General features: G+C 33.7%; 42 protein-coding genes and 2 pseudogenes. 21 read left to right on the plus strand and 23 right to left on the minus strand.

What is annotated here, in order from left to right:
- Positions 1 to 239 precede the first annotated feature (239 nt).
- Positions 240 to 605, plus strand: a complete 366-nt coding sequence (locus H6F32_RS00785) for a Panacea domain-containing protein (RefSeq protein WP_199294429.1) — start codon at positions 240 to 242, stop codon at positions 603 to 605.
- Positions 606 to 862: 257 nt separating this feature from the next.
- On the opposite strand, the gene H6F32_RS00790 is transcribed toward H6F32_RS00785, so the two are convergent.
- Together H6F32_RS00790 and H6F32_RS00795 are read right to left on the minus strand one after the other, a co-directional pair.
- Complete coding sequence (locus tag H6F32_RS00790) at positions 863 to 1,783, minus strand: cell division protein FtsQ/DivIB (protein WP_190367426.1); 921 nt, start codon at positions 1,781 to 1,783, stop codon at positions 863 to 865.
- A gap of 187 nt (positions 1,784 to 1,970) precedes the next feature.
- Positions 1,971 to 2,297: a hypothetical protein gene (locus tag H6F32_RS00795; RefSeq protein ID WP_190367427.1), complete on the minus strand. Its 327-nt coding sequence runs from the start codon at positions 2,295 to 2,297 to the stop codon at positions 1,971 to 1,973.
- 366 nt (positions 2,298 to 2,663) lie between these two features.
- Here H6F32_RS00795 and H6F32_RS00800 point away from each other — a divergent pair, with 366 nt between their 5' ends.
- Positions 2,664 to 3,494 carry a photosystem II manganese-stabilizing polypeptide gene (locus H6F32_RS00800; protein WP_190367428.1) on the plus strand — a complete coding sequence of 277 codons (831 nt, stop codon included), beginning with the start codon at positions 2,664 to 2,666 and terminating at the stop codon, positions 3,492 to 3,494.
- Between the two features lie 628 nt (positions 3,495 to 4,122).
- Positions 4,123 to 4,902, plus strand: coding sequence for a sigma-70 family RNA polymerase sigma factor (locus H6F32_RS00805; protein ID WP_190367429.1), 780 nt, complete (start codon positions 4,123 to 4,125; stop codon positions 4,900 to 4,902).
- A gap of 270 nt (positions 4,903 to 5,172) precedes the next feature.
- On the opposite strand, the gene H6F32_RS00810 is transcribed toward H6F32_RS00805, so the two are convergent.
- The 8 genes from H6F32_RS00810 to H6F32_RS00845 all read right to left on the minus strand — a co-directional run bounded on the left by H6F32_RS00810 (position 5,173) and on the right by H6F32_RS00845 (position 14,202).
- Entirely contained in the window at positions 5,173 to 6,348 is a 1,176-nt protein-coding gene (locus H6F32_RS00810) for a cysteine desulfurase family protein (protein ID WP_190367430.1), read from the minus strand.
- 1,086 nt (positions 6,349 to 7,434) lie between these two features.
- Entirely contained in the window at positions 7,435 to 7,707 is a 273-nt protein-coding gene (locus H6F32_RS00815) for a cupin domain-containing protein (RefSeq protein ID WP_190367431.1), read from the minus strand.
- Between the two features lie 19 nt (positions 7,708 to 7,726).
- On the minus strand, positions 7,727 to 8,077 hold the full coding sequence (locus H6F32_RS00820) for a Mo-dependent nitrogenase C-terminal domain-containing protein (protein ID WP_190367432.1): 351 nt from the start codon (positions 8,075 to 8,077) through the stop codon (positions 7,727 to 7,729).
- Positions 8,078 to 8,569: 492 nt separating this feature from the next.
- Entirely contained in the window at positions 8,570 to 9,385 is an 816-nt protein-coding gene (locus tag H6F32_RS00825; protein ID WP_190367433.1) for an HAD family hydrolase, read from the minus strand.
- A 104-nt stretch (positions 9,386 to 9,489) separates the two neighbouring features.
- The gene (locus H6F32_RS00830) at positions 9,490 to 10,197 is read right to left on the minus strand and encodes a DevA family ABC transporter ATP-binding protein (RefSeq protein ID WP_190367434.1); all 708 of its coding nucleotides are present in this window, start codon (positions 10,195 to 10,197) and stop codon (positions 9,490 to 9,492) included.
- 79 nt (positions 10,198 to 10,276) lie between these two features.
- Positions 10,277 to 11,431 (minus strand): ABC transporter permease DevC, encoded by a 1,155-nt coding sequence (devC, locus tag H6F32_RS00835; RefSeq protein WP_190367435.1) that lies wholly within the window; start codon positions 11,429 to 11,431, stop codon positions 10,277 to 10,279.
- A gap of 52 nt (positions 11,432 to 11,483) precedes the next feature.
- Positions 11,484 to 12,911 (minus strand): HlyD family efflux transporter periplasmic adaptor subunit, encoded by a 1,428-nt coding sequence (locus H6F32_RS00840; protein ID WP_190367436.1) that lies wholly within the window; start codon positions 12,909 to 12,911, stop codon positions 11,484 to 11,486.
- 562 nt (positions 12,912 to 13,473) lie between these two features.
- Positions 13,474 to 14,202 carry a phycocyanobilin:ferredoxin oxidoreductase gene (locus H6F32_RS00845; protein ID WP_190367437.1) on the minus strand — a complete coding sequence of 243 codons (729 nt, stop codon included), beginning with the start codon at positions 14,200 to 14,202 and terminating at the stop codon, positions 13,474 to 13,476.
- Between the two features lie 269 nt (positions 14,203 to 14,471).
- Here H6F32_RS00845 and H6F32_RS00850 point away from each other — a divergent pair, with 269 nt between their 5' ends.
- A complete protein-coding gene (locus H6F32_RS00850) occupies positions 14,472 to 16,214 on the plus strand; it encodes an asparagine synthetase B (RefSeq protein ID WP_190367438.1) in 1,743 nt (580 codons plus the stop codon).
- Positions 16,215 to 16,600: 386 nt separating this feature from the next.
- Here the strand turns inward: H6F32_RS00850 and H6F32_RS00855 are convergent, their stop codons facing one another.
- A complete protein-coding gene (locus H6F32_RS00855) occupies positions 16,601 to 17,593 on the minus strand; it encodes an RsmB/NOP family class I SAM-dependent RNA methyltransferase (protein WP_190367439.1) in 993 nt (330 codons plus the stop codon).
- Positions 17,594 to 17,623: 30 nt separating this feature from the next.
- Here H6F32_RS00855 and H6F32_RS00860 point away from each other — a divergent pair, with 30 nt between their 5' ends.
- Complete coding sequence (locus tag H6F32_RS00860; RefSeq protein ID WP_190367440.1) at positions 17,624 to 19,096, plus strand: DUF2157 domain-containing protein; 1,473 nt, start codon at positions 17,624 to 17,626, stop codon at positions 19,094 to 19,096.
- 139 nt (positions 19,097 to 19,235) lie between these two features.
- Complete coding sequence (locus tag H6F32_RS00865) at positions 19,236 to 20,060, plus strand: GDYXXLXY domain-containing protein (RefSeq protein ID WP_190367441.1); 825 nt, start codon at positions 19,236 to 19,238, stop codon at positions 20,058 to 20,060.
- A 217-nt stretch (positions 20,061 to 20,277) separates the two neighbouring features.
- On the opposite strand, the gene sppA is transcribed toward H6F32_RS00865, so the two are convergent.
- The gene (sppA, locus tag H6F32_RS00870; RefSeq protein WP_190367442.1) at positions 20,278 to 22,104 is read right to left on the minus strand and encodes a signal peptide peptidase SppA; all 1,827 of its coding nucleotides are present in this window, start codon (positions 22,102 to 22,104) and stop codon (positions 20,278 to 20,280) included.
- A gap of 32 nt (positions 22,105 to 22,136) precedes the next feature.
- The gene (gene fni, locus H6F32_RS00875; RefSeq protein WP_190367443.1) at positions 22,137 to 23,192 is read right to left on the minus strand and encodes a type 2 isopentenyl-diphosphate Delta-isomerase; all 1,056 of its coding nucleotides are present in this window, start codon (positions 23,190 to 23,192) and stop codon (positions 22,137 to 22,139) included.
- A gap of 129 nt (positions 23,193 to 23,321) precedes the next feature.
- Between fni and H6F32_RS00880 the strand changes: the two genes are divergently transcribed.
- The 8 genes from H6F32_RS00880 to H6F32_RS00915 all read left to right on the plus strand — a co-directional run bounded on the left by H6F32_RS00880 (position 23,322) and on the right by H6F32_RS00915 (position 35,774).
- Positions 23,322 to 25,730 carry a GH116 family glycosyl hydrolase gene (locus tag H6F32_RS00880; RefSeq protein ID WP_190367444.1) on the plus strand — a complete coding sequence of 803 codons (2,409 nt, stop codon included), beginning with the start codon at positions 23,322 to 23,324 and terminating at the stop codon, positions 25,728 to 25,730.
- 2,371 nt (positions 25,731 to 28,101) lie between these two features.
- Positions 28,102 to 28,575, plus strand: coding sequence for a hypothetical protein (locus H6F32_RS00885; protein ID WP_190367445.1), 474 nt, complete (start codon positions 28,102 to 28,104; stop codon positions 28,573 to 28,575).
- A 132-nt stretch (positions 28,576 to 28,707) separates the two neighbouring features.
- The gene (locus H6F32_RS00890; protein WP_242031008.1) at positions 28,708 to 29,085 is read left to right on the plus strand and encodes a HetP family heterocyst commitment protein; all 378 of its coding nucleotides are present in this window, start codon (positions 28,708 to 28,710) and stop codon (positions 29,083 to 29,085) included.
- An 856-nt stretch (positions 29,086 to 29,941) separates the two neighbouring features.
- Complete coding sequence (locus tag H6F32_RS00895) at positions 29,942 to 30,562, plus strand: helix-turn-helix domain-containing protein (RefSeq protein WP_190367446.1); 621 nt, start codon at positions 29,942 to 29,944, stop codon at positions 30,560 to 30,562.
- A gap of 55 nt (positions 30,563 to 30,617) precedes the next feature.
- Entirely contained in the window at positions 30,618 to 33,395 is a 2,778-nt protein-coding gene (locus tag H6F32_RS00900; RefSeq protein ID WP_190367447.1) for a peptidase domain-containing ABC transporter, read from the plus strand.
- Between the two features lie 39 nt (positions 33,396 to 33,434).
- Entirely contained in the window at positions 33,435 to 34,964 is a 1,530-nt protein-coding gene (locus H6F32_RS00905; RefSeq protein WP_190367448.1) for an HlyD family efflux transporter periplasmic adaptor subunit, read from the plus strand.
- A 209-nt stretch (positions 34,965 to 35,173) separates the two neighbouring features.
- The gene (locus H6F32_RS00910) at positions 35,174 to 35,455 is read left to right on the plus strand and encodes a hypothetical protein (RefSeq protein ID WP_190367449.1); all 282 of its coding nucleotides are present in this window, start codon (positions 35,174 to 35,176) and stop codon (positions 35,453 to 35,455) included.
- 64 nt (positions 35,456 to 35,519) lie between these two features.
- Entirely contained in the window at positions 35,520 to 35,774 is a 255-nt protein-coding gene (locus H6F32_RS00915; protein ID WP_190367450.1) for a hypothetical protein, read from the plus strand.
- A gap of 1,237 nt (positions 35,775 to 37,011) precedes the next feature.
- Here H6F32_RS00915 and H6F32_RS00920 read toward each other — a convergent pair.
- From H6F32_RS00920 to H6F32_RS00935, 5 genes and pseudogenes are all read right to left on the minus strand, one after another.
- A complete protein-coding gene (locus tag H6F32_RS00920) occupies positions 37,012 to 37,530 on the minus strand; it encodes a hypothetical protein (protein WP_242031009.1) in 519 nt (172 codons plus the stop codon).
- A gap of 90 nt (positions 37,531 to 37,620) precedes the next feature.
- Positions 37,621 to 39,003 carry an aminopeptidase P family protein gene (locus H6F32_RS00925; RefSeq protein WP_190367451.1) on the minus strand — a complete coding sequence of 461 codons (1,383 nt, stop codon included), beginning with the start codon at positions 39,001 to 39,003 and terminating at the stop codon, positions 37,621 to 37,623.
- Positions 39,004 to 39,064: 61 nt separating this feature from the next.
- Positions 39,065 to 40,021, minus strand: a pseudogene (locus H6F32_RS21140) (RtcB family protein); the annotation flags it as partial.
- Positions 40,022 to 40,831: pseudogene (locus tag H6F32_RS21145) on the minus strand (RtcB family protein); the annotation flags it as partial. It abuts the pseudogene before it with no gap.
- Between the two features lie 192 nt (positions 40,832 to 41,023).
- Positions 41,024 to 42,301, minus strand: coding sequence for an FGGY-family carbohydrate kinase (locus H6F32_RS00935; RefSeq protein WP_190367453.1), 1,278 nt, complete (start codon positions 42,299 to 42,301; stop codon positions 41,024 to 41,026).
- Positions 42,302 to 42,746: 445 nt separating this feature from the next.
- Here H6F32_RS00935 and psaM point away from each other — a divergent pair, with 445 nt between their 5' ends.
- Positions 42,747 to 42,842 carry a photosystem I reaction center subunit XII gene (psaM, locus tag H6F32_RS00940; RefSeq protein WP_096571955.1) on the plus strand — a complete coding sequence of 32 codons (96 nt, stop codon included), beginning with the start codon at positions 42,747 to 42,749 and terminating at the stop codon, positions 42,840 to 42,842.
- 298 nt (positions 42,843 to 43,140) lie between these two features.
- Entirely contained in the window at positions 43,141 to 43,551 is a 411-nt protein-coding gene (locus H6F32_RS00945) for a hypothetical protein (RefSeq protein ID WP_190367454.1), read from the plus strand.
- 283 nt (positions 43,552 to 43,834) lie between these two features.
- Here H6F32_RS00945 and H6F32_RS00950 read toward each other — a convergent pair whose 3' ends face one another.
- The gene (locus tag H6F32_RS00950; RefSeq protein WP_190367455.1) at positions 43,835 to 44,575 is read right to left on the minus strand and encodes a tetratricopeptide repeat protein; all 741 of its coding nucleotides are present in this window, start codon (positions 44,573 to 44,575) and stop codon (positions 43,835 to 43,837) included.
- Positions 44,576 to 44,963: 388 nt separating this feature from the next.
- Here H6F32_RS00950 and H6F32_RS00955 point away from each other — a divergent pair, with 388 nt between their 5' ends.
- Positions 44,964 to 45,422 carry a hypothetical protein gene (locus H6F32_RS00955; RefSeq protein ID WP_190367456.1) on the plus strand — a complete coding sequence of 153 codons (459 nt, stop codon included), beginning with the start codon at positions 44,964 to 44,966 and terminating at the stop codon, positions 45,420 to 45,422.
- 14 nt (positions 45,423 to 45,436) lie between these two features.
- Positions 45,437 to 45,994: a glutathione S-transferase family protein gene (locus H6F32_RS00960; RefSeq protein ID WP_190367457.1), complete on the plus strand. Its 558-nt coding sequence runs from the start codon at positions 45,437 to 45,439 to the stop codon at positions 45,992 to 45,994.
- Positions 45,995 to 46,127: 133 nt separating this feature from the next.
- Here the strand turns inward: H6F32_RS00960 and H6F32_RS00965 are convergent, their stop codons facing one another.
- Both H6F32_RS00965 and H6F32_RS00970 read right to left on the minus strand, forming a co-directional pair.
- Positions 46,128 to 46,619, minus strand: a complete 492-nt coding sequence (locus tag H6F32_RS00965; RefSeq protein ID WP_190367458.1) for a YajQ family cyclic di-GMP-binding protein — start codon at positions 46,617 to 46,619, stop codon at positions 46,128 to 46,130.
- A gap of 192 nt (positions 46,620 to 46,811) precedes the next feature.
- A complete protein-coding gene (locus H6F32_RS00970; protein WP_190367459.1) occupies positions 46,812 to 47,315 on the minus strand; it encodes a DNA recombination-mediator protein A in 504 nt (167 codons plus the stop codon).
- A gap of 139 nt (positions 47,316 to 47,454) precedes the next feature.
- Here H6F32_RS00970 and H6F32_RS00975 point away from each other — a divergent pair, with 139 nt between their 5' ends.
- Positions 47,455 to 48,303 carry a M28 family peptidase gene (locus H6F32_RS00975; protein ID WP_190367460.1) on the plus strand — a complete coding sequence of 283 codons (849 nt, stop codon included), beginning with the start codon at positions 47,455 to 47,457 and terminating at the stop codon, positions 48,301 to 48,303.
- A gap of 63 nt (positions 48,304 to 48,366) precedes the next feature.
- Here the strand turns inward: H6F32_RS00975 and H6F32_RS00980 are convergent, their stop codons facing one another.
- A complete protein-coding gene (locus tag H6F32_RS00980; protein ID WP_190367461.1) occupies positions 48,367 to 48,582 on the minus strand; it encodes a hypothetical protein in 216 nt (71 codons plus the stop codon).
- 354 nt (positions 48,583 to 48,936) lie between these two features.
- On the minus strand, positions 48,937 to 49,656 hold the full coding sequence (locus H6F32_RS00985; protein WP_190367462.1) for a hypothetical protein: 720 nt from the start codon (positions 49,654 to 49,656) through the stop codon (positions 48,937 to 48,939).
- Positions 49,657 to 50,161: 505 nt separating this feature from the next.
- On the opposite strand from H6F32_RS00985, the gene cobU reads away from it, so the two are divergent.
- Both cobU and H6F32_RS00995 read left to right on the plus strand, forming a co-directional pair.
- A complete protein-coding gene (cobU, locus tag H6F32_RS00990) occupies positions 50,162 to 50,722 on the plus strand; it encodes a bifunctional adenosylcobinamide kinase/adenosylcobinamide-phosphate guanylyltransferase (protein ID WP_190367476.1) in 561 nt (186 codons plus the stop codon).
- A gap of 56 nt (positions 50,723 to 50,778) precedes the next feature.
- Positions 50,779 to 51,201, plus strand: coding sequence for a hypothetical protein (locus H6F32_RS00995; protein ID WP_190367463.1), 423 nt, complete (start codon positions 50,779 to 50,781; stop codon positions 51,199 to 51,201).
- Positions 51,202 to 51,831: the final 630 nt, after the last annotated feature.

Consider the following 51,831-nt stretch of genomic DNA (forward strand, 5'->3'; position numbering starts at 1 on the left):
TTTGGCTCTTTTATCAGAAGTGGGGATTTTTTGCCAGTTCTGTAATGAACCTTTAATAATTCTAGCGTAATTGTGACAAATATTGTTGTTTTGATAAGAATTAATAAAATATTTTTTCAGGTTTAGGTAAATCCTGTTTTAATTGTTGATAAGTTGGGGATTTTTTAGTAAAAATGTACTAAAAAGTTTAACTTAAACTATAATAGAGTGTGTATGATATTGGATTTGCGAGTGTGATTATGATTGACTGTCTAACTGTATCTCGCTATTTCATTATTAAGGCTTACCAAGAAGGTATAGAAGCAGAAATGACTAACATGAAAGTACAAAATCTGCTTTATTATGCCCAAAGTTTACATTTAGCCATGTATGATCAACCATTATTTCCCGAAGAAATACAAGCATGGCGTTATGGTCCAGTTTGTCCACCTGGCTATAGATTTTACAGCGAATTTGAAGCTAAACAATTACCTATTCCTGATCAAGAATCATTATCAAAAATATCTGAAGATGAAAAACAACTACTAGAAGAAGTATGGGAATATTTTGGTGGTTATCATGCCTATCGTTTAAGTGATATGACTCATTTAGACAAATCAGATTAATGTATATGGAATATATGGTTATTGGGCGATCGCTAGGTCAGTAAAAAGGATATTCCCCGCTATCGCTCTTTTCCTCCTTATTTATTAAGGGTTTCAGCTTGAGTTGACACCAATGAGCATTGTTAAACTCTACCTGTGCATTCCTAATTAACTAAAACCGTTGGTTATTAACACCGTCGACTACGTATCTTTCAAGAATCAAATATTAGTCCCATATCCATATCAATGGTGCATGCTAACATAATTTGTCTTAATAATTAAGGAACGTGAGATTTTTCTAGCTTTTCATTAGTATTGGTACTTGTTTTTTTGAGATTTTTTTCTACTAACATAGGACTATTAGGATTTTGCAGATCAATATAATCTATATTACCTGGATTAAGTTGATCTGCTAAACCTTTCATTTTTGCCATTAACTTAATTTGTTCTGGTAACTTATAACTGGGACTACCCAAATGGAATTTACCTAGTTCTGTGGTGAAAATTATATTTGTGGGATCTCGATAATCAATTTCTTTTACCTGCAACGAACTGTCTGCAATAGCTTGATAAATTTGACTCCAAAAAGGTTTATATTCTCTGGGATCGCCCAAAACTCTTAGCTGAGGTAATTCCAAGTTAGGATTTAGAGATTGATAGATTTTTAAGGGTATTAACTCTCCTTGCTCATCTAACAAATTAAGGTTATTTTGTTGACTATTATTACTACTGATTGCACAAGGTTTACTGGCTGATTTCTTATCAGTCTGACAAGGCTGAGGTTTTTTATATAGTGGTAGTTCAGCGATCGCTACCGGTAGTTTTTCTTTAATGTCAATAATTAAACCTGGTGGAAATAAGCGACGAGTTACGCTTGCTTCAGATATGGTCGGTTTTTTCTTTAAAGATTCCGCAATTTTTCCTGGTTTAATTCTCCATAAAGATTGAGGATAAGACAACGCAATTAAATCATTAACATCTTTTCCTGTTAAAATTTTATCTCCTGATTTAACTACAATTTGTTCTGCATTTTTTAACACCCATATAGGCTGTAATGCTATCCAAAATAACCCAGAAGCTAAACCTGTTACAGCTAAAGTTTGCCAGATATTCTGCATAATTTTGATTTGTCTCTGCCGTTGCAGTTTTTTCCGGCGCTGCCTCAAACTTTTCCGAGAAACTGATAATATACCCGCCATAGCAATTCCTTTTTCTCCTTTTTTATCAATAATAAAAACTAATTATTAATTTTTTCATGATTTGACATCATTTTAATTTACTATCACCAAGTCAAAACCTAAGAAATATCAAAACTATTAGCTATTTTATCATCATAATAAACTCCTGTTATTTGTTCAGTTACTTAGAGGCATTTACCGTCTACCTTTAACGATCAATATTATCTTGAATATCTTGATCTTCATCAGAAAACTTTACTAATAAGGCCTGCAATCTCATACGTTCAATATAAGGCCAACCTCCTTGAGATTCCATATTTTTCAGTAGCGAATATAATCTTTGGCGATTATCTGGTAAACTTTCCTGAAATAGACCATCACGAATTTCTTTGTGTAACTTCTCTAAATGTCTTAACAAATTTAAGAGAGCCATTACATCTCCCTGACAAGATTGAGAAGCGGTACTAACTACAGATGAGATAGTGTCAAGTTGGTGCTTCAAATGTTCTGATATACAATTTTGATTATTGCTCATAAAAGGTTATACTCCATAAAACTTGTTAAAGACAAGGAAATAAAATTGATGAAAAGTTAGTAGAGATGGATGTTTTCTCAATAGATTGGCAAATTATATAGCAATCCTCTGGAATTTGCGAATATATCTCATCATCAATGCTGGGATCACTAGATTTTTCTAGTAGTAAGCAATCTTATTCTGCTATTTTTTAGGAATAAACACTTGATGGTAAGGTAAATGTATCCCTATAGTATTTACCCACCCAAGGGACAATGGGCGTTATAGTTCGTCCTATCAGGGTTATACCCAAAAACTAAAAGCATAGAATAAATACTTATGCTTTTTGAAACTATTAAATATTTATTTTTAACACTGAGGTTGATCATGAAGTATCGCGCTTTAATAGTTGCTTTTTTCGCTTTATGTCTAGGATTCATTACTGCTTGTGGTGATAATACATCTGTAAGTGCCAAGGAGGTACGTACTTATGAACAAATTCGCGGTACAGGATTAGCTAACAAATGTCCACAGTTAGCAGAAACTAGTCGAGGTTTTATTGCTATTGATCCTAGTAAATCCTATAGCGTTAAAGAACTTTGTTTAGAACCAACAAACTATTTTGTTAAGGAAGAACCTGCTAACAAACGTCAAGAAGCTGAATTTGTTCCTGGTAAACTATTGACTCGCTACACTTCTACCATTGACCAAGTACAAGGTAAATTAACTGTTAATCCTGATAATAGCTTTACCTTTACTGAAAAAGATGGTTTGGACTTCCAAGCTATTACTGTAAAACTTCCTGGTGGTGAATTAGTTCCCTTCCTCTTTACTATCAAAAACTTAGTGGCTCAAACACAACCTAACTTAAACAGCATTAATACTTCTACTGACTTTGAAGGGAATTTTAAAGTTCCTTCCTATCGTGGTGCATCTTTCCTAGATCCTAAAGGTCGTGGTGTAGTAAGTGGATATGATAATGCTGTAGCTTTACCTGCTCAATCTGATGATCAAGATTTAGATCGCGCTAATATTAAGCGTGCAGAGATTCTCCAAGGTAAAATTTCCTTACAAGTGGCTAAGGTAGATAGCGTTTCTGGTGAAATTGCTGGAACTTTTGAAAGTGAACAACCTTCTGATACAGACTTAGGTGCTGGCGAACCTAAAGAAGTGAAAATTCGTGGTTTGTTCTATGCTCGCGTTGAACCTCTTGCTTAAATAAACTATCAATCAAAAGTTCAATGATTTAAAAGATTTCAAACATAGAACAACAAAAAAAGTAAGCATAGGAGTAACTCATAAATTATTCTTATGCTTATTCCTATCCTAAATAGGCTTCCTCCAAAAAATATTCTCCTAATGAATGACAGGTAAAAGGTGACAGTTTTAGTCAGGTGGTCTTATCTACTTAAGAAGTGTTGAATGTTAAGATTGTCACCTACCTTCTGCACCCTAAACTTTCACACAACAACGTTGTTTGGGGATTTAGAACAAGCGAACTGCTTGCAGCAGCACTTCGCTATCTCAAATTTCCATTGAGGTATTTAAAAATCCGATAGCGGAGCGTGGTGTTAGTCATAATTACTGATGTGGCACCTGGGTGTGCAAAATGTGGGTTGTAAATATTTATTGTATAATTCCGTAGGTTTTACTTATAGCTTTATAATACAATACGACTTACGCAAGTGTCACATCAAAAATCTGACGTGGTTGGTGAGCTTGTCGAACCACACCCTACTAACGTGCCAGTTGTGTAAGTACTGTACAATTAGCAATTAGCTGAAAAGCTAAAAGAATATATTTAACATCTTAACAAATTAATTGCTTTAAAAAAACCTAAACTACTATGACTACGATCACATCTAATGCTAATGAACTTAAACAGCAAATTACACAACTACTCAAACAATATGAACAATCCCGTTCAGAAAGAGTCCGTAATCAATTAGTGGAACTAAATTTTGGGCTTGTCAGAAAAGAAGCTCTCTATTGGATGAATCAATGTCATGAGAGTTATGACGATTTGCTGCAAGTAGGCTCTATCGGGTTAATTAAAGCAATAGAAAAATTTGAACTTTCTAAGGGTCATGCTTTGAGTTCCTATGCGGTTCCCTATATTCGCGGGGAAATCCAACACTATTTGAGAGACAATTGTGTTACTGTGCCTATCCCCCGTCACTGGGTAACCATTCAACAAAAATCCGTTTTGCTGACTCATTGTTTCCAAGAAAAATACAATCGTCAACCTACAGATGTTGAATTAGCCGCAGGATTAAAAATTTCTGTAGATGAATGGCAAAAAATTAAATTAGCTTGGATAAATCGTAATCCTTTAAGTTTAGATGTAACAATTAAAAATCATGAACAAGAATCTACTTGTTTAAATGAATTAGTTCCAGATCACAATTATCGGAGTTTTCAATTAGCGCAGGAAGACCAGTTACTTTTACAACAAGCCTTAATGCAATTAGAAGAGCGTACTCGTCAAATTCTGGAATATGTCTTTTTACATGATTTAACTCAGAAAGAAGTAGCAGAACAATTAGGTATTAGCATAGTTACTGTTTCTCGCCGTATCAAAAAGGGATTATATGCTTTGAAAAATTTTATATTTGCTGCAAACTAATGTTAGAGTTATATCCGGATCCATTGGTGTCAAATTAAGGTACAGATAGCTTATTTGTTTGGGTGACCTACCCGCCCAGAAATGATAGCGTAGCCTGCCTGGCGTGAGCCATATTTGAGGGTTAATAGCGTGCATTTTACTAAAGTAAACTGAGGTTACAAAGATTTTCATGTAGTATGTAAGGTTGGGTTGAGAAACGAAACCCAACATTTACAAGGGTTTGTTGGGTTTGACCCTCAAACCTTTGATTTATCTGAGTTTTATATTTATTCAGCAAGCCCTAGTTACTAGTGAACAACTGCGTAAACTTGTCACAGTATTAATAAAATGCTCCGCAACTTGGTCTATTTCTTCGGCAGTATTAAACCTACCAATACCAAAACGTACAGTAGCATAGGCTAATTTATCAGGATGCCCTAAAGCCTTTAAAACATAAGAAGGTGCAATATTATGGGAGGAACAAGCAGAACCAGAAGATACTGCGACAATTGGTTGTAAACCTAAAGATAAGGCTGCACCATCTAAACCTTCCACGCTAATATTCAAATTTCCTGCTAGTCGTTTTTGGGGATGTCCATTAAGATAAATTCCCTCGATAGTTGATAATTTTTGCCATAGTCTTTCTCGCAATTGTGTTAACCTTTGATTTTCGGTTTCTTGTTCCAAAATTGCAATTTCTACAGCTTTACCAAAACCAACTATTTGCGGTGTGTATAAAGTTCCAGAACGCATTCCTTTCTCATGTCCTCCTCCATGCAATTGTGCAGCAAGTTTGACTTTAGGGTTACGTCTTCTTACATATAAAGCCCCAATACCCTTGGGACCATAAACTTTATGGGCTGTTAAAGACATCAAATCAATATTCGATTCTTCCACATTTAAAGGAATTTTACCAATGGCTTGGGCTGCATCTGTATGAAAAAGAATCTCTTTTTCATGGCATAATTTACCAACTTCTGCTAAAGGTTGTAAAACTCCAATTTCATTATTTGCCGCCATGACAGATACTAAAATTGTATCAGGACGCAGGGCTTTTTCTAATTGTTCTAAATCTATAAAACCTTGTTGATTAACTGGTAAAATTGTGACTTCAAAACCAATACTTTTTAAATATTCACAAGGGTCTAAAACCGCTTTATGTTCTGTTGCTACTGTAATAATATGTTGACCCTTGGAAAAATAGGCTTCTGCTACACCTTTAATAGCTAAATTATTCGCTTCTGTTGCACCACTGGTAAAAACAATTTCTTCTGGTGTAGCATTAATACTACTAGCTAAAATTTCCCGGGTTTTTCTCACTGCTGCTTCTGACTCCCAACCATAAATATGACTTACACTAGCTGCATTACCAAACTTTTCTGTAAAGTAAGGAATCATTGCATTTAAGACTCTTTCATCTAGGGGTGTGGTAGCATGACAATCAAGGTAGATGGGACGATTAGACATAACTTAACTCGACAATTAATTCAACAATTAACTCAATATTTGACCTAATTTTTTTAAGATTTTTATAATTTGATAAAGTTCATTTTGTTGACAATGCAAATTGAATCTATGCGATAAAGCATATCTAGGTTGATCTTTTTTTGGGGAAGTTTGATAAATTGAACATCTTCTCCATTCATTACTAATGCATATAGAGGACAATTAGCTTTAGTATTAGCCAACATATAAGTTAGTGCTTGAGGTATAGCTTTAGCTAGGGAAAACGCAGCGGTTTTAGATTCAATTACTAATAACCATAACTAACTGTTGCTGTATAACTAAAACATCAATTCGGCCTCTGATTATTTCTCCTTCATCTTCTGCTGAAATTTATACTGATAGTTCACTTCTCACAAAAAAGGTTCACCATAAAACCCGGTTAAACTTAGTAGCGGAGATAAGACTACTACCACAGAGCGGAAGTCATGCATTCAAAACGAAGACAGTATAGGCTTTTAGACGATTTAGAATGGTTGGTTTATTTACGCCAAGCTGTACTACTAATTTTACGGTTTCTTCTGATAAAGGAGGATTCTTAACTAATCGGAGAAAATGCAATTTTACTGTGTCTAGATATTCTCTCTGTAAATCTGTAATTTCTGGCAGATTTTCGTACCATTCAGGAAGTAGTATATCATTATCTACCTGTTTTAGTCCAAATCTTTTTTCTAAATAGCCAAGACCTACATTTTTCGCTTAAATGAACTGAATCATATTGATACAATAGATAAAGGTATCACTCCTATTATTATAAGGTCTGAATCATGATCTTATTTTATTCACAGGAGTAAATTACACAAACTTAAAAATAATTAACAATTTTTAACGGTTCTACCGTACTTGTTATACTAAATCACCAGTCTCCAGTCTGAATGAGAAAACAGAGTAAAAAGGTAAACTTTATAATAATGTTCAAAATTTATGGCTTATTTCTTATGTATAGTAAGCCTTCCGAGATTTTTTGGGGCTTATTTTGGATATTAGTCTCAATTCTATCTTTACGCGATATTTATTTACCAGTTAATCATATCTGAGGATAGCTAATAGCTACCCAAAACAATAATGTTTTTTCACATCACTAATAATTTCCCAAGTACAACTCATACCCGCAGGAAATGTTACTAAGTCTCCTTTAGCCATTCTTACAGGTTTTCCCCCATTAGGAGTGACAATCACATCACCAGTCAAAAAGTAACAAGTTTCTTGTTCGTCATAAACCCAGGAAAATTTAGATGCTTCCTTTTGCCAAACTGGCCAGTTCTCAATACCTAACTCTTCGATAACTTCTTGACTTGGTTGATGCTGAATTTTGATTTCCATGACTCCCTGTTATTCCTATTTAGCAGTAAGATTGAATGTCTTGTCCACACTCATCTACTAAATAACATAATGCCCGAAAACGCAACCCTACAAACTGCTCATACAGAGGATTTAATTTACACAAGGGTGGAATATGACCAATTTTACGACCAAAAATTACTATATCACGTTCAAATGGACATTGAGCGGGAATTAATTTGGCGATAAAATGCGCGAATTGTGCATCTTTGACTTCTATCCCATCACACCAATTACGTAATTGTTGCAGGAGGTTTAATTTAACTTGTAACTGGTTCACCAGTTCTTGCATTTCTCCTATAGCAGTAATTAATGTGGGGAGAATTAGAGATTGAGTATTTGTTTTGATCATGGCGAAAATCCTCTTTTGACGAATGTTTTACGAATGTCATTAAACTCGGTACAGCTATATCTAGCTTGTTACCATCTAACTTATCTTTACTTCTTTTATCTGTGAATAATTGATATTTAATCCTGTCTTCTCCCTGAAAACTGTTCACATGAATACAAAATACCAAAGAAAATCTAAAAGTGGTATAAATTCCCTTTATAAATTTTTTATATTTTATATAATTTTCTCATATATTAAATTTCTATTTTTAATTATTGGAAAGTAAAGAAAATCTTATATATAGCAATTCTCTTCAGATCCCTGACTTCTCCAAGAAGTCGGGGATCTTTACATCTTATCTAAAAGCTAAAAAAAGGGGGACAAACAAAAATTTGCCTCTTGATATCGCCGAAAAAACCTGTTGCAATAATTTTGATCAGGAAGAGCTATGTTTAACACATAAATAAAACAAATTAAAACAAGTCAATACAATACTCTATCTCTGATTAATTCTTACCTAATATTAAGCGTAGTTAATAGACTGCATAATTCAGCAAATCCGTCTATTTCAGAGGATTGGGTGATATAGTTGGGTTTATGCGTTAAATAGTCTAAATACTTGTATATATTAGCGACACCAACAGAAAGAGGAAAATAATCTGAATTGAAAAGACTTTCATCATTAGGACTATCGCCCACAGTAATGACCTGTTGGGGAGAGTATGTGGGAAAATATTGAGACAAAACTTTTAATAAACCAGTAGCTTTATCCTGATTTTCAGGTTTAATATGACACTGTACATTACTATAGGTAAAACCCCAACCCATATTTTGACAAAGATCAGCCAGAGTTTTGATTTCATCAGGTGTGAGGGACGCAACATCAAAAGTCCAATCAGTGACTCGAAATTGATTATCAGCAGATTCTCGGATTTGAGGGAAGTAACTTTGTAGTTTATTAAAAGCTATACTCAAATTTTGACGATGTTTGTGTATATCACCAATAGATGTCAAAATTACAGAATCGGAACTTGCTGATGGATAGAATAAACCGCCATTTTCAGCTATAGCACCAATTACAGGCATCAGGCTGCTAATAGCACTAACCCAGCCTGCCGAACGTCCAGTAATAATTAAAACTGGAATGTGGGCGATCGCTAACTGCTCCAAACTTTTTAGTAGTATAGATGTAAATTTTCCATGATTAGTCAAAGTACCATCCATATCAGTTGCGACTAGGCAATTATCGTATAAAGTCGAAATTGTTCCAGAAGAAACCTGTTGTATATTTATCAGATGATTCCTAAGATCCTGCATAGGTTTGAACATTACTAAAATCTCCTGCAAATCTAAGAAATATTTATATTACATTAGTTTCCGATGGAAAAGTTAGCCATCGTCAAGATCAAGAACTGATTATTTCAGGTTGTAAATTAATGATCTCGTTTATTTTGAGCATCGCGAGTTAATAAACCATCTTCCATTTCCACAATTCTATCAGCTATATCTAAAATTCGGTTATCATGGGTGACTAGTAAAATAGCTGTTTCCTGTTCCTTAGCTAAACGTTGCATGATTTCTACTACATCACGTCCTGATTGTTTATCTAGTGCGGCTGTAGGTTCATCTGCTAATACTAGAGGAGGATGATTAACTAATGCACGAGCGATGGCTATTCTTTGTTTTTGTCCACCAGATAAATTATCTGGATAGTAATTAACTCGCTCTTGCAAACCTACTGCTTTTAACATATTTTCTGATTTGTGAATGGCTTCTTGTTGGGAAACATAATGATTTAATTCCACAGCCATTTGTACATTTTGTCTAGCAGTTAAAAAGCCCAATAAATTATGAGCTTGGAAAATATAACCAATATTACGGCGTAACTGTACTAGTTTATGTTGACTAGCACCATATAATTCATTTCCTAAAAACTTTAAACTTCCTTCTTGTACTGATCTTAAACCACCAATTAGACTTAATAAAGTAGTTTTACCTGAACCAGAAGGACCAGTCATAATTACAATTTCACCTGGATATATTTCCAAATTAATATCAAATAAAATTTGTTTTCTCAGACTACCTCTACCATAATAATGGTTAATATTGCTAATGGATATTATTGGTTCTTTATTGTTCATAAGTTTACCTTTATTATGTAGGATTCAGGAGATTAAGGAGTTAGAAAAATGATATTTTACCCAATCACCAATCACCAAATTAAAAAATATCTGCCGGATCAGCAGAACTTAATTTACGAATAGCAATCATCCCGGAAATAAAACACATTAAAATAGTTAATACTATTACCATAATAGCTCTATCATAACTCATAATTATAGGTAAAAGTGTAGCATCTCTAGCAACATGATAAAGAAATAAAGCACAGGCAAATCCTGGTAAATAACCAATTACTGCTAATAGAAAAGCCTCTTGTAAAATCACCACTAATAAATAATTTTGTGTGTAACCTATAGCCTTTAAAGTAGCATATTCCGATAAATGATCTGTTACCTCTGTATACAAAATTTGATAAACAATTACAGTTCCCACAATAAAACCCATAATTGTTCCTAAAGTAAAAATAAAACCAATAGCTGTACTACTTGCCCAATAATTTCTTTCAAAATCAATAAATTCTGCTTTGGTGAAAACATTAACATCTGTGGGTAAATAACTTCTTAATTGTTGGGCTACTTGGTTAGCATCTGCACCTGATTTTAACTTAATTATGCCAATATCAATTAACCCCCTTTGCCGATTTGTAAAAATTCTAAAAAAGTTGACATCGCTGGTAATTAAGTTACCATCTGCTCCGAAAGACGCACCTAAAGTAAATAATCCGGCTACTTTAACCTTACGTCTTCTTACTTCTGCTGTTACTAATTCCCCTTGATTAAAACTATCAGCAATTGGTCCATATTCCGTTCGGGAAGAACGATCATATAAAACTACATCAGGTAATTTTAATTTATCAAGATTTTCTTCGACTCCTGGTAAATTAAACACATTAACTTCTGGATTCATGCCAAAAATTAAAATACTTCGAGGACGGCCTGTAACTGGATTGCGCCAACTTGTATAGTCTAAATAAATCGGATGTACTGATTTAACTTGGGGTAAATCCAATGCTTTGTATAGTCGTCTTTGAGAAAAGGTTTTCATGGATAAAACAGCATTAGATTGGCTGTTAATTAAAACTACATCACCTATTAAACTGCTGTGCATTCTCACGTTACTGTAATATAATGCATCCCTAAAACCTAGCTGCATGAACATTAAAATATCTGCAAAAGCAATACCTGACAAAGCTACCGCTAGGCGAGTTTTTTCCCTTGTCAGTTGTAGCCAAGATAAAGGTATTTTTGGACTCATTTTTTAACCTTATTGTTTAATCTTTGTGAGCATCAAATTTATTAATAACCAATTACTTATAATTAGAATCTTGGTTAATTTCCACTGTAACTTTAGCGTTTGTTAAGCCAGAAACTTGCTTGTTAAATTGTGGAGAAAGTCCAATTTTTACTTCAATCACTCTGGCATCAACATCGGCTGCTGGATCGTTATTTAAAACATCTTTTTTGCCGATTTTTCTACCAATTTCTACTACTTTACCTTTCAATTCTCCTGTAAAAGCACCATTATCACTTGTGATAGTAGCTGTTTGACCAATGCGAACTTTACTAATACTATCTTCAGGAATTTCAGCTACTACAAACATTTCATCTGTTTGCCCAATTTCTGCTATGCCATTAGTTCCCATCATTTCACCTGATTTTGTGTGAATTTTCAGTATTTCTCCAGGAGTTGGGGCTTTGACGTAGCTTTGTTGTAGTTCTGCTTGGGCTTTTCTTACTTGTGCTAAAGCGTTAGTAACTTGGGCTTGAGCTACTTGGGCATTTAAGGGACTAACTGTTAAAATCCGGCTTAATCTGGCTTTTTCCTCTTCTATTTGTCTTTGTAAAGTAGCAATAGTTTTATCTCTATTTACTTTAGCTTCTATAAGTTGTTGTTGTAAAGTGGCAATAGTTTTCATTTGTGTAGCTCTAGCTTGAGCTATTTGCTGTTGAATTGTTCCTATTGCTTGCTTTAAATTAGCTTGACTTTCTTTTAACTGTTGTGTAGCAGTATTAGCGCTTAATCGGCGGCGATCGCGTTCCTGTTGAGAAATTGCCCCTTCTTGGTATAAAAAATCATAACGTCCCGCATCTACTTGGGCGTTACGTTCTTCTGCTCTAATTCTAGCTATGGTAGCTTTTAAAGAATCTCTTTGTCCTACTAATTCGGCTTCTAAACGGTTAATAGTTGCTTGTTGGGCAACTTTTTCACCACTTAATTCTGCCGCAATTCTCTCAATTCCCGCTTGTTGAGCTTGTTTTTCACCATTTAATTGAGCTTGTAATCGGGCAATTAGCATTTTTTGAGCTTGAATATCTTTAGGAGGTCCAGCTTTTACTTGAGCTAAATTAGCACGAGATTCTATGAGTCTGGATTTAGCCTCTTCTAATAAAGCTATGTTACTATCACGATTATCTAAAATGGCCACAATTTGACCTTGTTGAACTTTTTGCCCCTCTTTAACTAATATTTGTTGTACTCTTGTACTTCCAGAGATACCCGCAGGAGCAGAAAGTTTGATAACTTCTCCTTTTGGTTCTAACCTACCTATGGACGTAATACTATTAGGAACTGGGGCAATAGATACAGAAGAAGTTAACTTTTTTAGCTGTTCCATTTTAGCTGTAGCTAATAATCCTACGGCAATTGCTACCGGTAAACCTACCGCAATTGCTAACCAAATTTTTGGTTGTTCAGATATTTCTATAAATTTTGGTTTTTCTTTCACCCTCGACATAGTATTTTACCTATTTATCTAAATTTTGGTGAGCAAATTACAACATTTGCAAAATTTACTGAAGCAATCTATTAGTCGAGTAAATTAAATGTTGAAAATTTGGGTGGGAAATTTGTAAATTGTTACTCAATTATCCAGCTTGATGCACTATGAAAAAATACTTGTAACACTTAAAAACTTACTTTTCATATTTTTAGGTAATGTTTTTTGCTGAGGTTTTGATTATCTATTTTTTACATTCCTTGTGTAATTAGGTATTGGTTATACAGTAAATCTAAAGCTGATTAGTTTATGTATTAACATTAGCTTTTTTGTGGCAAGGTATCTGTGGTGATAACTTGAGATAAATTCTATATTTATTCGTTAAAATAAAACGTAACGGAACTTACAAAGATAAATATCCCCTATTGTCGGGGTTTATTAATAGACATCTGGTGAAAATTAAATATGCGTTTTCTATAACCCTTGTAGAGACATTCTATAGAACGTCTCTACATTAATTACTGAATATGTCTAATTTTGTGGGGGTTTAGCATTGCTAAACCCCTACTGACTCCTATTATTAGGCTGGTAAGTCAAATAATACTTTAGTCATGTAATTTTCTGCCCAGTCTACACCAAATGCTTTTTCTAAAACTCGACGGGTTTTATCATTCTGTTGTTGTTTGGTACAATAATTTTTTTGTCCAGCAATAACTTCTTGCATTTCTAATTCTGTAATTGGTTGAGAAGCGATCGCTTGACTACAATGAATCTCTAAAAATGATTCTACATGATTTAAAAACCATGTTTCTTCTTCTACTGAACTGGGACGCACAAATATACAAAAGTCAGAAAAAATGTTGCCCCATTCTGGTAATTCACGAGGTTGGGAAAAATTTGGTACAGTTAATTTACTAAGTTGAGTATTATAACCTTCTGGTAAAATACGTTGTAAATTTACAGGAGAAAGATCAGCGATCGCTGCACTAATTTGTCCTCTTCCTCCCACTAAATCAGAACCAAACATAGGTATATTATATTCAGGATGGGGAAACATTACACAATGCAAGATATCTAACATATTGCCAACTCTTGCTAATTCTAAGTGCATTTTGCGGAATTGTTTACTTTGATAACAACGGTTTTCTATGACTAATTTTTCCCCTTCTAATTTACCTTCTACATAGCCTAATTCTGCTGGTAAATGATAAGGTGATAAATCTAAATGTTTATGCCAAACAGACTCAATACAATTAGCTAGTTGGCAAATTAAAGGATGTTGTTGTTCACGCAAAGAAATTGAAGACATATTTTTTCTATAATGCAATTTCTCTAGTTTACTCATTTACAGCCCCATAAAATTATCAAATTATGTATATTCAGATCCCCGACTTCTTGAAGAAGTCGGGGATCTAAAACTTTCTATATTGCGTATATATGGACTTCATTTTTATATTAGCGCATTATATTAAAAATAATCACATCCTCATTTGTTAGAGAAGTGGAGGATCTAACTCTTGTAGATAAGTAAGGTAATATTATATTCATGGATGTTTTTAACACTACTCATGTTTTCCTATGCTATTTAATTTTTTTCCAGGTTTTACAGGTTTTACAGGTTTTAAAAGTTATGAATTTTCTACTCCTGATATAATTCCTAGTTGGTATATAGTTTATGGACATGATGAAAAATTAAACGATATAGCAAAAAATTGTCTTTATCAAAATCAACAATTGGCAGTTATTTCTCCCTATCAAAATATAGCATTCAGTCCTAATCAAAGATTTATAATTATTGGCGATATTTGGTTAAGCAATAGAACAGAATTATTAAATACATTAACATTAAATCAAGAAAATATTACCAATCAAGAAATAATTGCCCAACTTTGGGAAAAACATCATTCTCAATGTTTAAATTTATTAGTGGGAATGTTTGCTTTAGTAATTTTCGATAAACAAACTCAAGAATTATGCTTAATAAGAGATCCTATAGGTGGTAAAAATATATATTATACTCTCAATCATAAAACTTGTTATATTGCCCCAAAATTAAGAAATCTATCACCTTTTCATCAACATAATATAGATATTATTGCATTACGAGATTATTTATGTTGTGCATTTGTTCCAGGTTCAAGAACATTATGGAAAAATGTTAAAGAAATACGTCCAGGTACATTGATAAAATTACCATCAGAGCAAATTTTTGAATATTGGCAATTACAGGAAAAAGTGTTAGATTTTGACCAAGATATAAACTGGTATGGTGAAAAATTGCGAACTTTATTAGAGCAAGTTGTCAAAGAATATTTACCATTAAATCAGCCAGTGGGAGTATTTTTATCTGGAGGGTTAGACTCTAGTAGTATTACAGCATTAGCGGCAAAATTGCATAATCAAAAAATTCATACTTATTCCATTCATTTTGGTGCAGAAACTGCTAATGAATTAGAATTTTCTAGTTTAGTTGCAGCACATTGTCAAACAGAACATCATATTTTAGAAATTACTTTTGATGATATGTGGAAACATTTATTAGCAACTATGATGTATTTAGATGATCCGATTGGAGATCCTTTAACAGTGCCAAATTTATTAGTAGGAAAATTAGCTAAAAATGATGTGGATGTAATTTTAAATGGGGAAGGAGGAGATCCTTGTTTTGGTGGTCCTAAAAATCAACCTATGTTAATTAACAGTTTATATGGTTATGTGAATAATCAAGATATTTTATCAGCTTATTTGATATCTTTTCAAAAATGTGCATCTGATTTGCCACAATTATTAAACCAGGAAATTTGGACAAGTTTAAAAGATGTAGATTCTGTATTTATAGATGATTTACAGGCAGAGGTTAATTATTTGAATAAGTTCATGATGTTGAATATTAAATTTAAAGGTGCAGATCAGATTTTAACTAAGGTAAATAATTTAACACAAGCTAATAATTTGCTAGGGTTATCACCTTTATTTGACCAAAGAATAGTAGATTTTAGTATGCAAATTCTTCCAGAATATAAACTTTCTGGAGTCGAAGAAAAGGCGGTTTTAAAACAAGCAGTGAGGGATATTTTACCAGAGAAAATTATTTATCGTCCTAAAAGTGGGATGATGGTCCCTGTAAAATTAGGTTTTCGCAAATATTGGCAAAAACAAGCCAGGAAATTATTATTAGATAAAAATAGTATGATTGCTAATTATATTAATTATGAAGTTTTACACAGTTGGTTAAATTTTCAAGGTGACATTTGGGGAAGATATGGTGTTAAGCTGTGGTTATTAGTTAGTTTAGAAATTTGGTTACAAGGGAATAAATAAACATTGTAATTAAATAGGACTTATGCAAGTGTCACACTAAAAAATCTGTAATTAATTTAGAGTGTGGTTTAAAAGTCCTGTAAATCTTAAAATATCAGTAAAAAAATTAAAAAATAGGCAGGTGGAAAATAATCATCCTATGGGGGCAATTTTTATGGTAGAAATTTAAGCAAAAAGATCCCCGACTTCTTGAAGAAGTCGGGGATCTGTACCTTTGGTTAGTAAAATAGAATTTTGCCAATCTTCAATATGTTTAATGTAATAGTTCAGTTTGATAAACTTTGAATTTTTCAGACAAACCTAAAATATCACATTTTGTCATACTTTTGACTAGGTTTATTTCCGTTTCTTTTAGACCAATATTATACAGATTATACTAGTATAACTCAGGGTGAAATATTTTGGTAAATTGACATGGATACAATATCATCAGAATCAATCTTTTTACCCTCTCCCAAATTAGTATTTTTAAACAACACTGTAAACGCTCCAGCACCTAATTGATTTTGGGGAAACATCCGATAACAAGGAATATTAGTTAAATGGGACTGATAACTAGATAAATGACTAGCCTCCACAGCTTGAAAATGAGGAAATCTTTCTAAAAACCACTCACAAACCTGCTCATTTTCCTCAGGAGAATAGGTACAAGTCATATAAGCTAAATATCCTTGAGGAGCAACTATTTTAGCCGAATTAGCAATAATTCTTTTCTGACGATTAGCACTTTTATTAATCGCAGTAGGATGAAAACATCCCGGTGCTTTTTCTCCTTTAGCTAACAAAGACTGACCAGTACAAGGAGCATCCACAATGACTAAATTACTAGTTTCTGCAAATATTTCTCCTAAAACACTAGAATCTCGATTTAACACCACGCTTGAGTGAATTTTACAACGTTTTAAATTAGAAATTAACATTCCTAATCTTTTACCAATTACCTCATTACAAATCAGTAAATTAGGTTGAAATAATTTCCAAGCAAATATACTTTTACCACCAGGAGCAGCACACATATCAAAAATCATCGGTACTTTTTCAGAATTTTCAGCAATAGTTAACAAAATCCCAGCTGAAAATACTGAAGAAAAATCTAAACAATAAAAGTATCCTTGATGGTGGAGGGGATGTTGACCTGGTTTTTCTCCCAGTAGTAAACGGTTAACAAATTGCGGTTGCCAAACTAATGGCGTTAATGCTGGAAAAGGTATTTGTTCTGATTGATTTTCACACCAGATAATGCACGCCGAAAAAGGTTGAGGATGAACTAAAGCCTCAATAAATTTGGCTTGCTCATTGTCATTTGTAAATAAACGACGAGCCACTTTCAATAATAAATTTGAAGGCTGTACAAAGGGTTTTTCTGAAGGTTTTTGCATATACATCTTACCTATTACACTGGAGAGGTCATGATCTTTAATAATTTTCACCGAAAATTGCGCCAAGAAGCACAACTTTGGCGCGATGAGGGCATTATAAACTCTTCCCAATATGAACACATCGCTAACCGCTATCAATTTAATAAATTGGAAGAGTCCACTGGTGATAGTTTTAGCATGATTGCTATTCTGGTTGGTGGAATTTTATTAGTTTTAGGAGTAATTACCCTTGTAAGTGCAAATTGGCAAGGGTGGTCACGGGAAGTTAAGTTTATCTTATTAATGAGTTTGTTTCTGTCCACTGCTATTACTGGTTTTTTAACGTGGAGAGAACCAAAATTAGCTCTTGCTCAAGGAAAAAAAAACCAGGAGGGTAAACGCTTTTTAGGGGAAGCATTATTAATTCTGAGTGCTTTGATTTTAGGAGCAACTTTGTTTTTAATGGGGCAAATATTTAATATTAATGCTTCAGGTTCTGAGCTATTTTTAGCTTGGGGGTTTGGTGTTTTAGTCATGGCTTATAGTCTTGCTCTCAATTCTTTGGGAATTATGGCTATTATTTTAATCCAAATTGGTTATTGGTTAGGATTAGATGATTTATGGTCTTCTCCTGATAATTTAACTTGGGCAAAATTGGCTGTTAGACATATGCCTTTATTATCATGGTTGTTATTTGTTCCCTTGGCCTATATCTGTCGCTCAAGATGGATTTTTGGTCTAGGTGTAGTGGCGTTTATTTTCTCTTTACAATATAATCTCAGACCTTTACCTCTGTTGACTTTTTCTGATGTTGTTCCTTGGGTAGCTTCCTTTTCTTTAGTTTTACCTCCGGCTTTATTATGGAGTTATGATGATCTCCTATTTCCTACTATTAATTATCGGTTGTTTAAACCTTTGTCCCGGAATTTAGGTTTGATTTGTTTTGGTGTGATATTTTATTTATTGTCTTTCCGGTGGCAATGGCAAGGTTTAGAGTATAATTATTATAATCCTAATAATTTTGCTAATATTTTTCGCTCTTTACCTATTATTGATTTAGGTATTCTCAGTGGTTTAGCAGTGTTACAATGGTTGTTTTTTGTCCGTCATCGCAATAGTCCACCCAGTCGAGAGGTATTTTTTAAAATTGCTATTATTACCACTTTTCTAGGGTTTATTCTAGTTACTCCTTTTTGGCATCAAGCTATTACCAGAATTACTGAATTGGGAATTTTTATTTTCAATGTTTTATTAATTACGTTAGCTTGGGGTTTGATTCAAGAAGGTTTAAAGTTACGTCAACGGGGCTATTTTTGGTGTGGTATTCTGTTATTTACTCTGCAAATTATCAGCCGAGTTCTAGAGTATAATACTGATGTGTTGTTTAAGTCTTTAGTTTTTCTTACCTGTGGTTATTGTCTCATTGCTGCTGGGTTATGGTTTGAAAAACGGTTATCTTCTGCTAGAAAATCTAATGGTGGTAATGGTGGTAATGGTGGTAATACATATAATACTAATAAGTAGTTTGTAAGGTGCGTCACATACTAAGTATTTATCTATTCACGTAATATTTACTGTATGACGCACCCTACAACTATTAAATAATCTCTGCGGATAAATTCCTAGCTGAGTTCACATTAACAATTATTAGTTAATTTATCTTATGGAAAGTAAAAAGCCTGAAACCAATAAAACTTTAACTCCAGAAATGGAATTTTCCGAAAAGTTGACTTTTCGTGATTATTTAATTGCTATGGAACAAAAGGAAAATAAACCTTTACCTATTTGGCGTTTGGTTGCACCTTTGTTATTGCAAGTGGGGTTAATTTTGGCTGTACCTACTCAAGCAATGTACACCGATGTTACGGGTAAAACTGTGATTTTACAAACTACTTCTGTGAATGCTGATGATATTTTGTTGGGTAATTCTTTAAATTTGAATTATGATATTGATCGTCCTCAAGTTTTGCGAAAATTACCAGGTTGGAATGAATGGGTAACTAAAAATTCTCTGAGAAATAGACAAATAAATCCAGGTAGTACTTTGTATTTGATTTTACAGGAACAGCGATTTTCTAATAACAGCAATACTGTTATTTCTGATGATATGGATAGTGATTTTTCTAATGAAAATACCAGGCAAAATACTAGGAATATTTTCAGAAATAACCTCAGAAATAATCAAGGAAATAGCAATTTACCAAGGGTTTGGCGACCTGTGCGGGTAAGTAGTAATCTGCCTAATAATTTATCAAATAATCAGGTGGCTTTGAAGGGTCGTTATCAGGGTGGTTATATTAATTATGGACTAGACAATTATTATTTATCTGACCAGGAAAAACGACAAATAAATAATAATCTGGCGCAGGTTCAAGATAATGAAAATGGCAGAATTGACCCTATTTTGGTGAAGATTAAGGTTGATCCTCAAGGTAATGCTGCACCTATGAGTATGTGGATAGGCGATCGCAATTATCGTTTTGAGTAGTTAGCTATTAGCTATCAGTTGTCAGCAGTCAAGACCGACTGGGAATAAATTCCTGTGTCTTATAGCAAAAGTCATCTAAAGATGACTCAAATAACTAAATTTTCAAATTATTTAGTTTACTTTGGTAAAATGCAAGCTATTAGCCTGGAAATAAATTTCCAGGCGGGCGCGTCAGTCAAACAACTAAACCATCTGTAGCTTAAACCCCTACTGAATCCTATTCAATTTTCAAATTAAATGGTAAACGGGTATAAACTCCTTGAGGATCATTCATTTTCTGTAAAATATTCAATTCTTCTTGTAATTTTATTACTTCTTTCATCATAGGATGATTACCGGAAGATGTACTTTTTATTATCCTTAATTTAGCCTGATTTTTATCTAAATCTTTGCCAAATAAACGCTCTGTAAATGAGTTAAATTCTGGATATTCTTCTATTTCCCAATCATTACCTAATTTCGCTTCTTTGGCTGCATATTTAATCGCTACATCTAAGCCTCCAATATCATCAACTAAGCCAATTTCTTTGGCTGCTGCACCTGACCAAACTCTTCCTTGGGCAATTTCTGCTACTTTTTGAATCGGCAATTTTCGCCCTTGAGCAACTTTTTGTAAAAACATATAATAAATACGATTTACACTACGTTGATATAATGCTATTTCTTGGGCAGATTTCGGACGTGCTGCTGTTTGTGTATCTGCATATTGCGCTGTTTTTACAGAATCCCAAGTAATACCATTATTTTTACCTAATTCTTGACCATTTAATAATAATCCAAACACACCTATAGAACCCGTAATGGTGTTAGATTCGGCAAAAATGCGATTTGAGTCAGTGGCAATCCAATAACCCCCAGATGCGGCTACATCACCCATGGAAACTATCACGGGTTTCACTTGACGAGTTAATTTAATTTCTCGCTGCATAATTTCTGAAGCGGTAGCACTACCTCCAGGACTATTAATTCTTAAAATTACGGATTTAATGTTTTTATCTTGACGAATTTTACTGAATATTTTGGCATAGCGATCGCCCCCAATTTCTCCATCATCTCCTCTACCATCTACTATTTCTCCTTCTGCATAAACTACAGCAATTTTATTATCTGATTCTTGATTTACTCCTAATGGTTTTCCTGGTACTTCTGCATATTCTACCAGGCTAATTTTCTCGTATGTTTTATCTTTAACATTTTTCCCTGTTAATTTTTTCAAATCATTAATTACTTGATCTTGATACGCCACTTGATCTACTAAACCGTTACTTTTTGCTTGACTTGCTTCTAATATTGCTTGACTATCAGCGATCGCTTGCAATTTATCGGCGGGAATTTGCCGACTCTTACCTACATCTGTCCGCCATTTTCCCCACACATCATCTAATAATTTTTGTGTTTGTTCTCTATTTTCGGGACTCAATTTATCAAGTACAAATGGTTCTACTGCTCCCTTAAATTTTCCTACTCTAATCACTTGTACACCAATACCATATTTTTTTAATGCTCCCGTTAAAAACATTGGTTGGGAACTTAAACCATTTACTTCCATAGCTCCCACAGGATTAATTATCACTTGATTTGCTACAGAACTTAAATAATATTCCTGTTCACTCCAATTCGTATTATAAGCAATAATTTTTTTGCCTCTAGCGCGAAATCTTTCTAAAGCCTCCCGAATTTCTTTTAAGGAAGCATAACCAACTCCTCCGCGACTATTTCCAGATATATAAATACCAACAATACGTTTATCATTACTAGCTTTATCAATACTTTCCACTACTTTTCTCAGACTAATTTCATCTTCTTCTACACCACTTAAAGTTTTTTCCAAAAATTTACTATCATCCGGTTTACTATCAGTAATTTTCATTCCTAAATCAAATAACATAACTGATTTATCTTTCACTACTGGAGCTTTACTTTCAGAATTAGCAGCTAGTATTACTAATACTAATAATCCTAAAAAACCAATACCAGAAAAAATAGTTAATCCCAGTAAACTGCCAATTAAACTTGCAAAAGTTTGTTTCAAAAAATTATTCATGGTTAATTCATGATCCAGTGCAAAAGTGAAATTTAGTAATTACCAATTTTGTATAAATTCGGATATTGTTTGAATTGATACAAGCTACTACTAGCTGTACAGAATAGTACCGTAGTAATTTCGGCAATTAATATCTCTGTTAATTCTATAATATTTGCTTGGGATACAGCTGCTGCTTGTAAAAAAGGCATAGCTAACCCAGCGATATCTGCCCCTAAAGCTATAGCTTTAGCCACATCTAAGCCATTGCGTAAACCTCCAGAAGCAATTAAAGGGATCTGGGGAGCGATCGACCTTACACTAATAATACATTCTGCTGTGGGTATTCCCCAATCTCCAAAGGTTTTACCTAACCTTCTCTGTAACGCAGTTTCTGCCCTTTCACTCTCTACCAATGCCCAGGAAGTACCCCCTGCACCAGCAACATCAATAGCTTTTACACCAGCCATGATTAATTGCGCCGCCATATCTCCAGAAATACCATTACCTACCTCTTTAGCAATCACAGGCACGGGTAATTGTTGGCATAATTTTGATATTTTCTCCAATAAACCCCGAAAATTGACATCGCCTCTAGGTTGTATAAACTCTTGCAAAGGATTAATATGTAAAATTAGCGCGTCTGCTTCTAAAATATCAATGATTTTTAAACATTCATCCACCCCATATTTATAATTAAGTTGTACCGCCCCTAAATTAGCCAATAATAACACATCTGGCGCGTATTTTCGCATAGCAAAAGTATCCGCAACTTCCGGTTTTTCAATGATTATACGTTGTGAACCTACACCCATAGCTAACTTATATTCTTGTGCTACTTCTGCTAACCTACGGTTAATCACTCCTGCTTTTTCAGTACCTCCAGTCATCGAAGAGATTAATAAAGGCGCGCCTAAATATTTTCCTAAAAATGTTGTACTAATATCAATATCTTCGCGGTTTAATTCGGGTAAACAAACATGATCAAAACGATATTTTTCCAAACCAGTAGTTATTTCTGAAGATTGTACATTATCTTCTAAACAAATGCGAATATGATCAGCTTTACGGTTTTGTGTTTCTAAGAAAATGGTGGTATTATCTATCATAAATAATCCTCGACAGTAACTTTATTTGTAGTGCTGGCATCTTGGCTGCTAATATTCATAATATCATTTTTCTTAGTTGACTACTGAAAACTGAAAAACAATTACAGAAATTAACCACTTTTTTACACCATGACAAATTACCCCCCTAAAATTCCCTCCTGCACTTGGAAACGCCCCATTGGTTTAGGATGGGATCAACCCTACACTGCTCGCTCTTCTAGCAATCTTGATGATGGACCTTGGCATGGTGCGCCTTTAGGTGGTTTTGGAGCAGGTTGTATTGGACGCTCTTCAAAAGGTGATTTTAACCTATGGCACATTGATGGTGGAGAACATATTTTTAAAAATGTACCTAGTTGTCAATTTAGTATATTTCAATCTGGTGAAAATCATGGTGAAAAGTATAGTTTATCCTATGCTTTATCCACTCAATCACCTGATGATCATACCTTAGCAAATTGGCAATGGTATCCACCATCTGATGAACAACAAACCGGAAATTACCATGCACTTTATCCTCGCAGTTGGTTTGTATATGAAAATGTATTTCCCAGTCAATTAATTTGTGAGCAATTTTCACCCATTTGGCATCATAATTATCAAGAATCAAGTTACCCTGTCGCAGTATTTCTTTGGCACGCTCATAACCCAAATCATACACCTATTACTATTAGTATTATGCTTACTTGGGAAAATATGAGCGGTTGGTTTACTAATTCTTTAAAATCTCCTGATGTGAAAATTAGAGATGATGGCAGTCCCGTTTATGACTATCTACCTCCTTGGGGCAAAAGTGAAGGTAATTATAACTTTTTGGCTGAAAATACAGAATTTTTCGGTTGTGTTTTAGGTCAAAATATTCATGGTAATTTACAAGAAGGTAATGGTAGTTGGTGTATAGCAGTTCCTAAATTACCCAATGCAGAAATATTTTATCATTCTCGGTTTAACTGTTTAGGAAATGGTGCAGAAATTTGGCAAAATTTTAGTCAAAATGGTTCTTTATCTAATTATATAGATGAAACACCTGCCAAAGAAAATGAAAGAATTGGTGCAGCTATTACAGTACGTTTTAATTTACAACCTGGAGAAAGTTTACAAATTCCTTTTGTATTAAGTTGGGATTTTCCCATTACAGAATTTGCCGCAGGAGTCAATTACTATCGTCGTTATACAGACTTTTTTGGTACTAATGGTGAAAATGCTTGGCCAATGGCAATTCACGCAATTAAAGAATATCAAAACTGGAAAAATAACATTGAAAATTGGCAAAATTCCATCTTACAAAAATCAGATATACCTGATTGGTTCAAAATGGCATTATTCAATGAACTTTATGATCTTACCAGTGGAGGAACTCTCTGGAACACTGCATCAGAAGCTAATCCCGTGGGACAATTGGCAGTTTTAGAATGTTTAGATTATCGCTGGTATGAAAGTTTAGATGTGAGATTATATGGTTCTTTTGCCCTGTTAATGTTATTTCCTGAATTGGAAAAATCTGTAATGCGGGCTTTTGCTAAAGCCATACCTCAAAGTGATGATAAAACCCGCATTATTGGTTATTATCTAACTATTAATGCTCCTAGTGTTTTCGCCCCCAGAAAAATAGCTGGCGCAACACCCCATGATTTAGGCGCACCCAATGAATGGGTCTGGGAAAAAACCAATTATACTAGTTATCAAGATTGCAATTTATGGAAGGATCTTAGTTGTGATTTTGTTTTACAAGTATATCGAGATTTTCTATTTACTGGTGCAGATGATCTGGAGTTTTTAGCAGATTGTTGGGATGCAATTGTGCAAACTTTAGATTATTTGAAAACATTTGATCTGGATGGCGATGGTATTCCTGAAAATTCTGGCGCACCAGATCAAACTTTTGATGATTGGCGATTAAATGGTGTTAGTGCTTATTGTGGAGGTTTATGGTTAGCAGCTTTAGAAAGTGCGATCGCTATTTGTGATCTTCTCCAAAATCATCAGAATATACACAACACAAGTTATCAAAAAACTATCTATCAATCTTGGTTAGCACAATCAAAACCTATCTATGAATCAAAACTTTGGAATGGTCAATATTACCGTTTAGACAGTGAAAGTAATTCTCAAGTTGTCATGGCTGATCAACTATGTGGACAATTTTACGCTAGATTATTAAATTTACCGGATATTGTACCATTAGATCATGTTTCTTCTACCTTAAAAACAGTTTACCAGGCTTGTTTTCTTAACTTCCAAAATGGTAAATTTGGTGCTGCTAATGGTCTTTTAATCAACGGTTTACCAGAAAATCCTCAGTCTACCCATCCCCAAGAAATTTGGACTGGTATTAATTTTGGTTTAGCAGCATTTTTAATCCAAATGGGAATGAAAAATGACGGTTTATTATTAACAGAAAGGGTAGTGAAGCAAATTTATGAAAATGGTTTGCAATTCCGCACTCCTGAAGCTATCACTGCTGCGGGTACTTTTCGCGCTAGTACATACTTGCGTGCCATGGCTATTTGGTTGGTCTATTATGTACTAGTTCAATAATTATACTTAGTGCATCAATTTTTATCTATCCATATTAGATATCTGGTGGTAATTCAATAGACATAAGCTGTTGTGCTTTTAACTTGAATAATTAATACAAGCAAGATGCTTGTGCTACTGTAACTTCAGGTTTTTTAATTATACAGTGAGTGCTGCACATTAGCTTAGGAGTGAAAATTAAATGTGCGAACCCTTCTAGGAACGTTCTACAGAACGTCTCTACATTAATTAACACGAGATATCTAATGTACATAACAACCAAAGTTTTGTAGGGACAATTCATGAATTGTCCCTACGATAGTTTTCACTCCTATGTCTATTTATGATATTTGACACACCGTTAATTAACCCTACAAATCATCACTTTTTCCATAACTTCCTACACCTGTAAAAATACATATTTTCTTAATCATTTATGTTATTAGAGTTATCTTTATTACACAAAAACAGTTATTTTGGTGACAAAAATTATATCTTTTGGTATTTTTTGATTATTTCCGGAATTAATGAAGAAAATTAGTAATGGTAAGAGTTGATAAATTGAAACTGAAAACCAAATGCTGTCAGATATGTTCCTTTTGTTTTTGTAGCGATCAACAAGAGTTATCAGCAAGTTAATCATCACTGATAGTTAAGCACAAAAACATCAGCAACAAGCAGGTGGCTATCAATACAATTATCCCTGGTGTATCTCAAGTGAGTTTTTACACAGTAACCAGAGGATAAATTTCTTTAATCAGCACCACCATAGGCTGTAGCAGGGAATTTAAACTTCAACTCCCCACTCCACCTATAGCATCAATCTTTGTGTTTACATTCGTTTATGAATTTTAGGCGATTAAGCTGGTACAGCAGTAGCTCTCACGACTAAAATTACGTCGGAATTAGGTCAGAATTGGATCAAGGTCAAACGCAATTGTTATCTATGACTCGGTTTCTTAGTATAAGTTCCCGTTCAACAGTTCATTAGTAGCATAAACTTTTAAATTTGACAACCCCTTTTTCAAGAAGATTAGGAAAATCTTCGGGAAATTTTTGGCAATTTCTTTAAAGTTTCCATTAGTGGTGAAATTCGTGCCTTGGATCATGTTGAGCGATGCTTACGGAGTGCTTAAACTACCCGTGAATGACTCTCTATTACTCACAAATCAAACTATAATTAGCCTGGGAGTTATACTATAACCTCTTTAATCTGGTTTGTCAATTACTTGGCAGAATATTTTTGTCTGTAGCCATTATTAAAAATCTATGTTATTTATTATGATTTCTAATGGTTAAAACATATTTAGTATTCTTTTTTATTCCTTATCTCTACATCTATTCAACCTCAGTATCTATATTTATCGCTGTCAAGTGATTACTTTAGGGATTTTTATGATATTTATTATTACTTGATCCTAGGATAGATAAAACTGTAATTTTACCAATACTATATATTTATTAAACAATAATTACTCAGATAATTGTGATATTGGATCACAAAGTTAGTTGAAATTTGCCTATATTTCTGTAGGCAAAAAAACATTATAAAATTATTACCACGAGTTTATCCTGATACATTTTCTTCATATACTATATTAATTTATTATTAAGAATTTGCTATTAACAAATCAAAATTAACATATAATTCATATATAATTGTTTTCTATAATAAAATGATAATTGTTAATAAATTAATTATGATAATTATGTTTTTAAAATATTAATATTAATCAGATACATATCTTTAAAATCCTTACTATATAAGCATTACACAGATTTTTTTGAGAGAAAATTTATATTTTTGTTAGACATAAAGTAGATATATTATTTATTTTATTTTTATAATTAGTTGAAACTAATATTACAAACTATGGTTTTTTTGTCCAAGCAAGATGACAATAAAACCCATAGTTTTTTACTTAATACGACCATAATAGCAGGTGGGAATCAGATTGAAATGAGGGGTGACACCCCCCATTTTTTCATAGATATTGGCTCAAGTCTAAGCATTGCAAGATATTATGGGATTACTAGATATCTTCAGTAAAAATAACTGTAATATTATTGATTTACTAGATGACATTAGCGAAAAAAAATAGTATAAATAAAAATATAGCTTTGGGAATAGAGAAATTCATGGTTTTCCTGACTCCATGTAATTATTACGCGCTTTTACTTATGAGCGTTTTAATGCATGGTAAGAAGTTATACAGCAGTAACTAAGGAAAAAAGTGAAATTAAAACTCGCAAAGTTTCCCAACTCAGTAAGTGCGTCTGGAAAAGCCATTTTGGGGCTTTTGATTCCCTTAAGGATAAAACCTTAGAGAAAATCACGGCATATTACAGACTTGATTAAAAACGGTCAGGTTTTAAATCACAGGTCAGCAACATGAACAACATCATCAGGTCAAATGCAATTGGTAAGGTCAACCAGAGGGAAATTTTAGGGATAAAATTCTCTAATTTTGCGTTCCGTCGGTTATGTAATTCCATTAGCAGTTTAATTTCTTTAATCTTAAGAACGGTAAAAACGGTCAATTTATCAAAAGCGGCCGAAAGTATTCACATAGGAATTAAAAACCAAGACAATAGGGATCAATCCTTAGTCAGAAGCCCTCAGATAAAAATCCTAGTTAGTCAGCATCAAATACAGGAAAAATCCACAGAGATATTAGGGATGAAGATGACTAGGAGTAGCAGTAAAAAAACAGTAATTGAGAGGTTAAGGAATTTACCTATTGCCAGGGATATTAATATTTTGAAAATTTTCAACATCTGCCATTTATTAATTATCTACGGCAAAATCCAGGATTTGATCTGGTATTTAACGGTGAGGATGAGTAATTTACGACTGAGTATTTAACATTGGTTTTCTATCGTCTAAACTTCATTCCCTAAAGATTAAAGTTATTCCTCAAACAGATATTTGAGGCAGTAATTTAGGGAGTAAATTGTTGATCTAATAAGGATCATAAACATTGTACAAACTAGTAAAATGAAAACAATCAAGATTATGAATCAAGATATTACTGGAACTAACCATAAATTAGAAACAAAAATCCATCCTGAACAACTAGATCAAGTAGTAGAGGCTATTCTTGCAGGAAAATATTCTTGGGCTTGTGTTTTAATGTTAAAGTTTGTTGGTTATAATCCTATGCACTATATTCCTTATCGTACTTATAATCGAATAGTTAAAGAAAATTCCCAAATGAGTAAATCCAGTGGGAAAATTAATGAAAAAGAGAAGAAAAATGAAGGTAATATTGCACCTCGATGTTTAAGTAAAATTAAAGATATTGCTTATCGAGAAGTGGGAGGTAAGCAGAAGACAGAGGTAGCTAGTAATACTAGAGAAAAGTTATCAGCTTAAGATCACAAAATAATACAACATCCCCGACTTCTTAGATCACGATAAAAAAGAAGTCGTGGATTTGGAATACCAGAAAATATCTAACTTATTATAGAAGTCAAAAATTTTGTTTTTGGCTTCTTGTTATTTTTTTGATCTATTATAAAGTTATTGTAAAGATTTGATGAATTTTTGATGAAGTTTTAATTTATAATCAAAATTTTATTGCATTATAGGAACATACAAGAAAGTTAGACAGTAACTATTAAGGTTTTTAAGGCTTTGTCACATTTTCAACTAAGTTAACAATAGTAGTTATGATGAGGCAGTGAAATTATTTGATTATTAATTTCACTCAAAATTTCACTCAAATTATTTGACTGCATGATTTATAACTCAATTCTAATTGTAATTTAATTCTATAACTATCTATAACTATAAATTGCTAATGAATGGCTATGTCAGTTCATTACAGTTGATATATGGATACTAGTCGAGTAAAGGTTGTTATCAAATACAGCACATTCCATCTACATGAGGTACACTATGAACACAGCAAGATGCCTGTTTTACAAGGGTTTTATCATTAACCTTTGTACCTCATAATAACGGAAACTGCTGTAAGAGTTTTAAAAATCTGGTTCATATATTTTGTAGTTTGCCATCAGTTTCCCAAAATTTCTGGCCTATTCCTATGATTTAGGGATACAAGTTATTCATGTGATTTGATTGTGGTGTTACCTCTGTTAAAATTGTCAAGTTTGCATTTCATGAAACATAAAATATCTGTCTATAAAACATGAAAGATATGACAAATGACAGTTTGACAGTTTAAATCATCAATATTGACTAAGTCATTTAGAAGGTAATTATTAATATGTCATTTTCTGTGAATAATTCTGTTATTGAAGAATACAATTTTGATGTTAATGATGCTTATGAAAGTAAGTTTTTAACACCTTTTCAACGTAAGGCTTTACTCAAAAGTTTACAAGGTGATTTACAACCAGAATATCGGCGAAGAATTTACATTATGTTATTAGCAGATATGGGAAAAACCCAAAGTAATATTTGTGAAATTGTGGGTTGTTCTCAAGAAATGGCGCGTTATTGGATAGGAATTGCTGAAGTTGGTATGGCACATAAATGGAATCAAAGACCCATAGGAAGACCGAAAATAGTTAGTTCTGAATATATAGCAAGATTGCAGGAATTAGTAAGTAATAGTCCGCGTGAATATGGTTATGCTTTTGGTGATTGGACTGCCCAATGGTTGAGTAAACATTTAGCGAGAGAGTTGGGTATTAAAATTAGCGATCGCCATATTAATCGTTTATTAAAAAAAATGGGATTAGCTACTAGAAAGAAAAATTATGAACAACAAAAACATCTGGAACATCTAGAAAATCACAATTTAGCTGTAAAAATTGCTGATTTACAACCTGAAAATCAATCTAGTTTATATTGGTCTTTTAATTTATTACCACATCATCAATAAAAAGGATAATTTTAGATCGTTGATATTTCTAGCTGAATATTTTGGAGGGTAGAAAATGCTGGCAGATTTTTCACATACACAATTATTTCAGTATATTCAAGAAATTTTTGGCAATTTAGTTTCAGATCAAGTAGTAGCTGAATCTATAAGAGATGTAGAAATTATTGAACCACCTGTAGCTAAACAATTTTGGCAATCTGATACAGCTAAACCGGGAATTTATATTGTTTTATCAGGTAAAGTGAGATTGTTAGATAGTAGTAATAATTTAATTACTACTTTAACTCCAGGCTTATCTTTTGGACATTTGACATTATTTCCTGAACAGAATTTTACTAGTTATGTTGCTAGGGCATCTGTGAATTTAAAAATTGCTTATCTTCCCCAAGATAGGTTAAGAAAACTGATGTTAAAATTTCCTTTATTGCGCGATCGCTTCCTGGAAAAATCAGAAATTCAAAATTCAACTCCCAACTCAGAAATTGAACATTTAGAAATTACTGATCATTCACAACCTGCACAAATTCCTCTTCCTCCTAGTCATCATAAAAAGTATCATAACCTGACTGTTTTACCACCATTGCCATCATCAAAACCGCCCAAAAAATCTGCTTCATACCTTATTTATCCTACTATTGCCGCCACAAATTGGTGGCGAAAAATTACCCAAAGATATCCATTTTTTGCCCAACAAAGTGCAGCCGATTGTGGCGCAGCTTGTTTAGTTATGATTAGTCGTTATTGGGGTAAAAATTCCAGTATTAATAAAATACGGGATTTAACGAACATTAGCCGTAATGGTGCATCCATGAGAAGTTTAAGTGCAGCAGCAGAAACTATTGGTTTTACCACTAGACCGGTAAAAGCGAGTTTAGATAAATTTGCGGAACAAGAATTACCAGCGATCGCCCATTGGGAAGGTAGACATTACATAGTAGTATATAAAATTACTAAAAAATATGTTATTGTTGCCGATCCTGCTATTGGACAAAGACAAATTAGTTTAGATGAATTTCAAGCGAGTTGGACAGGGTATGCATTATTATTACAACCCACCAATTTACTCAAAGAAACACCAGAAGCTAGTAGTCCATTTTGGCAATTATTCGATTTAGTTAAACCACATTTTCAAGTAATTTTAGAAGTATTTATTGCTTCTATATTAATTCAAATTTTTGGATTAGTAACACCATTATTTACACAACTTTTACTAGATAGAGTCATTGTCCAAGGTAGCACATTAACCTTAAATACCGTTGGCTTAGGACTATTAATTTTTAGCCTATTTAGAGTAACAATTAATGGACTAAGACAATATTTATTAGACCATACAGCGAACCGTATTAGTGTAGCCTTAATGGTAGGTTTTATTAAACATACATTTCGTTTACCATTATCATTTTTTGAATCACGTTATGTAGGTGATATTATCTCCCGTGTGCAAGAAAATCAAAAAATTCAAAGGTTTTTAACAGGAGAAGCATTATCTATCAGCTTAGATTTATTAACAGTATTTATTTATGTAGGATTGATGCTTTTATATAGTCCACCCATGGCAGCCATGACCTTAGCAATTATTCCGCCATTTGTATTATTAACATTATTTGCCACACCATTTTTACGGCGAATTAATCGAGAAGTTTTCACTGCGGGAACAGAAGAAAATAGTTATTTAATTCAAAGTTTAACTGGTATTTCTTCCATTCGTGCCATGGCCATTGAACAAACAGTAAGATGGCATTGGGAAGAACTGTTAAATAAATTAATCAAAAAGAATTTCAAAGGGCAAATTATCAGCAATCAATTACAATTAATTAGTAGTACAATTCAATCTTTAGTAAGTACAGGATTATTATGGTTTGGTGCATATTTAGTCATTCAAAATCAACTAACAATCGGGCAATTAGTAGCATTTAATATGTTATTAAGTAACATTATTCAACCATTTCAAAGATTAATCATCTTATGGAATCAACTACAAGAAGTCATGGTAGCTACAGAAAGAATAAACGACATTTTAGAAGCAGAACCAGAAGAAGATTTAGAAAATAAGCCTAGACAATATTTAAGTACATTAACCGGGAGTATTAAATTTGATAACGTCACATTTCGCTATCATAAAGAAAGTGAAATTAACGTTTTAGAAAATCTCAGTTTTGAAATATTACCAGAACAAACAGTAGCAGTAGTAGGAAGAAGTGGATCAGGAAAAACCACATTATCAAAATTGATTTTAGGATTATATTTACCGACAGATGGGAGAATTTTAATTGATAATCAAGATATAACTAGTATTGCCTTAATGTCATTGCGATCGCAAATAGGAGTAGTAGATCAAGACACATTTTTATTTGGCGGAACAATTCGAGAAAATATTAGTATAGCCCATCCTGAAGCCAGCTTATCACAAATTATAGAAGTGTCAGAACTTGCAGGGGCAGATGAATTTATAAAAAGGATGCCAATGGGTTATGAAACACAAATTGGAGAAGGGGGAGGAATGCTATCAGGAGGACAACGACAAAGGTTAGCGATCGCCAGGGCATTAATCGGAAATCCTCGAGTTTTAATATTAGATGAAGCTACCAGTCATTTAGATGCAGAATCAGAAAGAATCATTCAACAAAACCTCAAAAAGATATTAAAAGGACGCACAAGTGTAATCATTGCCCATCGTCTTTCTACAGTACGTCATGCCGACCTAATTCTCGTTCTAGATCGCGGTATTTTAGTCGAAAGTGGTACTCATGAACAACTAATTAATAAAAAAGGTCATTACTTCTATCTTAACCAACAACAATTAGCCGACAAAACTAACACTAAAACCAGCTAAATACCTTAGTAAATACTAGTAAATATCTTGTTTATTACCATGCCAAACATAATTTACACATCAAGAAATAATATATTTCACCTGGATCAAACCAGCAATACTACATTCAAAAAAACTAGCGAAACCAATAGTAAAATTAATAAAGATTGGTATTATGGCACAGAAGAATTATTAGATAGTCTACCAAAAGCATGGACAAGATCCATGTTGTATTTTCTCATAACTTTCACCACCATAATTGTACCTTGGACAATGTTTAGTCAAGTAGATGAAACAGGAAAGGCCATAGGGAGAATAGAACCAAAAGGTGCAACACAAAAATTAGATAGCATAGTCACAGGAAACATAATTTCTGTAAACGTCAAAGAAGGATCAATAGTTGAAACTGGACAAGTTTTATTACAAATAGACTCTCAACCTATTACAACAGAAATTGCTCAAAACAAAGCAAAATTAGAAGCATTAATTAGCAGACAGTCTCAACTAGAAATTATCAAAAATCAAGTTTTATTAGCTATTAACATTCAAAGACAACAAAACCAGTCTCAAGCATTAGAAAAAATGGCAGAAGTTAGTCAAAGAGAACAAGATTTTCAAAATAAACAAAATATTTATATATCGCAAAAACTAGAAAAAAATGCTCAAATTGAACAAATCAAACAGAATATCAAATCTACAGAAATAGCCTATAGAATAGCAAGTAGTAGACTAGCTAGAGATATGGCAGAAACAGCGCGTTATCAGTTGCTATTAAAAGAAGGGATAATTGCCAAAACGAAAATAATAGAACTAGAAAAAATTGCCGAAGAAAGTAAAAGATTACAACAAGAAGCAAAATTTAATATTGCCACTGCAAAATTGCGACTAGAAGAAGAAATTAGTCGTTCTCAAACTCTCATAACTCAATTAAAATCAGATATTTACCAAGCAAAACTACGCTTACAACAAGAACAAAATAGTTATCAAAGCCTCCTCCAATCTAGTAAATTAACATTACTAAAAAATCAAGAACAACTCAAAGATATTCAAAATCAAATCACAACAATTAAATCAGAAATTATCCAGAATAAAACCCAAATAGCAGCATTAAACGTACAATTAAATCAGCGCATCATCCGTTCACCAATTAATGGCACAATTTTTGAATTACCCATTGCTAAACCTGGTGCAGTAGTGCAAACAGGACAAATGTTAGCCCAAATTGCCCCCAAAAATGCCGAACTAATTTTAAAAGCTAAACTCCCAAATCAACATAGTGGTTTTGTTAAAGTAGGAATGCCAGTCAAAATCAAATTTGATGCTTATCCATTTCAAGAATATGGCATATTAAATGGCCGGGTGAGTTGGATTTCGCCAAACTCAAAAATCACAGAAAATAGTATGAATACCACAGAAAACTATCAAATAGAAATTAGTTTACAACAAACTTATTTTCCATCAGGTAAACAAAGAATTTTCATTACACCTGGACAAACAGCCACAGCAGAAGTTATTATTCGTCAACGTCGAGTTATTGATTTTATTCTTGATCCCTTTAAGAAACTACAAAAAACAGGATTAGAACTTTAACAAATAACAAAACCGTTAGATCCCGGACTTCTCTAAGAAGTCCGGGATCTTACTTGCTTAGTCCGGGATCTTACTTGCTTAATGAAAGACAAAATTCACTAAATAATGTCTAAAATACAGGACATTTCTATGCAACATTTAAATCCATTATCAGAGAATCATGTCAGAATATAAGCATCAACATTAATAAAGATTGAGAGGATATTAAAATGAATCGAATAGCAATTTATGACTTACATCCTTATCATTTAGAAACCTTTATTAAGGATTTAGAAACAACAGAAATCAGATTCTTAATAGGAGGAATATCTTGGGGTAGTTATCCTAATTTTGGACTAACTCCTAATCTAACTCCTAATATTTATATCAGCACAATTTATGATGGAGTGAATACCATATCAAACACCTATGAAGGTGCAGGTAGCTATCATGATAACAAAATCAACACCATAGATTATTCTCGCACTACTAATGCTTGGATATATACTTAATATTTTTTGCAAATTCTCCGCATTCTCGTGACATTCTCATAACTCTTGATGAGGAAATAAGATAATGGCTACCATTGTAATTTCTGACTTACAACCTATTGATTTAAAAATATTCTTACAGGACTTAAATTCAGCGCAAACACAAGAAATATTAGGTAGTAGTCTTATCCCTTTATGGCGTTCTTCTGATGTTCAATTAAATACATTTTATGATGGCATAAATAACCGCGAAACATCATATAAAGGTCCATTCAGTTTCTATGAAAATAAGATTTTTACAGTTGATTTTGCCAGAACAGCTATTTATTTAGTTATCTGAACATTTACCCAAGAATTGTTAGTTAATAAATTCACATTTTTAAATAACTCATGATCATAAGCTGATGTGCAGCACTCACTGTATAACTAAAAAACCTAAAATTACTGTAGTGGAAGCATCTTGCTTGCATCTATTATCCATAGGACTTACGCAAGTGTCACACTAAAAAATCTGTTGTAGAGTGCGTCAGATATGAACAATTTGGTTATTTACATGATTTATACTGTCTGACGTGGTTGGTGGTCGAACCACGCCCTACCAATGTGTCAGTTGCGTAAGTCCCGATCCAAATTAAAAGCACAACAGCTTATCCCTGAATTATCTATAAATTTAGGGATATTATTTTGGTATTTATATAAGAAGTTTGGTAATTATTCAGCTATTGGTAATCAGTAATCAGCGAATAGCAGCAATAACAAGAATTAACAAATTTTAATTTCACATCATATTTAATTTGAAAGAATGTTATCTACATCCGTTTGTTTCTATTAAAAGATTTCAGCATAGCTGACGGCTGAATGCGTAAAAGTTTTGTTATAAAATCCTCACTAACCAAATTAAATCAGCTATAAATTGTCTGATAAATTACCTAAAAAAAATTCAAAAATTGACATAATTCATCCAGAATAAGCCAAATGCTATTTGAGTATTAATCTAATTATTAGTGCCTATATTAGTGCCTATATTTAGTGTCTCAAGATTATCAGGGTGTAATTTACAATGAACACCATATTGAGAAAATATATGCGCTATCATATTTATGGACAAAAACGGGATTTTCCCATTGCTACAACAATTAAAGTTTTCACTCTAACGTTTTTTTTTTGGAACTTTAATTTTTTGTGGTTTTTCTATAGGTTTATTCATGATTTCATATCTTACATCCAACTTAAACACTATTCCTTCTACCTCAACGACTGGTACTAAGTAGGTTGGGTTAAATAACCCAACTTACAAATTATATGTTGGGTTATTTAACCCAACATAATAAATATTTAATTAGGGCTTGATGAAAACATATAAAACCCAGACAAATCAAAGTTTCAGGCTGATAAGCACAGAAAATGGGTGCAAGGGTTTTGAGGAGTATAGTACCAAAATAAAGGATTTTTAGTCTGAGAAATCAAAATTTTCAAATACAAAAAACTCCTTGAACTCCTGAACCGAAGCTCTGCCATAGCGTCTCCTGACTCCTTGATCTCCTTAGCCTTAACGAAAGGACTTTTTGGTGCAAACGCTAATTAACTTTTTTCGTTGGTTTAGCAATTTCTTGCTGATAAAAACGAACTACCTGCTGGACATAATTACCAGTAAAACCTTTGTTACAACCAGTATAATTACCCGTCATCCACCAACAAGCAGCACCACGCACAGCAGCATTTTCATTATTGTTATTAGCGGCAAATTGGTTATTTAACTCACGAGAAACGATACAAGAAACCACTTGACGAGTTAATTTTGGATCATTTTCAAATTGACTTACTGATAACTCTTTTTTCAAACAATTTTTACTCCAACCTTTGAGAGTTTCTGGTTTAATTTGCCATTCTGTATGATATCCAGGATTTGGCTTTTTTGATTTAGGTGCAGCTAGTCTTAATGCTTCTACCATAGCAGAAATTTGGGCATTAGAAACAGTTTTTTTAGTCTGTTGTTGTGCTTGGGTTATGGTAGGTAAAAACCCGAAATTTATAGTTATGATACCAAATATTAATGCGATCGCTTTTTTGTTCATGATTTGGAAATTATTGATCATTTTCAAACTTATTAAAGTTATCAAAGTTATTATACTATAACAATGAACAACAAGATACCCGACTTCTTTAAGAAGTCGGGTATCTGAATCTTAACTCACCAAGTTTTCAATATCAGAAGTTTTAGTAGGTAATGCTGCGGTTAAAACCTCCCTACCAGAAGTAGTAACTAAAACATCATCTTCAATTCTAATTCCCCGCACATCCGCAAATTGTGCCAACCTTTCCCAATTAACTAAATATTGATATTGATTTCTAATTTTGGGATCATTTAAAATTGCCGGAACTTGATAAAAACCCGGTTCAATAGTCACTAACATTCCTGGTAATAAAGGACGATTTAAACGTAAATAACTCAAACCAAATCTACTACTTCTTTCCCTGCCTAAATCATATCCTGCCAAATCTCCCAAATCTTCCATATCATGTACATCTAAACCTAATAAATGTCCAATACCATGAGGGAAAAATAAAGCATGAAGATCCATTTTTACCAAATCTTCTGGCTTACCTCTTAAAATACCTAAATTAACCAAACCTTCAGCGATAATTTTAGCTGCTAAAAGATGAATTTCCGCATATTCTACCCCAGGAAATATATTAGCAATACAAGCATCATGGGCAGTTAAAACAATATCATAAATATCCTTTTGTGTAGGTGAAAATTTACCAGAAACAGGCCAGGTTCTAGTAATATCACTTGCCCAACCATTGGCCGTTTCTGCACCCACATCAGCTAATAATAAATCACCTGATTTAATAGCATGATGATAATGTTGATTATGCAAAATTTCACCATGTACAGTGACAATACTAGAATAAGCAGTAGTCATATTTTCACTGATAATTACTGCTTCCATAGCTGCACGAATTTCTGCTTCTAAACTAGCTGCACGGGTAACTTTCATACCTTTTTTATGCGCTGCAATACTCACATTGACAGCTTTTTTTAATTCTATTAATGCCATATCATCATGACAGAGACGTAAAGAAATAATCGCTTTAGCTAATTCTAAATCTCTACCTGTTAATGGCTGTTGTGGTAAAATAAATCTATTTAAAATTTGTGTTTGTTGTGTCCAAGTTGCAGCATCTTGTACAGGAATAGTAGCAATATTTTCTAAATCATTGATTATTGTTAATTGTTCTACTAATTCTGTCATGGGTTTAGCATCATCTGCACCAATTTTAGCTGCTATTTCTTCTCGATTAGGTGCTGCACCATGCCATAAATTATTACTAGGATGGGGGTCATCCATAAACAGTTGCATATTGCCCCTTTCTAGGACTATGGCGGCGTTTTCTAGGGGAATACCTGCAAAATAAAGGAAATGACTATTAGCGCGGTAAGGATACTTATTTGCGGGGAAATTGCGCGGACTGCTAATACCTGACCACAAAATGGCGGGAAAATCAATTAATTGGCCGAGTTGGTGACGACGAAAACGGAGTATTTCTGAGAGATTCTTGTTCATAATATCAGAAGAGGATCAAAGATCCCGGACTTCTTCAAGAAGTCCGGGATCTGATTATTTATTAACCTTTAACACACAAAACTTGTTTGAGTGTAGCCACAATTTCTACTAAGTCTGCTTGATTTTCCATGACTTGTTCAATGGGTTTATAAGCACCAGGAATTTCATCTAAAACTCCCGTATCTTTACGACATTCAACTCCTGCGGTTTGGGCTATTAAATCATCAAGAGTATAGACATTTTTGGCTTTAGTTCTGGACATTAAGCGCCCAGCCCCGTGGCTACAGGAGCAAAAACTTTGAGCATTTCCCTTACCTTTAATAATAAAAGATTTTGCTCCCATTGAACCAGGAATAATTCCATAATCTTCAGTAGTTGCACGCACAGCACCTTTACGAGTTACATACACTTCTTCGCCAAAATGTACTTCTTTTTCGGCGTAGTTGTGATGACAATTTACTTCTAATAAAGGTTTAAATGGTTTCCCTCCTGAAAGATGTTTTTCGATGATCTTTTTAAATCTAGCCATCATCACATCACGGTTAAAATGTGCGTAATTTTGCGCCCATTGTAAATCGCGCCAATAGGCTTGAAATTCGGGTGTTCCTGTGATGAAATAAGCTAAATCAGGATCTGGTAATTTTTCTCCTGCCATTTTTGCTAATTGTTTAGCAGTGTCAATATGACATTGGGCTAATTTATTGCCAATGTTTCTTGAACCTGAATGTAACATTAGCCAAACTTGGTTTTCTGTGTCGAGACAAATCTCTATAAAATGATTCCCCCCACCAAGAGAACCCATTTGTTTCATCGCTTTTTCTTCTATGTCTTGTACACCGCGATGTAAGTCTTTAAATGAGCGCCATTTTTGCCAATTGGTAACTGCTTTTTCTACATCTTTATTTTCATTAAATCCTGTAGGAATTGCAGTTTCAATATCGAGGCGAATTTTCTTTAGTTTCCCCTCTAATTGTTCACCTGTAAATGGTGTTTTAATAGCACACATTCCACAATTATGAACAAATACACCTGCCTTGAGAGCAAAGTTATGATATTCTGGTACTGTTAGACAGTACACATCTTCTGTGTAATTTAAAGGAATTACTTCTACTACTTTGTGGTTATATGTATATTCTGGACTATTATCTGATTCTTGAAAATTGCAATGATGAATTACTGTTCTTTGTCCATCAAATTTAGGAATTTTACCCAATAAACCAGAGCGTGCAATGATCCAGTGTGCTTTTTGCCATCTGCCAGCATAAGGTTGAGAAATTAGGGTATAACCATCTTGATCAACTTTTGAGTAAAATGGCATTAAAGAAGTATCTTTTTGCAAAAATTGTGCTTCTTGATAATTACCATCTCGCAACATAAATTGATGATCTGGAGTACAGATAATCTCTTCACCATTATCTAAGATTACTTTCACAAGCGCAGCATTTTTTCTTGTTAATCTGGCAGTAGCTTTTGCTGCTACAATTTTTCCTGTTGCTGTACAAGAATAAACTATAAATTCCTCATTTTGATCAGCTAAATCTTTAATTTGATATGATTTTCCATCAACTAAAGCAATCAAAGTTTCTCCTACAAAGCAACCAATATCTACTCCCACAGATGCCGGAATAATCGCGTCTTTAGTAGCAATAACTGAGCCAACTAATGCACCTTTTCCTAAGTGAACATCGGGCATTAATGCCACGTGTTTGAATACAAAGGGTAAGGAGGCAACGTTTTTGGCCATTTTAGTTTCTTCCGAGCCTAACGGATGATTTGCCCAGGATAAAACGGGGTGTTGTGTGCTAATCTCTAATTGTTCGTAAGGCATAATTTAAAGTTCACATTTAATCAGTTTGTCATTATTCATAAATACTATGATTCATTCTGTCTTTATGATATATTTACATGGTTTTCTACCATGAGCAATGTTTATATTACGAATATACTACATATTTTTGTCTTTGTCAAGATACTGTAAAAAAAGATCCCCGACTTTTTAGAGAAGTCGGGGATATCAAGATCATAGATTTTTCTTGGCTAATAATGCTGTTCCATAAGCTGCTTCTGTATGAATAGATGGTACTATATTAGTTCTTAAAAACCTTTTTCTTATATCTATCCAAGTATGATTATTAGCTCCTCCACCTGCTGTATAAACATAATTTAATTGATCCGCCCCCAATATTGCTAAAAGTTCATATCCCCTAGCTTCAATCTTTGCTATACCTGTTAATAACCCATATAAAAAATCTCGATTATTATCAGGACGTGGTGTTAATTTTGGTGCTAAAAAAGGATCATTAATTGGAAAGCGATCGCCCATTTTCAATAATGGATAATAATCTAAATCACAATCTTTTTCTATATCAATCTCAGCACTTAATTTTACCAACTCATCATCACTAAAAAAATGCCTTAATACAGCACCACCAGTATTAGAAGCTCCACCAGTCAACCATAAATCTCCTAAACGATGACTATAAATACCATAACGGGCATCTTCTACACGAGTACGACTTAATAACTTTAAAACCAAAGTTGAACCCAAAGAGGTTACACCTTGCCCTGGTAAATTTGCACCACTGGCTAAAAAAGCCGCAATACTATCTGTTGTGCCTGCACACACATAACAACTATGAGAAAAGCCAAATTCTGTGACTATCTGTGGTAATAATTCACCAATAGGAGTACCAGGTGTTAATACTTCTGGTAAATTCACTTGAATATCTAAGTTTTCTAACCATTGGGGATATTGGAAATTTTCCACATCGTAACCAAGTTTTAAAGCATTATGATAATCACTAACTCCTAACTTTCCATGTAAAAGAAACCCAAGCCAGTCCGCTTGATGTAGTAGATAGATAGAATATTTCTGAGAAAGATTAGAAAGATTAGATTTAATAAAAGAAGGTAAATCTTGCATCCATAATAATTTAGCCAAACTAGAGGTAGCACTTAAAACTGTATGATGGGGAGGTGCAATAACTCGCAACCTTTCTAAAACAGATATACCCCGATCATCATTATACAATAGCGGTGCATCTATGGGGTTTCCAGCCCCATCAGTTAGTAAAATGGTAGAAGAAGTCCCATTAATGGCGATCGCTTGTATATTACCCCTTAAATGCCCAGGAATTTGCCCTAATAAACACCACAAGCCCTCGCGCCAACAAGTAAACCAATTCTGAACATGATCGGACCAAGAATAGCGCACTGAAGCAAGAATTTCGGAATTATCATCAATAACTACACTTCTAGCACCAGAGGTTCCAAAATCAATACCAAGATATAAAGACATAAGGAGATCAAGGAGTCAGGAGATCAAGGAGTCAGTTGGGGGTTTAGCAGTGCTAAACGCCTACAGACTACAAAATATCCGAAAATCGAAAATTAATAACTAGCAACTTGGGTTAAGTAGATAAAGCAAAAGTGATCTAAAGATGATTAAAGAAGCAGAAGATTTTTTTAAGTTATTTGAATTTAAGTTGTTGCGTTTACTTTAGCAAACTTTAGCTATTAGCTGTGAAAATTTATTAACTTAAATTGACATAAATGTGTAGTGCTAAACTTCTCCTGACTCCTGGAACTCCTGACTCCTAACTACTCAACCCTACACTTAAATGTAAAGTTTTTGTTGCGTCTTGTAACAAGATATTCCCCAAACTTGCTAAAACAGTGAAAAGTAGGAAAATTAGTAAACGAAGTCTACAAAATCTGATCTCAACTTTAGGAGGATTTCCATTATGACTATCTCAGATACCCAAGTGTACATTGCTTTAGTAGTAGCTTTAATTCCTGGTATTCTCGCTTGGCGTTTAGCTACAGAACTATACAAGTAACCCCCATTTAACTCTATGATGAGTTAAACGCAGTTAAAAACCTAATTTCATTTCCTCCCCCTTCCTTACGTTGGGGGATTTTTCGTAAATTGGTGATTGGGTAAAATATAATTCTCCCAGCACCCAGCACCCTGCTACGGACATCAGGTAAAAATATTTACATATCACTACACTTGTATAAATTTCCCAAAAATGAATTAATATTGACGCTAAATTAAACAACAATTGGCAAGTTTTTTGCTCTTGTTTTTACTTTTCACAGTAATTACCATAAATCATCAAGTTTCTTTTAAGTATCATGAACGCGTCTCAACCATCTCTCGAATCGCTGCAACCAGAAAAACCAAATCGTAAAAGACCTAGAACAAAACGTAATCTTCGTAAACGGACTCATCAAATTTTGGCACTAGAAGTAACAGCTAAAATCGCCGTTAACCTCACTATTAGTATAGCATCTGTATCTGCATTGTGTAAATTATTACCTTATTACTGGGTACAACAAGATAAATTACGAGAAGTGCGTACAGAGGTAAAGGTAATGGAGGGAAGAGTGGAAAGTTTGCAACAGGAATTTAGTCGCAACTTTGATCCCAAACAAAGTAAAACTATCATGCAACAACAATTATATCGTTTTGATGCTAATCAGCGTCCTATTATCATAATTAATCAAGAGCCAAATGTTCCTGAAAAATTAGATTCAACACCATAAAGCACCATAAATGGTTATTAAAAGATCAAAATATGATCAAAAACTGGGTGGAAAAACTCATCAAAAATCCCCAAAATCAATTGTTGATCCAGTGTGAATTTAGGGTGGCTACTAATATATATGAAGATATGTAGTAATCATTAATCAATACAAGATTGTTGATAATTGATCTGTGGCTAATCTTCAAGTAGTCTCTAAATACAAGTGGTATACAACTTAATGATATAGGTTATCAAGTCTGCTATCTACTAATTATTAGTTATTAGTTTCAAATACTTATCAATTACTCATCAAAAAACAATAATTCATTTAACCAAATGTCCACATTAAAACGTAAACGATAACCAGAAGAATTGCGATTTGTAGATAGAGGTAATTTTTCTAAAGCACGACGATAATCAGCGATCGCACAATTCCAGTCACCCCATAAATGATAAGTACGTCCTCTTTCAGCCCAAATATTACCTTCTAACTGTCCAAATAGTAAAGCTACTTCTAAACTTTCAATAGCGTCTGAATATTTTTCCAAATCACGAAAAGTAATACCTTTATTAATCCATGCTCTCACATAACGAGGATTCAAATCTAAAGCCTGTTCATAGTCAGCTAAAGCATCATTTAACTGCCCACAAGCTGCATAATAATTAGCCCGATTATTGTAGGCACTAACCAATTTACAATTCAAATCTAAAGCCTTATTATAATCAGATAAAGCCTTAGAGTTATCACCACTTTGAAAATAGATTAGTCCACGATTATTATAATCAATTGCATTATCAGGATGATGAGCAATCAAATGACTTAATAAAGCGATCGCTGTAGCATAATTTCCTTCTTTGGCTAACTGTAAAGCATAAGACCGTAAATATCCCTCCTCCAGCATATATTGAGATTCCTTTGGAGATATGAAATGATTATTTAACAATTGACACAGATTATAATTATTACTATGATTAGCATTCTTAGCAAAAATACATGATTGATGATTTTCACAACCACAACCTAAAAAACAGCAATTATTCATACTTTACCCTCCCCAAATTACTGAAGTTATCCAAGTAACCACCTGTTTCTGCTAGTAGGAAAGCGATCGAGTAACTCTTGGTTATAAAGACTTTACACCACTAAAAACAGAAAATTAAAACTATTAATGTATACTTAATACTGATCATCAGTTCCAGAATCAGTAAAAATCTCAGGACTTACACAACTGGTATATTAGTAGGGTACATCAGACAGCATAAATGTTGATATCTGACGCACCCTACACCAGATTTTCCCTATGACACTTGCGTAAGTCTTAAATCTAAGGTAGGGAAGTGTAAATTTAGCTATTACTGGTCAGCAATCAGCAATAATTGATAACCTAAATTAGTAAATAACGTAATTCCAACACCAAGTACAGACTAGAAATGACAAAACCCTACCCAAACACAGACGATCTCAGCACAGAAGACTACATAGTTCTGGGTTTAGCCACCTGCTTTTATAAAGAAGATGGAGAAATACACGAAATTGAAGTGATCGAACCCATACCTTCAGCCGCTTTAGAAGCTATTTGTAAAGGTATCCCCACCTCCTACCGCTTTGCAGTAGCCACCACATTAGGAGCAGTATTTGATCAAAATCAGCTATTATTACCCCAGGAATTTCCTGAAACTGCACAATTTGGAGACGAATTTGTGTTAAGGTTATTTTCCGCTGCACGTACCTACAAGCGTCGTGAAACAGCCCAAAATCTTATCCCACTGGGTACAACGAAAACAGACTTAAATTATTCAACTGAACGTAAACGGGTATTAAACGCCTCCAGAGTTGTCACCAAAGAAGACAATATTAAACAACATTCCCACACTCACAAAGTTCTTTAATTTGAGGATTTAACATGATCAAACTTTATGGAGGCTCTCGTAGCCGTGCATCAATTGTACAATGGTATTTAGAAGAGATAAATACCCCCTATGAATTTGTATTATTAGATATGCAAGCTGGCGAACATCGTCAGCCAGAATATCTAAAAATTAATCCCATTGGTAAAGTACCTGCCATAGTTGATGGTGATTTTCAACTGTGGGAATCAGGAGCAATTTTACTATATTTGGCGGATAAATATAGTCAAAAATCCTATACAGCAGAAGAAAGAGCAACATTAAACCAGTGGGTTATATTTGCTAATGCTACATTAGGAACAGGGATTTTTGTAGAAGCAAATCGTGAAAAAGAAATGCCCAGATTATTAAATCCCTTGAATGAGATTTTTAGCAAACAAAGTTATCTATTAGGTGAAGAATTTACCATAGCTGATGTAGCAGTAGGATCTCTTCTGTTCTATATTCCTATCATGTTAAAAATAGAATTTACTGATTATCCAGCAATAGCTGAATATATCAGTCGTCTTTCTCAGCGTCCAGCATTTCAAAAAACTCTTGGTGGACGACGGTAATTGCTGATTGGTGATTAGTAAGTATGTAGGTTGGGTTGAACAAAGTGAAACCCAACTTTTACAAAGTTCTAGAATGTTCAATTTTGGGGTTAAATGTTGGGGTTAGTTCCTCAACCCAACCTACATCTGACAGCTAACGGTAATTAGTAAATTGCAAAGCCACAGGATAATCTTCCTGTTTTAATCTTTGAATTACCAATTGTAAATCATCTTTAGATTTAGCTGTTACTCGCACAACATCACCTTGAATTGAAGCCTGAATTTTTTTAAATTCATCTCTAATTAACTTGGAAATTTGTTTACCAATATCTTGACTAATACCTTTTTTAAGAGTTATTTCTTGACGTACACGATTACCACTAGCAGATTCTACTTTACCAAATTCAAAGATTTTTTGGGATAAATTACGTTTTGCTGCTTTTTCCCGCAAAATACCATGTACTGCATCTAAAGTAAATTCACTGTCAGTACCAATAGTAATATTATCTTCGCCTAATTCCACAGTAGTTTGAGTGTCTTTTAAATCATAACGACTTTTAACATCTCGTACTACTTGATCAACAGCATTGACTAATTCTTGTCTGTCAAAATCACTCACAATATCAAAAGAAAAATTAGAAGCCATAGAAAAAATTGTCAATAGATTTGCTAATTGTGATAGCAGTTATTACCTGCTGTAAACTCACAAATAATAGATGTGAATGGGTAAATTGTTAATTAAAAAGTTAATTCAAAATAACTTAGTCAACTCATTACCCATTACCCAAAAGGAACTTGTCATTCTCAATCATTATGGGAACAAAAAAAACGTAATTCACTAGTCAAAATAGAACAGTGTTACTACTTTTCTTTGTTCTTCCGCCTCCTGACAGGTTTGCAATAAAGTGCGACTGTCATGAAATGCAAAACAGATAAGTTGCTGACAACGGGACACTATTTCTTTATTACATAAGTGACTCGCTTCCCCAAGAGACAAATTATCATTACTAGGGTTTTCTACCAAGTGCATAACTTGTTCTAATTGTTGACGAGATTCTTGTGGTTGACGTTCTAAGCTTTGAGGTAAAATTACAGTCAGTAAATTGGCATCAGCCCTAGTTGCGCCCCGGATGGCCGCAGAGTTTGTACCTGTTGCACCGGATGTAATGATTCTATTACCTGCTAAAACTAAGGCATAGGTCATCATTTCAATTAGGTTTTGGTGCGTAATGGGTACATGACGTGAACCAAGCAATGCAATCCGCTTAGAACCTGTTTGTTGGATTGTTGCTAGTTCTTGGGCTAATGTATCCAGATCAAGAATGTTAGTTGATTGACTCAATGATGAAAATAATCAAATGTAACAACCTAGATATTTTATCAAATCCTGTGTAAATCGGAAGCTAACTAGAGTTACATTTTTGATTATTAGTAGTTATTTGATAAATGTTGTAATGTTTAACACTATTAAACTACTGATAATGAGTTTAAAACAAAGATTAATCAACCATCTCCGAGAAGTAGCAAGGGAACGCCATCCTTATCTATCTAGTGGTGGACATTTTTTTGTGCAAGAATATATTCGTCAACAATTCTCTCAATGGGAAATTTGCGGCGGACAGGTAGAAATACAAAATTTTGATTTTGGTAATATCAGTGGTAAAAATATTATTTTACATCTGGCTGGAGAAATACCTGATTTACCTCCTATTTTAATCGCTGCTCATTATGATGCTGTTCCTGGTACAGTAGGTGCAGATGACAATGCTACAGGGGTAGCGGTATTATTAGAATTAGCTCAAAGTTTTGCCCAAAAACCTATTCAATACCCTGTGCAATTCATAGCTTTTGATTTGGAAGAATATGGTTTATTTGGTAGTTTAGATTATGCTAAAAAGTTCAAACAACAACAACAAAAACTACGATTAATGATATCATTAGAAATGTTAGGATATTGCGATCGCCGTCCCCATTCTCAAAAATATCCACCATTTTTAAAATACTTTTATCCCCATCAAGGTAATTTTATTGCCTTTATTGGTAATTTTGTTACTCTTAAAGATTTGTTAAGTCTTAGTAAAAATATGCAAAAATCTGGTATTATTAGTCAGTGGCTACCTACTCCTATGCGGGGTTTTTTAGTTCCCCAAACTAGATTTAGCGATCATTCTCCTTTTTGGGATCAAGGTTATCCAGCTATAATGGTGACAGATACTGCTTTTATGCGTAATCCCCATTATCATCAGCCCAGTGATACTATTGATAGTTTAGATTTAGATTTTCTTACTGGGGTTTGCAGTGGTTTAGAATTGGGAATTAGAAATTTATAAATTTCTATTTATAAATGTTTATAAAGATTTAATTGCATGAACAAGATATGTAAAGTGATTATTTTAAGCGGTGATAGTTATAAAAAAGGGAGAAATATGAATTTCCCCCTTTTTGTGTTTATGATTATTTTGTTGATCATGATTGAGTTTTTCCGAGTTTTTCAGTTTTTGTCGAAGCATTTGGCGTTGTTTTTTGAGTTGGCGTTTTCTAGCAGCACCACCCCGGCCTTTATCATTTCTCCCTTCACGACGGGGAGTCTCCCAACGTTTTAGTCGCATAGTTTGAGGCTATAGAGTTGATAAATTGTAATTTCAGGGATCATAACATAATCAACTGTCAACTGTCAACTATCACTAGTTGGTGAGCTTGTCGAACCACACCCCACCAATGCGCCAGTTGCGTAACTTTTGATTCATAGTTACTAAAAATATAATCAAATATTTCTAACCCAAGTAGCAGAAACTAAAATATTTGATATTGCTACACCTTATATTCTAATTTTGGCTTGTAGTTTTTCTATATACCAGTTAAGTTTGTTAGTATATTCACTTAGTATATTTACTAAGGATTAAACTTATATACAATTATATACAAAAGGACTTTTACTGATGTTACTTGTCACTTTTTTTATACTAACTTTCCTGAATATAACTATGTAAAACTACCAATGTTTCCGCTAAATGACTTAACTTATCATCTAAACTCTGTTTTTTTGTCAATAGTTGCCGTAATCTATGATACCTAGCTATAGCAATACTCACACTAGGTACTTGTTCAACAGGGCAGGGACGCGACCAAACTTGACCTGATGTATCAACTCCACAAAGACGGTAATCTGTACGCAGGAAAGTTTTGTTACTTTTATCATTACCATTGGCACATATTTCTTCAACATAATCCATTAATTGTTCAACATCTGCATGACGAAATTTAGCTTTAGCAGGTGATTCTGGTTCTTGTATATTACATTCTAACCAACCGTTAATAATTGGTCCTTCTAAGTAAATATCCTGAATTTGTTGCACAATAGTTTGTAATTCTAATTGCCAACTAACCACTTTTTCATGAATTTCTACTAGTATATTGGTAGCAAAACCTGGATTAGCACTATGACGATGATTACTGAAACTAGGTATTTTAAACTTAGGTAAACTAGGTGTTTTCTCTGCTGTTTCCTCTGGGAGAGTTTCCGCAGGTTGTGGAGATTGTTGGCTATTATGGACTGTATCCTCTGGTAAATTAGGTCTAACACTAATGCGAAAAGAAAATGACGGCTTCGTGTCATGATCCTCTGTAGTGCGATTTACTAAATCATGCAATGTTGCTTCAATTCGTTTTAAACCTGCTTTCATAAGGTATCCTAAAATTGATCCCAAAAGTGCTAGTCAGGAGTCAGTAGGGGTTTAGCAAGAGCTTTATTGCTGTCAATTTAAGCTACAGATAGCTTATTTGTTTAGCAGCCACATCCAGATGGAAATCAACTTCCACAGCTAATAACCAAAGTTTACTAAAGTAAACTAATAAACAATTTAATCAACAATTTAAAAAGTACTTTGGTTATTAGTCATCTTGCTTATGAATTTTGCTATTATGCGAGTTAATTCATTCCCTGTAAATACGTTACATGGAACGTCTCTACTTATATTGTAAGTTAAGTTGAGACAAATGATCACTGTTAAACCCATATTAGGGGTCAGTAGGAGTTTAGCACCGCTAAACCCTTACCAGAAGTCAGAAGTTAGAATTATTTGGAATAATAATAATTAAATTCTTGAAAGCTGACGGCTGAACCGCTAGGTTTGCGTAGCGTTGGCTGACGGCTGACTACTGACAATTCCTTAATTATACTACGAAATGATGAATAAAGTTATTTTAGTGACTGGTGCGGCTCGTTCAGGTAAAAGTGAATGGGCAGAACATTTAGCGACGAATTTACAAAACAGTACACACAAGAGTATTATTTATGTAGCCACTGCTATGGCAAATCCAGATGATTCAGAATGGCAACAACGAATTGAAAAACATCAACAACGTCGTCCTGAAAACTGGTTAACTTTATCTGCACCCGTAGATTTAATATCTACCTTAGTTGATGCCGATCCTGATACCTGCCTGTTAATTGATTCTTTGGGAACTTGGGTAGCAAATCTTTTAGAACAGGAAGATATAATTTGGCAACAGACTATCACAAAATTGCTCAAAACGGTGCAATTAACCAAAGCTGATTTAATATTTGTTGCAGAAGAAACTGGTTGGGGTGTAGTACCAGCTTATCCTATAGGGCGTAAATTCCGCGATCGCTTAGGTAATTTAATTCGTCAAATCAGTGAAACTTGTCACACAGTTTACTTAGTTACAGGAGGTTATGCTCTCAACTTGACGATATTGGGAATACCATTACCTCCGGTGAAGTCTTAATTCTAACTTAATAATTGTACCGGAAAAAGTACTATTTTTAAATCTAAAATAGGTGTATGGCAAACAAACATGAAGTTAAAAAATACCTAGCTCACTGGTTTCAATTAGGTAAAAAAGTAGTTATTGAAAATGGCAAAGAAATTGTATCACCCAAAACAATCCTGAAAGGTGATAGATATAGTCCAGAATTTGAAGAATGCTGGCATAAGATTATGTCATCAAGAACCAGTGATTGCTATTTAGAAGATACCCAAGAAACCATCGCGGACTTACTTACGCCAGCTTGGGAAATGGTAGAATGTGGACGCTGTATGATGCCAGTGCCTATTAAGACTTTGGGACTACCAGCATTATTGTGTCCTTGTTATAGTTTATATACTTGGCCTAATCAAGAACTACCTCAACCACGATGTCCTGTGAATAGTCAAGAACAACTGTTGAAGATCCACAATCGTCTAGTAGAGACTCGTAAAGAATAGTTTACCAAATCAATCCAGTACATCAGGATTTAATAGCACCAAGGCGAATGTAAACCTGTTCCGAGGTACTTTCCTATTTAGTGAATACAGGAACAACTAAATATGACCAATATCTAAAAGTTATGTTTGGGTACAATATGTATCCTACCTTAGATGACCCGGTGTCACAATCGGTTTTTTCGGATTTTTGAATACATATAGTCTAAATCTTAGGTGGCGATAGGGAAGTGCTGCTGCAAGTAACGCACCACCTTAAATTAGGTAACAGCCAAATAGTAGGATGCGTTAGCAACTAGTAACGCACCATATTAAATTAAGTAACATCCAAATAGTAGGGTGCGTTAGCAACTAGTAACGCACCATATTAAATTAGGTAACAGCCAAATAGTAGGGTGCGTTAGCTGTCTTCGTAACGCACCACCTTAAATTAGGTAACAGCCAAATAGTAGGATGCGTTAGCAATTAGTAACGCACCATTGGTAAAAAATTTGTGTATAGCATAGCGATCGCCATACAATAGCGTAAAGCACCATTTTAAATCATTATCCCATAGATCCTTTAAGTAAGTGAACGGAAAAAAACCGACATAAGTAACGAAAAGTAAAATTGCTCAAAACCTGTTACCTGCAT

The organism is Anabaena sp. FACHB-1237 (assembly GCF_014696225.1).
Lineage (GTDB): Bacteria > Cyanobacteriota > Cyanobacteriia > Cyanobacteriales > Nostocaceae > FACHB-1237.

Excerpts from the sequence above, each read along its gene's own strand:
- H6F32_RS00785 (WP_199294429.1), top strand. The coding sequence starts at position 240 with ATGATTGACTGTCTAACTGTATCTCGCTATTTCATTATTAAGGCTTAC.
- H6F32_RS00790 (WP_190367426.1), bottom strand. The coding sequence starts at position 1,783 with ATGGCGGGTATATTATCAGTTTCTCGGAAAAGTTTGAGGCAGCGCCGG.
- H6F32_RS00795 (WP_190367427.1), bottom strand. The coding sequence starts at position 2,297 with ATGAGCAATAATCAAAATTGTATATCAGAACATTTGAAGCACCAACTT.
- H6F32_RS00800 (WP_190367428.1), top strand. The coding sequence starts at position 2,664 with ATGAAGTATCGCGCTTTAATAGTTGCTTTTTTCGCTTTATGTCTAGGA.
- H6F32_RS00805 (WP_190367429.1), top strand. The coding sequence starts at position 4,123 with ATGACTACGATCACATCTAATGCTAATGAACTTAAACAGCAAATTACA.
- H6F32_RS00810 (WP_190367430.1), bottom strand. The coding sequence starts at position 6,348 with ATGTCTAATCGTCCCATCTACCTTGATTGTCATGCTACCACACCCCTA.
- H6F32_RS00815 (WP_190367431.1), bottom strand. The coding sequence starts at position 7,707 with ATGGAAATCAAAATTCAGCATCAACCAAGTCAAGAAGTTATCGAAGAG.
- H6F32_RS00820 (WP_190367432.1), bottom strand. The coding sequence starts at position 8,077 with ATGATCAAAACAAATACTCAATCTCTAATTCTCCCCACATTAATTACT.
- H6F32_RS00825 (WP_190367433.1), bottom strand. The coding sequence starts at position 9,385 with ATGTTCAAACCTATGCAGGATCTTAGGAATCATCTGATAAATATACAA.
- H6F32_RS00830 (WP_190367434.1), bottom strand. The coding sequence starts at position 10,197 with ATGAACAATAAAGAACCAATAATATCCATTAGCAATATTAACCATTAT.
- devC (WP_190367435.1), bottom strand. The coding sequence starts at position 11,431 with ATGAGTCCAAAAATACCTTTATCTTGGCTACAACTGACAAGGGAAAAA.
- H6F32_RS00840 (WP_190367436.1), bottom strand. The coding sequence starts at position 12,911 with ATGTCGAGGGTGAAAGAAAAACCAAAATTTATAGAAATATCTGAACAA.
- H6F32_RS00845 (WP_190367437.1), bottom strand. The coding sequence starts at position 14,202 with ATGTCTTCAATTTCTTTGCGTGAACAACAACATCCTTTAATTTGCCAA.
- H6F32_RS00850 (WP_190367438.1), top strand. The coding sequence starts at position 14,472 with ATGCTATTTAATTTTTTTCCAGGTTTTACAGGTTTTACAGGTTTTAAA.
- H6F32_RS00855 (WP_190367439.1), bottom strand. The coding sequence starts at position 17,593 with ATGCAAAAACCTTCAGAAAAACCCTTTGTACAGCCTTCAAATTTATTA.
- H6F32_RS00860 (WP_190367440.1), top strand. The coding sequence starts at position 17,624 with ATGATCTTTAATAATTTTCACCGAAAATTGCGCCAAGAAGCACAACTT.
- H6F32_RS00865 (WP_190367441.1), top strand. The coding sequence starts at position 19,236 with ATGGAAAGTAAAAAGCCTGAAACCAATAAAACTTTAACTCCAGAAATG.
- sppA (WP_190367442.1), bottom strand. The coding sequence starts at position 22,104 with ATGAATAATTTTTTGAAACAAACTTTTGCAAGTTTAATTGGCAGTTTA.
- fni (WP_190367443.1), bottom strand. The coding sequence starts at position 23,192 with ATGATAGATAATACCACCATTTTCTTAGAAACACAAAACCGTAAAGCT.
- H6F32_RS00880 (WP_190367444.1), top strand. The coding sequence starts at position 23,322 with ATGACAAATTACCCCCCTAAAATTCCCTCCTGCACTTGGAAACGCCCC.
- H6F32_RS00885 (WP_190367445.1), top strand. The coding sequence starts at position 28,102 with ATGAACAACATCATCAGGTCAAATGCAATTGGTAAGGTCAACCAGAGG.
- H6F32_RS00890 (WP_242031008.1), top strand. The coding sequence starts at position 28,708 with ATGAAAACAATCAAGATTATGAATCAAGATATTACTGGAACTAACCAT.
- H6F32_RS00895 (WP_190367446.1), top strand. The coding sequence starts at position 29,942 with ATGTCATTTTCTGTGAATAATTCTGTTATTGAAGAATACAATTTTGAT.
- H6F32_RS00900 (WP_190367447.1), top strand. The coding sequence starts at position 30,618 with ATGCTGGCAGATTTTTCACATACACAATTATTTCAGTATATTCAAGAA.
- H6F32_RS00905 (WP_190367448.1), top strand. The coding sequence starts at position 33,435 with ATGCCAAACATAATTTACACATCAAGAAATAATATATTTCACCTGGAT.
- H6F32_RS00910 (WP_190367449.1), top strand. The coding sequence starts at position 35,174 with ATGAATCGAATAGCAATTTATGACTTACATCCTTATCATTTAGAAACC.
- H6F32_RS00915 (WP_190367450.1), top strand. The coding sequence starts at position 35,520 with ATGGCTACCATTGTAATTTCTGACTTACAACCTATTGATTTAAAAATA.
- H6F32_RS00920 (WP_242031009.1), bottom strand. The coding sequence starts at position 37,530 with ATGATCAATAATTTCCAAATCATGAACAAAAAAGCGATCGCATTAATA.
- H6F32_RS00925 (WP_190367451.1), bottom strand. The coding sequence starts at position 39,003 with ATGAACAAGAATCTCTCAGAAATACTCCGTTTTCGTCGTCACCAACTC.
- H6F32_RS00935 (WP_190367453.1), bottom strand. The coding sequence starts at position 42,301 with ATGTCTTTATATCTTGGTATTGATTTTGGAACCTCTGGTGCTAGAAGT.
- psaM (WP_096571955.1), top strand. The coding sequence starts at position 42,747 with ATGACTATCTCAGATACCCAAGTGTACATTGCTTTAGTAGTAGCTTTA.
- H6F32_RS00945 (WP_190367454.1), top strand. The coding sequence starts at position 43,141 with ATGAACGCGTCTCAACCATCTCTCGAATCGCTGCAACCAGAAAAACCA.
- H6F32_RS00950 (WP_190367455.1), bottom strand. The coding sequence starts at position 44,575 with ATGAATAATTGCTGTTTTTTAGGTTGTGGTTGTGAAAATCATCAATCA.
- H6F32_RS00955 (WP_190367456.1), top strand. The coding sequence starts at position 44,964 with ATGACAAAACCCTACCCAAACACAGACGATCTCAGCACAGAAGACTAC.
- H6F32_RS00960 (WP_190367457.1), top strand. The coding sequence starts at position 45,437 with ATGATCAAACTTTATGGAGGCTCTCGTAGCCGTGCATCAATTGTACAA.
- H6F32_RS00965 (WP_190367458.1), bottom strand. The coding sequence starts at position 46,619 with ATGGCTTCTAATTTTTCTTTTGATATTGTGAGTGATTTTGACAGACAA.
- H6F32_RS00975 (WP_190367460.1), top strand. The coding sequence starts at position 47,455 with ATGAGTTTAAAACAAAGATTAATCAACCATCTCCGAGAAGTAGCAAGG.
- H6F32_RS00980 (WP_190367461.1), bottom strand. The coding sequence starts at position 48,582 with ATGCGACTAAAACGTTGGGAGACTCCCCGTCGTGAAGGGAGAAATGAT.
- H6F32_RS00985 (WP_190367462.1), bottom strand. The coding sequence starts at position 49,656 with ATGAAAGCAGGTTTAAAACGAATTGAAGCAACATTGCATGATTTAGTA.
- cobU (WP_190367476.1), top strand. The coding sequence starts at position 50,162 with ATGAATAAAGTTATTTTAGTGACTGGTGCGGCTCGTTCAGGTAAAAGT.
- H6F32_RS00995 (WP_190367463.1), top strand. The coding sequence starts at position 50,779 with ATGGCAAACAAACATGAAGTTAAAAAATACCTAGCTCACTGGTTTCAA.